This window comes from Streptomyces sp. NPDC089424 (assembly GCF_044749345.1).
Taxonomy (GTDB): Bacteria; Actinomycetota; Actinomycetes; order Streptomycetales; family Streptomycetaceae; genus Streptomyces.
Genome location: NZ_JBIVHU010000006.1, coordinates 369,456 through 426,852 on the forward strand (window position 1 = coordinate 369,456; position 57,397 = coordinate 426,852).

48 protein-coding genes and 2 tRNA genes (1 of these 50 running past the window's edge) are annotated in these 57,397 nt (G+C 72.8%); 8 read left to right on the forward strand and 42 right to left on the reverse strand.

The features are described from left to right. Positions 1-114: 114 nt before the first annotated feature. The 3 genes from ACIP2X_RS26555 to ACIP2X_RS26565 all read right to left on the reverse strand — a co-directional run bounded on the left by ACIP2X_RS26555 (position 115) and on the right by ACIP2X_RS26565 (position 3,764). Positions 115-1,221: a carbohydrate kinase family protein gene (locus tag ACIP2X_RS26555; RefSeq protein ID WP_401677253.1), complete on the reverse strand. Its 1,107-nt coding sequence runs from the start codon at positions 1,219-1,221 to the stop codon at positions 115-117. 243 nt (positions 1,222-1,464) lie between these two features. Continuing rightward, entirely contained in the window at positions 1,465-2,754 is a 1,290-nt protein-coding gene (locus tag ACIP2X_RS26560; RefSeq protein WP_401677069.1) for a glucarate dehydratase family protein, read from the reverse strand. Next, complete coding sequence (locus ACIP2X_RS26565; protein WP_401677071.1) at positions 2,751-3,764, reverse strand: 5-dehydro-4-deoxyglucarate dehydratase; 1,014 nt, start codon at positions 3,762-3,764, stop codon at positions 2,751-2,753. Before ACIP2X_RS26565 ends, ACIP2X_RS26560 begins: the two co-directional genes overlap by 4 nt. Before the next feature lie 322 nt (positions 3,765-4,086). Here ACIP2X_RS26565 and ACIP2X_RS26570 point away from each other — a divergent pair, with 322 nt between their 5' ends. Beyond that, complete coding sequence (locus ACIP2X_RS26570) at positions 4,087-5,340, forward strand: MFS transporter (RefSeq protein WP_401677073.1); 1,254 nt, start codon at positions 4,087-4,089, stop codon at positions 5,338-5,340. 3 nt (positions 5,341-5,343) lie between these two features. On the opposite strand, the gene ACIP2X_RS26575 is transcribed toward ACIP2X_RS26570, so the two are convergent. From ACIP2X_RS26575 to hrcA, 10 genes are all read right to left on the reverse strand, one after another. Beyond that, entirely contained in the window at positions 5,344-6,336 is a 993-nt protein-coding gene (locus ACIP2X_RS26575) for an adenosine deaminase (protein WP_401677075.1), read from the reverse strand. A 20-nt stretch (positions 6,337-6,356) separates the two neighbouring features. Then, a complete protein-coding gene (locus tag ACIP2X_RS26580) occupies positions 6,357-7,262 on the reverse strand; it encodes a ribonuclease Z (protein ID WP_401677077.1) in 906 nt (301 codons plus the stop codon). A 6-nt stretch (positions 7,263-7,268) separates the two neighbouring features. Then, on the reverse strand, positions 7,269-7,622 hold the full coding sequence (locus ACIP2X_RS26585) for a histidine triad nucleotide-binding protein (protein ID WP_401677079.1): 354 nt from the start codon (positions 7,620-7,622) through the stop codon (positions 7,269-7,271). Positions 7,623-7,923: 301 nt separating this feature from the next. Further along, a complete protein-coding gene (locus ACIP2X_RS26590) occupies positions 7,924-11,124 on the reverse strand; it encodes a S41 family peptidase (RefSeq protein ID WP_401677081.1) in 3,201 nt (1,066 codons plus the stop codon). Positions 11,125-11,186: 62 nt separating this feature from the next. Further along, a complete protein-coding gene (locus tag ACIP2X_RS26595; RefSeq protein WP_401677083.1) occupies positions 11,187-11,723 on the reverse strand; it encodes a hypothetical protein in 537 nt (178 codons plus the stop codon). A 58-nt stretch (positions 11,724-11,781) separates the two neighbouring features. Next, positions 11,782-12,174, reverse strand: a complete 393-nt coding sequence (locus tag ACIP2X_RS26600; RefSeq protein ID WP_401677085.1) for a VOC family protein — start codon at positions 12,172-12,174, stop codon at positions 11,782-11,784. Between the two features lie 20 nt (positions 12,175-12,194). Continuing rightward, positions 12,195-12,935, reverse strand: coding sequence for a 16S rRNA (uracil(1498)-N(3))-methyltransferase (locus ACIP2X_RS26605; protein ID WP_401677087.1), 741 nt, complete (start codon positions 12,933-12,935; stop codon positions 12,195-12,197). Further along, the gene (locus ACIP2X_RS26610; protein ID WP_401677089.1) at positions 12,932-14,008 is read right to left on the reverse strand and encodes a nitronate monooxygenase; all 1,077 of its coding nucleotides are present in this window, start codon (positions 14,006-14,008) and stop codon (positions 12,932-12,934) included. Before ACIP2X_RS26610 ends, ACIP2X_RS26605 begins: the two co-directional genes overlap by 4 nt. Positions 14,009-14,367: 359 nt before the next feature. Then, entirely contained in the window at positions 14,368-15,507 is a 1,140-nt protein-coding gene (gene dnaJ / locus ACIP2X_RS26615) for a molecular chaperone DnaJ (RefSeq protein ID WP_401677091.1), read from the reverse strand. Beyond that, positions 15,508-16,524 carry a heat-inducible transcriptional repressor HrcA gene (hrcA, locus tag ACIP2X_RS26620; protein WP_401677093.1) on the reverse strand — a complete coding sequence of 339 codons (1,017 nt, stop codon included), beginning with the start codon at positions 16,522-16,524 and terminating at the stop codon, positions 15,508-15,510. 248 nt (positions 16,525-16,772) lie between these two features. Here hrcA and ACIP2X_RS26625 point away from each other — a divergent pair, with 248 nt between their 5' ends. Together ACIP2X_RS26625 and ACIP2X_RS26630 are read left to right on the forward strand one after the other, a co-directional pair. After that, positions 16,773-17,519 (forward strand): MBL fold metallo-hydrolase, encoded by a 747-nt coding sequence (locus ACIP2X_RS26625; RefSeq protein WP_401677095.1) that lies wholly within the window; start codon positions 16,773-16,775, stop codon positions 17,517-17,519. Between the two features lie 29 nt (positions 17,520-17,548). Continuing rightward, positions 17,549-18,355 carry a DUF3097 domain-containing protein gene (locus ACIP2X_RS26630; RefSeq protein ID WP_401677097.1) on the forward strand — a complete coding sequence of 269 codons (807 nt, stop codon included), beginning with the start codon at positions 17,549-17,551 and terminating at the stop codon, positions 18,353-18,355. A 238-nt stretch (positions 18,356-18,593) separates the two neighbouring features. Here ACIP2X_RS26630 and hemW read toward each other — a convergent pair whose 3' ends face one another. The 4 genes from hemW to lepA form a co-directional block, all read right to left on the reverse strand. Continuing rightward, positions 18,594-19,826 (reverse strand): radical SAM family heme chaperone HemW, encoded by a 1,233-nt coding sequence (hemW, locus tag ACIP2X_RS26635; RefSeq protein ID WP_401677099.1) that lies wholly within the window; start codon positions 19,824-19,826, stop codon positions 18,594-18,596. A 27-nt stretch (positions 19,827-19,853) separates the two neighbouring features. After that, positions 19,854-21,968 carry a SpoIIE family protein phosphatase gene (locus ACIP2X_RS26640; RefSeq protein ID WP_401677101.1) on the reverse strand — a complete coding sequence of 705 codons (2,115 nt, stop codon included), beginning with the start codon at positions 21,966-21,968 and terminating at the stop codon, positions 19,854-19,856. 243 nt (positions 21,969-22,211) lie between these two features. Beyond that, the gene (locus ACIP2X_RS26645) at positions 22,212-24,086 is read right to left on the reverse strand and encodes an AMP-dependent synthetase/ligase (protein ID WP_401677103.1); all 1,875 of its coding nucleotides are present in this window, start codon (positions 24,084-24,086) and stop codon (positions 22,212-22,214) included. A gap of 275 nt (positions 24,087-24,361) precedes the next feature. Continuing rightward, the gene (gene lepA / locus ACIP2X_RS26650) at positions 24,362-26,230 is read right to left on the reverse strand and encodes a translation elongation factor 4 (protein WP_401677105.1); all 1,869 of its coding nucleotides are present in this window, start codon (positions 26,228-26,230) and stop codon (positions 24,362-24,364) included. Between the two features lie 228 nt (positions 26,231-26,458). On the opposite strand from lepA, the gene rpsT reads away from it, so the two are divergent. Then, positions 26,459-26,725 carry a 30S ribosomal protein S20 gene (gene rpsT / locus ACIP2X_RS26655; protein WP_019074070.1) on the forward strand — a complete coding sequence of 89 codons (267 nt, stop codon included), beginning with the start codon at positions 26,459-26,461 and terminating at the stop codon, positions 26,723-26,725. 263 nt (positions 26,726-26,988) lie between these two features. Here rpsT and holA read toward each other — a convergent pair whose 3' ends face one another. The 8 genes from holA to leuS form a co-directional block, all read right to left on the reverse strand. Beyond that, complete coding sequence (holA, locus tag ACIP2X_RS26660) at positions 26,989-27,978, reverse strand: DNA polymerase III subunit delta (protein WP_401677107.1); 990 nt, start codon at positions 27,976-27,978, stop codon at positions 26,989-26,991. Between the two features lie 140 nt (positions 27,979-28,118). Next, entirely contained in the window at positions 28,119-28,364 is a 246-nt protein-coding gene (locus tag ACIP2X_RS26665; protein ID WP_385382486.1) for a hypothetical protein, read from the reverse strand. 43 nt (positions 28,365-28,407) lie between these two features. After that, positions 28,408-29,244, reverse strand: a complete 837-nt coding sequence (locus ACIP2X_RS26670) for an arylamine N-acetyltransferase (RefSeq protein ID WP_401677109.1) — start codon at positions 29,242-29,244, stop codon at positions 28,408-28,410. Between the two features lie 4 nt (positions 29,245-29,248). After that, on the reverse strand, positions 29,249-31,738 hold the full coding sequence (locus ACIP2X_RS26675) for a ComEC/Rec2 family competence protein (protein ID WP_401677111.1): 2,490 nt from the start codon (positions 31,736-31,738) through the stop codon (positions 29,249-29,251). Continuing rightward, positions 31,735-32,922: a helix-hairpin-helix domain-containing protein gene (locus tag ACIP2X_RS26680; RefSeq protein WP_401677113.1), complete on the reverse strand. Its 1,188-nt coding sequence runs from the start codon at positions 32,920-32,922 to the stop codon at positions 31,735-31,737. The genes ACIP2X_RS26675 and ACIP2X_RS26680 overlap by 4 nt, the downstream gene beginning before the upstream one ends. A 122-nt stretch (positions 32,923-33,044) precedes the next feature. Further along, positions 33,045-33,890: a DegV family protein gene (locus ACIP2X_RS26685; RefSeq protein ID WP_401677115.1), complete on the reverse strand. Its 846-nt coding sequence runs from the start codon at positions 33,888-33,890 to the stop codon at positions 33,045-33,047. A 126-nt stretch (positions 33,891-34,016) separates the two neighbouring features. Then, the gene (locus ACIP2X_RS26690) at positions 34,017-34,796 is read right to left on the reverse strand and encodes a hypothetical protein (protein WP_401677117.1); all 780 of its coding nucleotides are present in this window, start codon (positions 34,794-34,796) and stop codon (positions 34,017-34,019) included. Positions 34,797-35,105: 309 nt separating this feature from the next. Next, a complete protein-coding gene (gene leuS, locus ACIP2X_RS26695; protein WP_401677119.1) occupies positions 35,106-37,985 on the reverse strand; it encodes a leucine--tRNA ligase in 2,880 nt (959 codons plus the stop codon). A 376-nt stretch (positions 37,986-38,361) separates the two neighbouring features. On the opposite strand from leuS, the gene ACIP2X_RS26700 reads away from it, so the two are divergent. Both ACIP2X_RS26700 and ACIP2X_RS26705 read left to right on the forward strand, forming a co-directional pair. Then, positions 38,362-39,657, forward strand: coding sequence for a cytochrome b/b6 domain-containing protein (locus tag ACIP2X_RS26700; RefSeq protein ID WP_401677121.1), 1,296 nt, complete (start codon positions 38,362-38,364; stop codon positions 39,655-39,657). After that, positions 39,654-41,261, forward strand: a complete 1,608-nt coding sequence (locus ACIP2X_RS26705) for an NADH-ubiquinone oxidoreductase-F iron-sulfur binding region domain-containing protein (protein WP_401677123.1) — start codon at positions 39,654-39,656, stop codon at positions 41,259-41,261. The genes ACIP2X_RS26700 and ACIP2X_RS26705 overlap by 4 nt, the downstream gene beginning before the upstream one ends. A 120-nt stretch (positions 41,262-41,381) precedes the next feature. On the opposite strand, the gene ACIP2X_RS26710 is transcribed toward ACIP2X_RS26705, so the two are convergent. Then, positions 41,382-41,454, reverse strand: a tRNA-Ala gene (locus ACIP2X_RS26710). A 122-nt stretch (positions 41,455-41,576) separates the two neighbouring features. Here ACIP2X_RS26710 and ACIP2X_RS26715 point away from each other — a divergent pair. Next, positions 41,577-42,767: a glycosyltransferase 87 family protein gene (locus ACIP2X_RS26715; protein ID WP_401677125.1), complete on the forward strand. Its 1,191-nt coding sequence runs from the start codon at positions 41,577-41,579 to the stop codon at positions 42,765-42,767. On the opposite strand, the gene ACIP2X_RS26720 is transcribed toward ACIP2X_RS26715, so the two are convergent. From ACIP2X_RS26720 to ACIP2X_RS26760, 9 genes are all read right to left on the reverse strand, one after another. Then, positions 42,746-42,979, reverse strand: coding sequence for a hypothetical protein (locus ACIP2X_RS26720; protein WP_356572862.1), 234 nt, complete (start codon positions 42,977-42,979; stop codon positions 42,746-42,748). The two genes, ACIP2X_RS26715 and ACIP2X_RS26720, sit on opposite strands and share 22 nt — an antisense overlap. A 3-nt stretch (positions 42,980-42,982) precedes the next feature. After that, positions 42,983-43,159: a hypothetical protein gene (locus ACIP2X_RS26725; protein WP_189698385.1), complete on the reverse strand. Its 177-nt coding sequence runs from the start codon at positions 43,157-43,159 to the stop codon at positions 42,983-42,985. Between the two features lie 205 nt (positions 43,160-43,364). Beyond that, a tRNA-Ala gene (locus ACIP2X_RS26730) sits at positions 43,365-43,437 on the reverse strand. Between the two features lie 120 nt (positions 43,438-43,557). Further along, positions 43,558-44,235 (reverse strand): histidine phosphatase family protein, encoded by a 678-nt coding sequence (locus ACIP2X_RS26735; protein WP_401677255.1) that lies wholly within the window; start codon positions 44,233-44,235, stop codon positions 43,558-43,560. Next, positions 44,226-44,672, reverse strand: a complete 447-nt coding sequence (rsfS, locus tag ACIP2X_RS26740) for a ribosome silencing factor (protein WP_401677128.1) — start codon at positions 44,670-44,672, stop codon at positions 44,226-44,228. Before rsfS ends, ACIP2X_RS26735 begins: the two co-directional genes overlap by 10 nt. A gap of 68 nt (positions 44,673-44,740) precedes the next feature. After that, positions 44,741-46,441, reverse strand: a complete 1,701-nt coding sequence (locus tag ACIP2X_RS26745) for a LytR C-terminal domain-containing protein (protein ID WP_401677130.1) — start codon at positions 46,439-46,441, stop codon at positions 44,741-44,743. A gap of 16 nt (positions 46,442-46,457) precedes the next feature. After that, a complete protein-coding gene (gene nadD, locus ACIP2X_RS26750; RefSeq protein WP_401677132.1) occupies positions 46,458-47,084 on the reverse strand; it encodes a nicotinate-nucleotide adenylyltransferase in 627 nt (208 codons plus the stop codon). Between the two features lie 32 nt (positions 47,085-47,116). Continuing rightward, entirely contained in the window at positions 47,117-47,281 is a 165-nt protein-coding gene (locus tag ACIP2X_RS26755; protein WP_401677134.1) for a hypothetical protein, read from the reverse strand. A 111-nt stretch (positions 47,282-47,392) separates the two neighbouring features. Further along, positions 47,393-47,542 (reverse strand): hypothetical protein, encoded by a 150-nt coding sequence (locus ACIP2X_RS26760; protein WP_401677136.1) that lies wholly within the window; start codon positions 47,540-47,542, stop codon positions 47,393-47,395. Between the two features lie 122 nt (positions 47,543-47,664). Between ACIP2X_RS26760 and ACIP2X_RS26765 the strand changes: the two genes are divergently transcribed. Continuing rightward, complete coding sequence (locus ACIP2X_RS26765) at positions 47,665-48,813, forward strand: M48 family metallopeptidase (RefSeq protein ID WP_401677257.1); 1,149 nt, start codon at positions 47,665-47,667, stop codon at positions 48,811-48,813. 15 nt (positions 48,814-48,828) lie between these two features. Here ACIP2X_RS26765 and ACIP2X_RS26770 read toward each other — a convergent pair whose 3' ends face one another. The 7 genes from ACIP2X_RS26770 to ACIP2X_RS26800 all read right to left on the reverse strand — a co-directional run. Then, on the reverse strand, positions 48,829-49,911 hold the full coding sequence (locus tag ACIP2X_RS26770) for a hypothetical protein (RefSeq protein WP_401677138.1): 1,083 nt from the start codon (positions 49,909-49,911) through the stop codon (positions 48,829-48,831). Positions 49,912-50,047: 136 nt separating this feature from the next. Beyond that, positions 50,048-50,659, reverse strand: a complete 612-nt coding sequence (locus ACIP2X_RS26775) for a hypothetical protein (protein WP_401677140.1) — start codon at positions 50,657-50,659, stop codon at positions 50,048-50,050. A gap of 73 nt (positions 50,660-50,732) precedes the next feature. After that, the gene (locus tag ACIP2X_RS26780; protein ID WP_401677141.1) at positions 50,733-52,019 is read right to left on the reverse strand and encodes a glutamate-5-semialdehyde dehydrogenase; all 1,287 of its coding nucleotides are present in this window, start codon (positions 52,017-52,019) and stop codon (positions 50,733-50,735) included. A 72-nt stretch (positions 52,020-52,091) separates the two neighbouring features. Next, positions 52,092-52,607, reverse strand: a complete 516-nt coding sequence (locus ACIP2X_RS26785; RefSeq protein WP_401677143.1) for a hypothetical protein — start codon at positions 52,605-52,607, stop codon at positions 52,092-52,094. Positions 52,608-52,743: 136 nt separating this feature from the next. Then, complete coding sequence (gene proB, locus ACIP2X_RS26790) at positions 52,744-53,871, reverse strand: glutamate 5-kinase (RefSeq protein ID WP_401677145.1); 1,128 nt, start codon at positions 53,869-53,871, stop codon at positions 52,744-52,746. 106 nt (positions 53,872-53,977) lie between these two features. Continuing rightward, the gene (locus ACIP2X_RS26795; RefSeq protein ID WP_401677147.1) at positions 53,978-56,059 is read right to left on the reverse strand and encodes a hypothetical protein; all 2,082 of its coding nucleotides are present in this window, start codon (positions 56,057-56,059) and stop codon (positions 53,978-53,980) included. A gap of 82 nt (positions 56,060-56,141) precedes the next feature. Beyond that, positions 56,142-57,397, reverse strand: partial view of an SDR family NAD(P)-dependent oxidoreductase gene (locus ACIP2X_RS26800; protein WP_401677149.1) — the 3' portion only. The gene runs 244 nt beyond the window's last position; only the last 1,256 of its 1,500 coding nucleotides appear in the window; its start codon lies beyond the right edge, outside the window — the gene reads right to left on this strand; the stop codon is at positions 56,142-56,144.

Consider the following 57,397-nt stretch of genomic DNA (forward strand, 5'->3'; position numbering starts at 1 on the left):
CGACTCGCCTGCCACAAGGGCGGCCTGGCGAGTTCCAGGGTACGCCGCGGGACTGACATCGCCGTAGGGCTTTTCGCTACACCGTGCGAACACACGGGGCCGCGGGAGGCCGGGTCAGGCGGAGCGGCCGAAGCCGATCGTGGGGACCGCGCGGCGCAGGGGCCAGGGCCGGGCGGTGGCGGGGATCAGGTCCTCCAGGAAGGAGTACCGGCGCAGGGCCGCCGGGTCCTGGTCCTCGTAGGACTGCACCCTGCGCCACCACGCCGCGATCTCGGACCAGCCGGGGGCCGAGAGGGAGCCGCCGAACTCCTGGACTGACAGCGCGGCCGTGAGGCCGGCGAAGGCGACCCGGTCGGCGAGGGGCCAGCCGGCCAGGGTGCCGGTGACGAAGCCGGCGACGAAGACGTCCCCCGCGCCGGTGGGATCCAGGGCCTCCACGGCGATCGCCGGGACGGCGGCGCTCTCGCCGGTGCGGCGGTCCACGGCGTACGCGCCGTCGGCGCCGAGGGTGACCACGGCGAGCGGCACGTGTTCGGTGAGGGCGTGCGCGGCGGCGCGGGGGCAGGTGGTGCCGGTGTAGCGCATCGCCTCCTCGGCGTTGGGCAGGAACGCCTCGCAGTGTTCGAGGTCGGCGAGGCCGGCCAGGTCCCAGACGCCGGTGTCGTCCCAGCCGACGTCGGCGAAGACGCGGGTGCCGTTGCGCGCGGCCTGCGCGATCCAGGGGGCGCGCTCGCCCGGGGTGAGCGAGGCGACGGCGGCACGCGCGCGGGGCGGGCAGTCGGGGGCCGGCTCCTCGGGGGGCGGCTCGTGGCCGTGGGAGACCATGGTGCGCTCGCCCTCGTAGGCCATGGAGACGGTGACCGACGAGTGCCAGCCGGGCACCGTGCGCGACGGGGCGAGGTCGATGCCCTCGCCCTGCTCCAGGGCGTCCCAGCAGTAGTCGCCGTAGTGGTCGTCGCCGAAGGCCGCCGCGAGGGACGTCCTCAGGCCGAGGCGGGAGAGCGCGGTGGCCATGTTGGCGACGCCGCCGGGGCTCGATCCCATCCCGCGTGCCCAGGACTCCGTCCCGCGCACCGGGGCGGAGTCGAGCCCGGTGAAGATGATGTCGAGGAAGACGGTGCCGGTGAGGTACACGTCCCAGGGTGGCTCGCCCGGGCCGCGCAGGGCGGCCAGGGGATCGACATGGGCGTGGCAGTACCGACCCTCCCGCATGGTCGGCATCGCCCTGGCGGCGGGCAGCGGCCCCTCTCCGTCGGACCCGATCACAATGCGCTCCCTGACGTGGTGCGGACCCGGCCAGTCTGCACCACGCCACCGACAACGCCCCGTCGCCCAGCCGCGGAGCAACCCGGCGCCCACCGCACGAGGGAGGCGCACGAGCGCCCCCACGCACCCACCCGCGAACCCAGGGGGTCCCCCGGGCCTGCACCCGCAAGCACCACGGCGGGCGGGGTGGGGCCGAGGTCACCAGCGGGGCATCGTGGGGGTGGTCCAGTGCGGGTCGGTGGTGCGCATCGCCGCCGCGTCGTCGCGGTCGCGCAGCGCGCCGTCGTCGTCCAGCCAGCGCCGGTGCAGCCGGGCGAGCCGGTCCCGGTCGAGCTCGACGCCCAGACCGGGGGCGTCCGGGACCCGTACGGAGCCGTTCTCGAAGACCAGCCGTTCGGTGAGCACGTCCTCCGACTGCCAGGGGTAGTGGGAGTCGCAGGCGTGGTGGAGACCGGGGACGGTGGCCGCCACATGGGTCATCGCGGCCAGGCTGATCCCGAGGTGGGTGTTGGAGTGCATGGACACCCCGACGCCGAAGGTCCGGCAGACCGCGGCGAGCTGCTGGGTGTTGCGCAGCCCGCCCCAGTAGTGGTGGTCGGAGAGGACGACCTGGACGGCCCCCCGGGTGAACGCCTCCCCGATCTCGGCGAACGTCGTCACGCACATGTTGGTGGCGAGCGGTACACCGGTCCGCGCGGCGACCTCGGCCATGGCGGGCGTGCCGAGCGCCGGGTCCTCCAGGTACTCCAGGAGGTCACCGACTTCCTCGGCCACCTTGACCGACGTCTGAACGGACCAGGCGCCGTTGGGGTCGAGTCGCAGCGGATGCCCGGGGAAGGCCTCGGCCAGCGCGCGCACGGCCGCGATCTCCTCCTCGGGCGGGAAGACGCCCCCCTTGAGCTTGAACGAGGAGAACCCGTACCGCTCCTTGAACTTCCGCGCCTGCTCCACGACCCCGGCCGGATCGAGCGCGGCACCCCAGTCGTCCCGCTCGCTCGGCACGCCGGCCGGGTGCTCGGCCCACTTGTAGAACAGGTACGCGCTGTACTCGACCGCGTCCCGCACCTTGCCGCCGAGCAGCGCGTGCACCGGCAGCCCGAGCGACTTGCCGAGCGCGTCCAGGCAGGCCACCTCGAAGCCGGAGACGACGGACAGCCGCAGCTTGTCCGCGGTCTGCACGCCACGCAGTCCGCCGACGTCGACCGCCTCGGAGACCCGTGAGGCGTCCACGGACACCTCGTCGGCCACGGCGAACAGCCCGTTCAGGTCGCTGACCCGCCGTCCCTTCAACTTCCGCGCGAACGGCCGCGCCAGCTCCAGGTACTTGGTGTCCCCGTACGTCTCCCCGACGCCGATCACCCCGTCCGCCGTCACCACCTCCACGATCAGCCGGGGCGTGTACGGCTGGTGGACGCCCTGCGTGTTCAGCAGCGGCGGGTCGGCGACCAGGATCGGGGTCAGGGTGACGTCCGTGACGGTGAGGTTCACAGGGTGGCTCCTACGAGGTCCAGTCCGGAGGCGAGCAGGGTCCTCAGCTCGGCGAGGTCGGACGCCGAGGGGTCGGTCAGCGGGGCGCGCACCGGTCCGGCCGGCCGCCCGCGCAGCCGGGCCGCGGCCTTGACCAGCGACACGGCGTAGCCGGGCGTCCGGTCGCGCAGTTCCACGAGCGGCACGTAGAAGTCCCGCAGCAGCTTCTCCACCAGGGCGTCGTCCTCACGCAGGGCGGTGAAGAAGGCGACGGCGATCTCGGGCGCGAAGGCGTGCACGGCGGAGGAGTAGGCGGGGACGCCGACGGCGGCGTAGGCGCGGGCCTGGATCTCGGCGGTGGCGGCGCCGTTGAAGAACAGGAAGTCCTCCGGGGCGGCGAGGGTGAGGCGCCGGAGCCTGTCGAGGTCGCTGTGGCCGTCCTTGAGACCGATGACGCCGGGGATGCGGGTGATCCGGCGGAACGCCTCGGTGCCGAAGGCGACCTGGCCGCGCTGGTAGGCGACGAGCGGCAGCCGGGTGCGGGCGGCGAGCTGCTCCAGCTGCCCGACCAGCCCCTCCTGGGGCGCGCTGACGAGGTAGTGCGGCAGCACGAGCAGGGCGTCCGCGCCCGCCTCCTCGGCGATGCGCGCGAACCGTACGGCCTGCGCCCAGCCGTAGCCGACCCCGGCCACGACCGGCACACGCCCCGCCGTCTCCTGGACGGCGACGGTGACGACCTGCCGGTACTCGTCCTCGTCCAGCGAGAAGAACTCGCCGGTGCCGCAGGCCGGAAAGAGCGCGCCGGGCCCGGCGGCGAGCTGCCCGGCGAGGTGGGCCCGGAACCCGTCGAGGTCGAGGGAGCCGTCGTCGTGGAAGGCGGTGAGCGGGAAGGAGAGCACGCCGCGCGCCATCCCCGCCCGCAGGCTCGCCGTCACGTCGGTGTCGAGACCCACGTCGCCTTCTCCCCAGCGGACTTCGTCCGCCTGCTCATCCACGCGCTCGTTCACGCGCTCGTTCATGCGCTCATCCATGCGCGCATCCATACGCGCATCCATGCGTTCATCCACGTATGAGAACGGAGATTAGATAGGTGAACAGCCGCCGTCAATGGGGCCGTGTCACGCCGACCGGAAGCGGCCACCGAACCCGCCGGTGGGCCGCCGGAAGCCCGCGAGAAGGCCCACGTTTACCCGGCCGACCCGAGCCCAAACCGAAGGTGATCCAGATCACCCACCCCGGCCTCCCGTCGCGCTCCCCCCAGTTGATACAAATTGCCCGCGCGTTCCTGTCCGTCGACGGTCGTCGCCCAATCCCCCTTCCTGTGCCGTCCTTTCGCATGCCCTGGGAACGCCCGTGTTCGCCCCCCGCTCCACCACGCCCTGGCCCCTCGTCGCCCTTTTCACGGCCGGGTACCTCGCCCCCTACCTGCTCCCGACCGTCGTCGGCAGGCTGGACTCCGGTCTCCCCGTCTCCGCCACCCAGGCGGGCGCCATCGGCAGTGCCCTGCTGCTGAGTTCGGCGGCCGCCGGGTTCCTGCTCGCCTCCCACGTCGACCGGATCGGCCCGCGCGCTCTGGCCCGCGCAGGACTGGCGCTCGCCGTCCTCGGCTACGGCGGCGCCACCCTCACGACCACCGTCCCCGCCGTCGTCGTCGGCGCGATGGCCGGCGGCTTCGGCTCCGGTACGGCGACCGCGGTCGCCGCCACCGGGATCGCCGCCCAGCGCGATCCGCACCGGGTCACCACGCTCGGCCTGCTCAGCGTCTCCGCGCTGGCCGGTGCCGTCTACCTGACCGTCCCGCACCTCGGTCCCGGCCACGGACTCCCGCTGGCCGCGATCGCCCTCACCGCGCTCGCCGTCTGGCCGCTCACCGGCAGGCTCCACGCCCGGGCGGCCGCGCCCGCCGTGCGCCGCCCGCGCGAGCCGCTCCCCCACCTGCGCGCCGGGCTGCTCCTGGCGGCCATGATGCCCTGCTGGTCGATGGCGCAGAACGCCCTCTGGGGCGTCAGCGGCAGGATCGGCCTCACCCAGGCGCACCTGAGCGAGGCGACCGTCGGTCTGGTCTTCGCCGTCGCCCTCGGCGCGGGACTGCTGGGCGTCGTCGGCGCCGGGGCCCTCGGCCCCCGGCTCGGGCACGCCGCACCCATCGGCGTCGGCACCGGCCTGATCGCGGGCTGCATCGTGGTCAGCGCGTCCGCGACGGGACTGACGACCTTCGCGGCGGGCGAGGTCGCCTGGAACACGCTCTACCCGATCGTCCTGTCGTACGTCATCGGCCTCGCCGCCTCCCTCGACCCGCGGGGCCGCTGGGCGGTGCTGGTCGGCTCGGCGTCCTCGCTCGGCACGGCGGCGGGTCCGCTGACCGGCAGTCTCCTGTCGGCGCAGGCCGGGTTCCCGGCGATGGGCGCGGTCCTGGCCGCCGGACTCCTGGTGATCGCCGTGCCGATGACCCTGGTGGCGGTGCGCGCGTCCCGGCGGCCCACGCACGTCGTCGACGTGCTGGAGATCCCCGTGGACGCCCTGTCGGCCATGCCCGCCCAGCAGCACGCCTACGGCACCGCGGGACCCCGGCAGGCAGCGGCCGCGCCCGGGGCGGCGACCGCCTGAGCCCTACGGGAACTCGTACGCCTCGACCTCCGCGAGGTACCGCGCCCGCCGCTCCTCGTCGTGCTCCAGGAAGGACGCGACGAAGGAGTTGCGGGCCAGCTCGCGCAGCCGCTCCTCGCCCAGCCCGAGGGCCGCGCGCACGGCGTCGAAGTTGTCCCCCGCGTACCCGCCGAAGTAGGCCGGGTCGTCGGAGTTGACGGTGCACAGCAGCCCGGCGTCGAGCATGGCGGGCAGCGGGTGGTCGGCGAGGGTGTCGACGGCGCGCAGCCGCACGTTGGACAGCGGGCACAGCGTCAGCGGGATCCGGTCCCGCACCAGCCGCTCCACCAGCGCCGGATCCTCCATGCACCGCAGCCCGTGGTCGACGCGCTCCACGCCGAGCACGTCGAGGGCCTCGGTGATGTACTCCGGCGGCCCCTCCTCACCGGCGTGCGCGACCCGCCGCAGCCCCAGGGCGGCGGCGGCCTCGTACACCTCGCGGAACTTGGCCGGCGGATGCCCGACCTCGGCGGAGTCCAGTCCGATCCCGGTGATCCGGTCCAGATACGGCTTCGCCGCCTCCAGCGTCGCCAGCGCCGACCCGGCGGACTCGTCGCGCAGCAAACACATGATCAGCCGGGTGGAGACGCCGTGCTCGGACTCGCTGTGCTCCAGCGCCCGCCACAGGCCCTCCACGACCGTGCCCATGCCGACCCCCCGCGCGAGGTGCGCCTGCGGGTCGAAGAAGATCTCCGCGTGCCGCACCCCCTGCGCGGCGGCCCGGGCGAGGTAGGCGTTCGCGAGGTCCGCGAAGTCCTGCTCGGTGCGCAGCACGGCCATGAGCTCGTAGTACAGGTTCAGGAAGGACTGGAGATCGTCGAAGCGGTAGGCCTCGCGCAGTGCGTCGGTGTTCGCGTAAGGCAGTGTCACACCGCCCCGCGCGGCGAGTGCGAAGGCGAGCTCCGGCTCCAGGGTGCCTTCTATATGAAGGTGCAGTTCGGCTTTCGGGAGGGGCATCAGTTCATCGTACGGGCGTTTCACCTGCGCTTCGGAACCGGCACTCTCAGTAGATCGTGCGCCACGCTCAGCTCGCCGTCGAAGCCGGCCGCCCGCGCCTGCCGCTCGAACTCCTCCGGCTCGGAGTAGCGCTGGCTGAAGTGCGTGAGCACGAGATGGCGCACCCCGCTCTCCACGGCCACCCGTGCCGCCTGACCTGCCGTCAGATGACCGTGTTCGACGGCGAGTTCCTCGTCCTCGTCGAGGAACGTCGATTCGATCACCAGCATGTCGCAGCCCTCGGCGAGCGCGTAGACGCCGTCGCACAGCCGGGTGTCCATGACGAACGCGAACCGCTGGCCGCGCCGCACCTCGCTGACGTCGTGGAGCGAGACCCCGCCGAGCGCCCCCGCACGCTGGATGCGGCCCACGTCGGGCCCCTTGATGCCGTGCGCGGCCAGCCGCTCGGGCAGCATGCGGCGCCCGTCGGGCTCGACCAGGCGATAGCCGTACGCCTCGACCGGGTGGGAGAGCCTGCGCGCCTCGAGGCTGTAGGACGCCGAGGAGGCGAGGACCCCGTCCCGGTCGACCGGCGCCTCGGTGATCCCGACGGTCTCGCGGTAGGCGGTGGCGTACCGCAGCCGGTCGAAGAAGCGCTGCCCTGAGCGGGGGTAGTGCGCGGTGACCGGGTGGGGCACCTGATCGAGGTTGATGCGCTGGAGGACACCCGCGAGGCCCAGCGAGTGGTCCCCGTGGAAGTGCGTGACGCAGATCCGGTTCAGGTCGTGGGCGGCGACGCCGGCACGCAGCATCTGGCGCTGCGTGCCCTCGCCGGGGTCGAAGAGGAGGCCCTCACCGTCCCAGCGCAGCAGGTAGCCGTTGTGGTTGCGGTGCCGGGTCGGGACCTGGCTGGCGGTGCCGAGGACCACCAGTTCACGTACGGACACGACGACTTACCCGGGGGGCCATTCCAGTCCGCGACCGCCCAGGACGTGGGCGTGCGCGTGCCAGACGGTCTGGCCCGCTCCGCTTCCCGTGTTGAAGACGACGCGGTAGCTCTCCAGCTTCTCGTCGTCGGCGACCGCCTGCGTCTCGCGCAGGACGTCGGCGGCGATCGCCGGTTCGGCGGCGGCGAGGGCCGCGGCGTCCCGGTGGTGCACCTTGGGGATCACCAGGACGTGGGTGGGCGCCTGGGGGTTGATGTCCCGGAACGCGACGGTGGTCCCGGTCTCGCGCACGATCGTCGCCGGGATCCGGCCCGCGACGATCTTGCAGAACAAGCAGTCGTCCTGCGGCTCCCCTGCCATGGTCCCTCCGGGGGTCGAACGGGTCGATCGTGTGGGGGCATCGTACGTCGTCGGAGCGCCGGAGTTACGGCCGCTCCCACCCACGCGACCGCAACACGGGACCAGGGCCTGTCGTTCGGATCCCGCCGCGGACGCGGGGTCCGGCCCGCGCTCCCCCGAGGGGACCCACCCGCGTTGTCGTCGGCTGCCGATGCTCCGCCTCGACGCCCTCCTGCGCCTCGCTGCTGTACGCACCAGACCCCGCTCACCGGCGCCGACGAGACACCGTCGATCCTCCGCGGCCTGATCCCAACGGCAGGCCCTAGGCGGGCAGGGCCGGTGGTGTCTTCGCGGGGGTGGTCTCCAGCGCCTCCAGCGCGAGCCTTATCGCCTCGTCGAGCTGGGGGTCGCGCCCCGCCGCGTGGTCCTGCGGGCGCTGCACGACCTCCACGTCCGGGTCCACGCCGTGGTTCTCGACGCCCCACTCGTAACCCTCAAGCCAGAAGGCGTACTTCGGCTGGGTGATCAGCGTGCCGTCCACCAGCCGGTAGCGGCTGTCGATACCGATCACGCCGCCCCAGGTGCGCACCCCGACGACCGGCCCGAGCCCGAGCGCCTTGATCGCCGCGTTGACGATGTCGCCGTCCGACCCGGAGAACTCGTTGGCGACGGCGACGACGGGCCCGCGCGGCGCGTCCTGCGGATAGCTGTAGGGATGCATGCCGCGCGGCACCGCCCAGCCGACGATCCGCCGGGCCAGCTTCTCCACCACCAGCTGGGAGGTGTGCCCGCCCCGGTTCTCCCGGACGTCCACGACGAGCCCCTCGCGGCCCACCTCCACCCGCAGGTCCCGGTGGATCTGCGCCCAGCCGGGCGCCTGCATGTCCGGCACGTGCAGATAGCCGAGCCTGCCGCCGGACCGCTCGTGCACGTACGCCCGCCGGTCCGCGACCCACGCGTGGTAGCGCAGCGGCTCCTCGTCGGCGATCGGCACGACGACGGCGTGCCGCGCCTCGCCCCCGCCGGACGGCGACACGGTCAGCTCGACCGCCTTGTCCGCCGTACCGACCAGCAGCGGCCCCGGGCCGGTCACCGGATCCACCGCGCGGCCGGCCACCGCCACGATCGCGTCCCCGGCGCGCACCGCGACGCCGGGCGCGGCCAGCGGGGAGCGGGCCTCGGGGTCGGAGGTCTCCGAGGGCAGGATGCGGTCGATGCGCCAGCTGCCGTCCGGATGGCGGGAGATGTCCGCGCCGAGCAGCCCCTGGCGGGCGCCGTCGCCGTGCCCGCCGCGCGGGACGACGTAGGCGTGCGAGGTGCCCAGCTCGCCCTGCACCTCCCACAGCAGGTCCACCAGGTCGTCGTGGGTGGCGACCCGTTCCAGCACGGGCCGGTAGCGGTCGAGGACGCCGTCCCAGTCGACACCGCTCATGTCCGGCCGCCAGAAGTGGTCGCGCATGATGCGGCCGGTCTCTTCGTACATCTGCCGCCACTCGGCCGCCGGTTCGACGGTCTGGCGGACGCGGGTGAGGTCGACGGTGACGTTGGTGTCGCTGTCGTCGTCGCCCGAGGCGCGCCGGTCGCTCGGTACGACCTTCAGCCGGCCGTCGGTCCACAGCAGCACCCGCTTGCCGTCCCCGCTGACCGCGAAGTGGTCGGCGTCGGCCGCGAGGTGCTCCAGACGCTGCTGGGCGAGGTCGTAGCGCTCCAGCTCGGTCTTGGGGTCGGGGTCGTCCGGGGTGGCCCGCGCTGAGCCGAGGACGCCCTGCACGGGGTGGCGCAGCCACAGCACACCGTCCTTCGCCGCGCGCAGGTTGGAGTAACGCCCGGCCTCGACCGGGAACGGCACGATCCGGTCGGCGAGGCCTTCGAGGTCGATCCGCGTCGTCGGCGTGCCCTCGCTGTCCGGCGTCTCGTCCTTGTCCGGCGTCTCGAAGGGCCGGCCGTGCCGCTGCGGTCCGAACGGCGAGGGCGTGGTCGCCGACAGCGTGATCAGGTGCGGCCGGTCGCCGACCACGAACGCCAGGTCGAAGACGTGCTCGTCGTAGACCGGGTCGAAGGCGCGGTTGGACAGGAACGCGAGGTGCTTGCCGTCGGGGGTGAAGGCCGGCGCGTAGTCCTGGAAGCGCAGCGGGGTCGCCTCGGTGACCGACAGGTCGGTGGTGTTGGCGAGCTTCAGCTGGCTGAGCGGGCGCGGTCCGGGGTGGGACCAGGCGAGCCAATTCGAGTCGGGCGAGAAGACCACACCGCGCACGTCGCCGTTCTCGCTGCGGTCGACCTCGCGGACCTCGCCGGTCTCCCGCTCGACGAGCAGCAGCCGTCCGTCGTGCGAGGCGACGGCGGCCCGGCTGCCGTCGGGGGCCATGGCGAGCCCGAGGACCCGGCCGAGCCGGCCCCCGGCGAGCCGGCGCGGGGTCGAGCCCGGCGCCAGCCCGGAGGCGGGCGCGAACTCCAGGGCGTCCTCGCCCTCGGCGTCCGTCACCCACACCACCCACTCCTCGCCCTCGGCGCGGAAGGTGCGGGGCAGCCGGGCCCGGACACCGGGTTCGACCGCGAGCGCGCGGGCGGGCCCGGAGCGGTGGGTCACCCAGTGCACGCCGCCGCGCACGGCGACCGCGCTGCCGCGCGCGGTGTGGTCGGGGGCGGCCGAGCCGAACCAGCGGGAGGCGTTCACCGGGTAGGGCTGGCGGTCGGTGCGCTGGCCGCCGATCCGGATGTCCAACCGGCGGGGCTCGGCCCCGTCGAGGTCGTCCAGCAGCCACAGCTCACCGGCGGAGGTGTACACGACGCGGGTGCCGTCCCCCGCCGCGTGCCGGGCGTAGAAGCCCCCGAGGGGGGTGTGCCGGCGCAGGTCGGAGCCGTCGGCGAGGGAGGAGTACAGCGCGCCGGTGCCCTCGTGGTCGCAGAGGAAGGCGATCCGGTCGCCGGCCCAGACCGGGAACTCGATGTTCCCGTCGAGGTCCGCGTGCAGCCGTACGAACTCCCCCTCGCCCTCGGGGTCGATCCACAGCTTGCCCGCCGTGCCGCCCCGGTAGCGCTTCCAGGCGGCGGCCTCGCGGCCCATCGGCGCGGACAGCAGCACGGTGTGCGGGCCGTGGGCGACCTCGCCGACCGGGCCGTACGGCAGCCGCTCGGCCGGTCCGCCGTCGAGCGGGACGGCGTGCGCCCAGGTGCGGCGGAGGGTGGCCTGGCCGTGGGTCGTGAGGGCGAGGACCCGCCCGTCGGGGGTCCATCCGCGCACCCGGGTCGTCCAACTGCCCCAGTACGTCAGGCGCTTGGCGGGGCCACCGTCGACGGGCGCGACATGCACCTCGGGGGCGCCGTCGCGGGTGGAGGTCCAGGCGACGGTGGTGCCGTCGGGGGAGATACGCGGCAGGGTCACCGGCACGTTGTCGGCGCTGACCCGCCAGGCGCGCCCCCCGTCGAGCGGCGCGAGCCAGACGTCGTCCTCGGCGGTGAAGGCCACCAACTCGCCCTGGACATGCGGAAACCGGAGATACGCGGGCACTGCGGACTGGGTCACCAGGTCACCCTACGCAGGCACCGGGGTCCGCGCACAGGGGTTTGGATCACTTGCGTCACCTGCTATTTGCCCTCGGGCCAGCACGTGGGTGCGCTGCGGCAGTAGACGGTCTTGGTGACGGTGACCGTCGTGGTCGGGCCACCGGCCGGCGGTGCGCCGCCCACCGGCGGGGCGGAGGTGGCGTCGCAGTCCCCCAGCCCGGTGAACCGGAACCGCTGCTTGCCGTCGACCTCCACGGTGAGGTCTCCGCGCACGCAGGCGCCGCCGACCGCGCGGGTCACCTCCCCGGTGACGGTGATGTCCCGGCCGTCGGTGGTCCGGCCCTCGCAGTCGACGTCGGCGACGTTGCGCACGCTCGCCGAGGGCGTCGCCGACGCGCTCGTGTCCCCGAGTTGCGCCGTGCAGGTGAGCCACTGCACCGCGACCTCGCGCCGCTCCAGCTCCCGCGTCACCAGCTCGTCCGTCGTCCAGGCCACGGTCGCCGAACTCATCGTCCCCGGCTCGCAGGCGACCAGCGCGCCCGCGCCTGCCACGAACGCCACCACCACACCGGCAGCCCGCGTCCGGCGCCGGCTTCGAGTCACTCGCAAGGCCCCCATGCACGGCAGCGTCCCACCCTCCCGTCCGTCGCGACAGAGCGCGTACGGCCATCCCGCGTCAGACGTTCAGGAGCTGCCACTCCTGGAGTTCCACCAGGTTGCCCTCGGGGTCCTTGAGGTGGGCGGTGCGCATGCGGTCCGCCGTGGCGGCCGGGCCGTGCAGCAGGGTCGCGCCGCGGGAGATGACGCGGTCGCAGGTGGCGTCGAGGTCGTCCACCCGCAGGACGACGAGGGAACGGTGGCCCGAGACGGTGTCGTTCACCTCGCCGAGCAGGCCCGCCATCGTCGCGCGGTCCTGGAGGACGATGCCGGCGGCACCGGTCGTGGGACTGAACTTCTCGTAGGGGCCCTCGGCGGCGCCGGACTGCGGCTTGAGGCCGAGGACCTCGGCGTAGAAGCGGTAGCAGGCGGCGAAGTCGCTGACCAGGAGCCTGACGTGGGCGAGTTCCATGACGTCCTCCCGGGTGGGGATCAGGACCAGCGTCCGGTACGGCCGAGCAGCAGGGCCGCCGCCGCGGTACCGGCCGTCGAGGTGCGCAACACGGACGGCCCGAGGCGCAAGGCGGGTGCCCCGGCCTCGGCGAATAGGGACAACTCCTCGGGGGCCACGCCCCCTTCGGGGCCGACGACCAGCACGATCTCGCCCTCGGTGGGCAGTTCGGCCGCGGCCAGCGGCTCCTCACCGCTCTCGTGCAGTACGGCGGCGAAGCCGGCCTTCGCCAGCAGTGCGGCGACCTGCTTGCTCGTCGCCGCGTCCGTAACCTCGGGGAAGCGCACCCGCCGGGACTGCTTGCCCGCCTCGCGCGCGGTGGCCCGCCACTTGGCCAGGGCCTTGGCGCCACGGTCGCCCTTCCACTGCGTGATGCAGCGCGACGCGGCCCAGGGCACGATCGCGTCGACCCCGACCTCGGTCATGGTCTCCACGGCCAGTTCGCCCCGGTCGCCCTTGGGCAGGGCCTGCACGATCGTGACGCGCGGCTGCGCGACCGGTTCCTCGGCCACCGAGTCCATGTGGACGATCAGCCGGTCCTTGCCCTCGGTGTCCACGACCACGCACTCCGCCCAGCGCCCGGCCCCGTCGGTGAGGACCACGTCCTCACCGGCCCGCAGCCGCTTCACGGAGACCGCGTGCCGGCCCTCGGGCCCGTCCAGGACGTACCGCCCGCCGCCGCCCGCGTCGAAGTGGGCGACGACGAACACCGGCGCCGTCATCCGGCACCGCCCCGGCCGGACAACGCTGTCCCGGCCGCCGCCAGCTCGGCCGCCAGCACCTCCACCAGCTGCCCGGCCGGCAGCTCACGCGCCATCCGGTGCCCCTGCCCCGCCCACAGCGCCATGCCCTGCGCGTCGCCCGCCTTCGCGGCGGCCTTGCGGATCGGGGAGGTCAGGTGGTGGATCTCGGGGTAGGCGGCGGGAGCGTAGGGGCCGTGCTCGCGCAGGAAGCGGTTGACCAGGCCGCGGGCGGGGCGGCCGGAGAAGGCGCGGGTGAGCGCCGTCCGCACGAACAGCGGGTTGGTGAGCGCCTGCTTGTGCACGGCGTTGGCGCCGGACTCGGCGGTGGCGAGGAAGGCCGTGCCGAGCTGCGCCGCGCTCGCGCCGGCCGCCAGCACGGCGGCGATCTGGCTGCCGCGCATGATGCCGCCGGCGGCGATCAGCGGCAGGCCCACCGCCTCGCGGACCTGGCCCAGCAGGGAGAGCAGACCGACGGCCGAGCCGTCGTTCTCGGGGGTGTCCCGGTGGGTGCCCTGGTGGCCGCCGGCCTCGGCGCCCTGCACGATCACGGCGTCCGCGCCCGCCTGCTCGACGGCCCGGGCCTCGTCGGCGGTGGTGGCGGTGACCAGGGTGAACGTTCCGGCCCGGCGCAGCGCGTCGAGGACCTCGCGGGAGGGGACGCCGAAGTGGAAGGAGACCACCGGCACCGGGTTGTCCAGCAGCACCGCGAGCTTGGCCTCGTAGCCGTCGTCACGGCCGCTGTCGGGGTCCCCGAGCTCGGTCTCGTACCAGGCGGCCTCGCCGGCCAGCTGGTGCGCGTAGACGTCGACGGCGGCGGGCTCGGCGTACTCGGACTGCGGCATGAAGAGGTTCACGCCGAAGGGGAGGCCCGTGAGCCCCCGCACCTGTTTGATCTCCTGGTACATGCCGTCGGCCGTCTTGTAGCCGGCCGCGAGGAAACCCAGCCCGCCGGCCTCGGACACGGCCGCGACGAGCTGCGGTACGGAGACGCCGCCCGCCATGGGGGCCTGCACGATCGGAAGCGGGACGAGATCGGTCAGTGCGGAGGACATGACGGCATGTTGTCACGTCCTCCGAACAAGTCCGAATCGACCCTGCCGCCCGGCAGGGCCCGACAGCGGCCCGCGCGCCCCATGCCCCGGGCACCCGCGCCGCTCGACCCCTCAGCGCCCGTTGAACGCGTCCTTCAACCGCGAGAACAGACCCTGCCGGCCCGGCTGACTGTGCCTGCCCGGGGGACGACCCCCGGACCCCCGGCCGGCCTCGGCGCCCGCGCCGCGCGCGTTCTCAGCGCCCGTTGAACGCGTCCTTCAACCGCGAGAACAGACCCTGCTGGCCCGGCTGACTGTGCCTGCCCGGGGGACGACCCCCGGACCCCCGGCCGGCCTCGGCGCCCGCGCCGCGCGCATTCTCAGCGCCCGTTGAACGCGTCCTTCAACCGCGAGAACAGACCCTGCTGACCCGGCTGGAACTGGCCCGTGGGCCGTTCCTCGCCGCGCAGCTTGGCCAGCTCGCGCAGGAGGCGCTCCTGCTCCACGTCCAGCTTGGTCGGGGTCTGGACCTCGACGTGCACGATGAGGTCGCCGCGACCGCCGCCGCGCAGGTGCGTGACGCCCCGGCCGTGCAGCGGGATCGACTGGCCGGACTGGGTGCCCGGGCGGATGTCGACCTCCTCCATGCCGTCCAGGGTCTCCAGCGGCACCTTGGTGCCTAGGGACGCCGCCGTCATCGGGATCGTGACCGTGCAGTGCAGGTCGTCACCGCGACGCTGGAAGGTCGCGTGCGGCAGCTCGTGGATCTCGACGTAGAGGTCGCCGGCGGGACCGCCGCCGGGCCCGACCTCGCCCTCGCCGGCGAGCTGGATACGCGTGCCGTTGTCGACGCCGGCCGGGATCTTGACCGTCAGGGTGCGGCGGGAGCGCACCCGGCCGTCGCCCGCGCACTCCGGGCACGGGTTCGGGACCACGGTGCCGAAGCCCTGGCACTGCGGGCAGGGGCGCGAGGTCATGACCTGGCCCAGGAAGGACCGGGTGACCTGCGACACCTCGCCACGGCCGCGGCACATGTCGCAGGTCTGCGCCGCCGTACCCGGCGCCGCTCCCTCACCGCTGCACGTGGAGCAGACGATGGCCGTGTCGACCTGGATGTCCTTCGTCGTGCCGAAGGCCGCCTCGTCCAGCTCGATCTCGATACGGATCATCGCGTCCTGGCCCCGGCGGGTGCGCGAGCGCGGCCCGCGCTGCGACGCCGTACCGAAGAACGCGTCCATGATGTCCGAGAAGTTCCCGAAGCCACCCGCGCCGAAGCCGCCCGCGCCACCCGCGGCGCCGGCCTGCGAGAGGGGGTCGCCGCCGAGGTCGTAGACCTGCTTCTTCTGCGGGTCCGAGAGCACCTCGTAGGCGGCGTTGATCTCCTTGAACCGCTCCTGGGTCTTCGGATCCGGGTTGACGTCCGGATGCAGCTCGCGTGCGAGCCGCCGGAAGGCCTTCTTGATCTCTTCCTGCGACGCGTCGCGGCGCACGCCGAGGACGGCGTAGTAGTCCGTGGCCACTTACGACTCCGCCAGGATCTGTCCGACGTACCGTGCCACTGCGCGTACCGCTCCCATCGTTCCCGGGTAATCCATGCGGGTCGGTCCGACCACGCCGAGCTTGGCAACCGCCTCGCCGCCCGAACCGTAGCCCACCGACACCACCGAGGTGGAGTTGAGTCCCTCATGGGCGTTCTCGTGCCCGATGCGCACGGTCATGCCCGAATCCTTCGCCTCGCCAAGCAACTTGAGGAGCACGACCTGCTCCTCCAGTGCCTCCAGCACCGGCCGGATGGTGAGGGGGAAGTCATGTCCGAAGCGGGTGAGATTGGCCGTCCCGCCGATCACCAGCCGCTCCTCCGTCTCCTCGACCAGTGTCTCCAGCAGCGTGGCGAGCACCGTCTGGACCGTGCCGCGGTCCTCCGCCTCGAAGGCCTCGGGCAGATCCTGCACCAGTTGCGGCACATCCGTGAAACGGCGGCCCGCGACCCGGCTGTTCAGCCGCGCCCGCAGATCGGCCAGCGACGCCTCGCCGAAGGGGGCCGGGCAGTCGACCATCCGCTGCTCGACCCGCCCGGTGTCGGTGATCAGCACCAGCATCACGCGTGCGGGCGCCATCGACAGCAGCTCCACGTGCCGCACGGTGGAGCGGGTCAGCGACGGGTACTGCACGACGGCGACCTGCCGGGTGAGCTGCGCGAGCAGCCGCACGGTCCGGGTGACCACGTCGTCCAGGTCGACGGCGCCGTCGAGGAAGTTCTGGATCGCGCGCCGCTCCGGCGCCGTCAGCGGCTTGACCTCGGCGAGCTTGTCCACGAAGAGCCGGTAGCCCTTGTCGGTCGGGATCCGCCCGGCGCTGGTGTGCGGCTGGGCGATGAACCCCTCGTCCTCCAGCGCCGCCATGTCGTTGCGGACCGTCGCCGGGGAGACGCCGAGACTGTGCCGTTCGGTGAGCGCCTTGGAACCGACCGGCTCCTCCGTACCCACGTAGTCCTGGACGATCGCGCGCAGTACCTGCAGCCGTCGTTCACTGAGCATCCGCGCGCACCTCCAGTACGTCGTCCCCTGGGCGCTCCCCCTGGCACTCGACAGACGCGAGTGCCAGCCTTACCGGCCCAGTGTACGGCCGTCGGGTACGCCCCGGGCAAGGCCCGTCCTGCCAGGTCGTGCCGGACGGGGGCGGACGGCGGGCCCGTCGGGCCTGTCGCCCCTGCCACCGTGCTCCCGATTCCGGACCTTCGCCGCCGGGCGGGCGCGAACACCGCGACAGGGCCTAGCGTCGCCGTATGAGCGTGACTTGGGAAGAGGTGGGCTGGGAGCGGCTCGCCGGCGGTGTCGGGCGGTGCCGGCTGCCGGGGTGGGACTGCACGGTGGGGCTGGTGACCGGCCGGGGCGCGGCGCTGCTGATCGACGCGGGGTCGAGCCTCGCGGAGGGTGCGGCGCTGCGGGCGCGGGCGGAGGCCCTCGCCGGGCGGCGTGTGACCCATCTCGCGCTCACGCACCCCCACTTCGACCACGTCCTCGGCGCCGCGGCGTTCGCCGGCGCGGAGGTCTTCGGCGCGGTCGGCGCCGAGACCGTGCTCGGGGGGCGGCGCGGCCGGGAGGAGCTGCGCGCGGACGCCGTCCGCCACGGCCTGGACGCCGCGGCCGCCCAGGAGGCGACGGACACGCTGGTCGCGCCCCGCCATCTCGTCAGCGGCGAGTGGACCCTCGACCTGGATCCCGGCCGCCAGGTCCTGCTCGCCAACGTGGGCCCCGCGCACACGGCCCACGACCTCGTGGTGCTGGTCCCCGGGCACGGCGCGGGCGACCCCGAGGTGGTCTTCTGCGGCGACCTCGTCGAGGAGTCCGGCGAGCCGCAGGCGGGCCCCGACGCCGTACCGTCCCACTGGCCCGCCGCCCTCGACCGGCTGCTGCGCCTCGGCGGCGAGGACGCGCTGTACGTGCCCGGTCACGGTGCGGTCGTGGACGCCGCGTTCGTGCGGCGCCAGCGCGACGCGCTGGCCGCGCGGTTCGGCGTGTCGCTCGAATGACCCGGCGAGCTGTCCATATCGTCATGCGAATGCGCCAGTACTCTCCGGACCTGACACCGCCGTGGAAGAAGCCCCGACCCGTGCCGGAGGTCGCCGCGGAGCCAGGTCTGGTGGTCGAGGAGCCCGGCACCGGCTTCTGCGGCGCGGTGATCCGCTGCGAGGCGGGCACGGTGACCCTGGAGGACCGCTTCGGCAAGCACCGGGTGTTCCCCCTGGAGCCCCGGGGCTTTCTGCTGGAGGGCCGCGTGGTGACCCTGGTGCGGCCCGCCACCGGTCCGGAACGGCCCACCCGCACCGCCTCCGGTTCGGTCGCCGTTCCCGGCGCACGCGCGCGCGTGGCCCAGGCCGGCCGCATCTACGTCGAGGGCCGGCACGACGCCGAGCTCGTCGAGAAGGTCTGGGGCGACGACCTGCGCGTCGAGGGCGTGGTCGTGGAGTACCTGGAGGGCGTGGACGACCTGCCGGCGATCGTGCGGTCCTTCGCGCCGGGCCCGGACGCCCGGCTGGGCGTGCTGGTGGACCACCTGGTGCCCGGCACGAAGGAATGGCGTATCGCCGAGTCGGTGACGAGCGAGCACGCCCTGGTGGTGGGCCACCCGTACATCGACCTGTGGGAGGCGGTGAAGCCGTCGGCACTGGGCATCCCCGCGTGGCCGTCCGTGCCGCGGGGGCAGGACTGGAAGACGGGCGTGTGCCGGGCCCTGGGCTGGCCGTCGGAGAACACGGGGGCCGTGTGGCAGGCGATCCTGAAGCGGGTGGGGTCCTACAAGGACCTGGAGCCGGAGCTGCTGGGCCGCGTGGAGGAACTGATCGACTTCGTCACGGCGCAGCCCTGAGCGAGGTCCCGCGCGGCGGCCGTACCAGGACCGCGTGTCCGCCGCGCTACCCCGAGGACGGGACGCCCACGAGCCGTTCGGAGAGCTGCCGGACCCGCTCGGCCTCTTCGGTGCCGCGCAGCCGGCTGTACAGCTTCTGCTCCCCCGGAGGGCCTCCCATGCGCCCGGGCCAGCTGCTCTCCGTCATCGGAACGCAGCCGCTGCGCTGATCCGCCCTGGTCCGCGCCGACCGGCGCGATCAGTCGACGAGGTCCCGCACCACGGCGTCCGCCAGGAGGCGGCCCCGCAGGGTGAGCACGGCACGCCCCTCGGCGTACGGCGCCTCCTGGAGGAGGCCGTCCGCCAGGGCGCGCCCGGCGGCCGCACGGCCCTGTTCCCGCAGCAGCGACAGCGGCACGCCCTCGCGCAGGCGCAGCTCCAGCAGGACGCGCTCCACGCGGCGGTCCTCCTCGGTGAGCACCTCGCGGCCCGCGCCCGGGGAGCGGCCCTCCGCGAGCGCGGCGGCGTAGGCGCCGGGGTGCTTCACGTTCCACCAGCGCACGCCACCCGCGTGGCTGTGGGCGCCCGGTCCCGCGCCCCACCAGTCGGCGCCCCGCCAGTACAGCTCGTTGTGCAGACAGCGCGCGGCCTCGGAGGTGGCCCAGTTGGACACCTCGTACCACGCGAACCCGGCCGCGGACAGCCGGTCCTCCGCGATCAGGTACCGGTCGGCGTGCACGTCGTCGTCCGTCATCGGCACCTCGCCCCGCCGGATCCGGCGGGCGAGCTGGGTGCCCTCCTCGACGATCAGCGCGTACGCGCTGATGTGGTCAGGCCCGGCGGCGAGCGCCGCGTCGAGCGACGCCCGCCAGTCGTCGTCGGACTCCCCCGGGGTGCCGTAGATCAGGTCCAGGTTCACATGCTCGAACCCGGCCGCCCGGGCCTCCGCGACGCACGCCTCGGGCCGGCCGGGGGTGTGCGTGCGGTCCAGGACCTTCAGCACGTGCTGCTTCGCGCTCTGCATCCCGAACGACACCCGGTTGTAGCCCCCCTCGCGCAGGGCCGCGAGATATGCCGGGTCGACCGACTCCGGATTCGCCTCGGTCGTGATCTCGGCGTCCGGTGCCAGCCCGAACTCCTCCCGGACCGCTCCCAGCATCCGGACGAGGTCGTCCGCGGCCAGCAGGGTCGGCGTACCGCCGCCGACGAAGACCGTACGGACCTCGCGGGGGTCGTCGCCGAGCACCTTGCGGGCGAGCCGGATCTCGTCGATCAGGGTGTCGGCGTAGTTGTCGCGCGAGGCGAGCACGCCGCCCGTGCCGCGCAGCTCGGTGGCCGTGTAGGTGTTGAAGTCGCAGTAGCCGCAGCGGGTGGCGCAGTACGGGACGTGCAGATAGAACCCGAGGGGTCGGTCCGCCGCCCCGGCGAGCGCGGCCGGGGGCAGCGCGCCGTCGTGCGGGACGGGCTCGCCGTCGGGAAGTGCGGAAGGCATGTCCTCCATTGTCCCGTACGCCGGGCGTCACTCCGCCTGGAGCACCAGCAGCGCCAGATCGTCCTCCGGCGGGCGTCCGCCGAACTCGTGGACCAGGTGCCGGATCCGCTCGGCGATCAGCTCCGCGCTCATCCCCGCGCACCCCGCCAGCGCCGCCGCCAGGCCGTCCCCGTCGTCGAACTGGCGCGAGCCGCTGCGGCGCTCGGTCACCCCGTCCGTGACGCACAGCAGCGTGTCGCCGGGCCGCAGCTCGAAGGTCTCGCTGACGTACGTCTCGTCCTCCACGACGCCGAGCAGGGTCTGGGGCCGCGCCGCCGTGCGGACGTCGCCGCCGGGCCCGAGGAGCAGCGGCAGCGGGTGCCCGGCGGAGGCGACGGTGCAGCGGACGCCGCCGTCGAAGGGGGCGAGCTCGCCGTACAGGAGCGAGAGGAAGCGGGTCTGCGGCCCCTCGCCGGGGCCGGCGGGCCCGACCAGGGCGCGGGCGGCCGCGTCGGCGGCCTCCGTGGCGTCGTCGAGCAGGAGCTGGTTGAGGCGGTCGAGGACGTCGGCGACGCGGTAGCCCTCGCGGGCCAGCAGCCGCAGCCAGGGGCGGGCCAGCCCGATCACGACGGCCGCCTCGGGCCCCTTGCCCTGCACGTCCCCGATGGCGAAGCACCAGCGCCCGTCGCCGGCCGGGAAGAGGTCGTAGAAGTCGCCGCTGGGGCCGCCCTTGTCGCAGGGCTCGTGGACCAGGGCGCTGCGCACGCCGGGGATCTGCGCCACCGCTCCGGGCAGCAGGCCACGCTGGAGCACGGCGCTGATGGTGGCCTGCCGGGCGTACTGCCGGGCCGCGCCGATGGCCAGCGCCACCCGTCGGCTCAGGTCCTCGACGAGCCCGGTGATCTCGTCCGGGAAGCCGAGGAGGCCGGCCCGCCCGATGACCAAGGTCCCGAGCGGCCGCCCCCCGGCGACGAGCCGGTAGGCCAAGGCACTGCCGCCGTGGTCCGTCCCGCCCGGACGGGAGACCCCGGCACCGGAGGAAACACCGGGTGCACGGATCGCCGCACCGGCCCCGGTCGGACCGCCCGTGCCGTCGGCCCCGTCACCGGGCACCGCGGGGACACCGGGGCCGCGCGGCGTACCGGCGGCGGCCGGGGACGCTCCGGGGCCGGGAGCCGTGCGGGCCGCGCGAGAAGGCCCGGTGGCGGGGGCCGTGCCCGTCGGCGTGCCCCCGGGCAGGATGCCGTCGCCCCGTGGCTCGCTGGGCCAGGGATCCGCGGGCCATGGGTCGGACGGCCACGGGTAGGGAGTCGGGCCCGACGGTGTGAGGCCCTCGGCGGGGCGCGGTGGCTCCTTCTCCAGACAGCGGCGGAGTTCCTCGATCCGCTCCTCGCTGGTGTGCCACACGCGCGCCAGGCGCGGTGCGCCCGCCCCGCCGCCCAGGGCCTCGTCCTCCAGCCAGACCGCGCACCAGTCGGCGAGCCGGGGCACGATCAGCTGTCCGGTGAGCGCGGCGACCAGATCCTCGTCGAGCTGCCCGGCGAGCAGGTCGGAGGCCTCGGCGAGGAAGGACAGCGCGCCCCGCCCGAGCCAGTCCCGGTCCCGCTCGGCCCGCTGCGGCGCGGGCGCGAGCAGCTCGGCACCGAAGAACCCCGTCTCCTCGGGGTCGTACCCCTCGGCGTCCGGGCACACGTCGGCGGACATCCGCGCCCACACCGACTTGGCGCCCCGCCGGTACGTCACGCCCCAGGACTCGGAGAGCGCGGCGACCAGCCGCAGCCCGCGGCCGTACTCGGGCGGGTCGCACGCCGCCGTGCCGTCCCCGTCCCGGGGCGGCCGGGAGGGATGGTGGTCGCAGACCTCGACGACGACGGCACCGGTGTCCGGTTCCAGCCGGCAGACCAGCTCGACATCGGTGCCTGCGTGCACGACGGCGTTCGTCACCAGCTCGCTGAGGACGACCATGGCGTCATGGGCGAGCCGGTCGGTGAGCCGTTCGACGCCGGGCAGCCCGAGGGCGGTCCACTCCTGGAACGCCGCGCGCAGCAGCCCCCGCGCGGTGCCCGGCGCGAGCGGGCTTCCGCCCAGCGCGGCGCGCACCTGTGCGCCGGGGCGCACGGCGGCGAGGGACCCGGACTCCCTCTGCGCCGGAACGGCCCCCATCTACGGCTCCCTGAGCGGCTCGGACCCATACGCCTCGATCACGTCCGACAGGGTGACAGACAGGCCCCGCACATCAGCACGGAGTTACCGAAGTGGCCAATCTCGACCAGAAAACGCCAGTCGTGCTTCCGTGTGGGGCGCAAACCAGCCCCCGGGGCACGGGGCTCGGTCCATATGACGCATCACCGCGGACGCGCGACCGGCCCAGCATCGGCCGACCGCGCGTGCGCCCCTCAGCGCCCCCTACGCCTCGCGCGCCCCCTCGTACATCTCCTCCAGCAGATGCTGGTACTCGCGCTCCACCACGGGCCGCTTCAGCTTCAGGCTCGGCGTGATCTCCCCGTGCTCCACGTCGAGGTCCCGGGGCAGCAGCCGGAACTTCTTGATCGTCTGCCAGCGCTGCAGCCCGGCGTTGAGCTGCTGGACATACCCCTCGACCATCGCCACGGTCGCCGGCGCGGCCACCACCTCGGCGTACGGCTTGCCTCCCAGCCCGTTCTCCTGGGCCCACTGCGTGATCGACGCCTCGTCGAGCGCGATCAGCGCGGTGCAGAAGTTCCGGTCGGCGCCGTGCACCAGGATGTTGGACACGTACGGGCACACCGACTTGAACGCGCCCTCGATCTCGGTCGGCGCGACGTACTTCCCGCCCGAGGTCTTGAACAGGTCCTTCTTGCGGTCGGTGATCCGCAGGTACCCGTCGGGCGACAGCTCCCCGATGTCCCCGGTGTGGAACCAGCCGTCCGGCTCCAGCACCTCCGCGGTCTTCTCCGGCAGCCCGTGGTAGCCCTCCATGATCCCGGGCCCGCGCAGCAGGATCTCGCCGTCCTCGGCGATCCGCACCTCGGTACCGGGCAGCGGCTTGCCGACCGTGCCGGTCCGGTACGCCTCACCCGGGTTCACGAAGGACGCCGCCGAGGACTCGGTCAGGCCGTACCCCTCCAGGATGTGGATGCCGGCACCGGCGAAGAAGTAGCCGATCTCGGGCGCCAGCGCCACCGACCCGGACACGCACGCCCGCAGCCGCCCGCCGAAGGCCTCGCGCAGCTTGGAGTAGACGAGCGCGTCGGCGACCTTGTGCTTCGACGCCAGCGCGAACGGCGCCGACGCGGTCCCGGTGCGCCGGAAGTTGTCCTGGGTGACCTTGGCGTACTCGCGCGCGACGCCCGCCGCCCACTGGAAGATCTTGTACTTGGCGGCACCACCGGCACGGGCCTTCGCCGCGACGCCGTTGTAGACCTTCTCGAAGATCCGCGGCACGGCCGCCATGTACGTCGGCTGCACCACCGGCAGATTCTCGATGATCTTGTCGACCCGGCCGTCGACGGCGGTGATGTGCCCGACCTCGATGTGCCCGGAGGTCAGCACCTTGCCGAAGACGTGCGCGAGCGGCAGCCACAGGTACTGCACGTCGTCCGGCCCGAGCAGCCCGGTCGAGGCGATCGCCTTCGCCATGTACGACCAGTTGTCGTGCGGGAGCCGTACACCCTTGGGCCTGCCGGTCGTACCGGAGGTGTAGATCAGGGTGGCCAGCTGGTCCTTGGTGATCGCGCCGACCCGCTCCTTGACCAGGCTGGGCTCCTTCTGGAGCCGGGCCGCGCCCCGCGCCTCCAGGTCGGCCAGGCTGAGCACCCGGTCGTCGCTCTCCACGCCCTTCGCGTCGACCACCACGATGTGCGTGAGCTCGGGCAGCTCGGCGCGCTTCTGCTGCACCTTGGCCAGCTGCTCGGCGTTCTCCGCGATCAGTACCCGGCTGCCGGAGTCCGCGAGGATGTACGCCGACTCCTCGGCGTTGGTCTGCGGGTAGATCGTGGTGGTGGCCGCGCCGGCGCACATGATGCCGAAGTCGGCGAGGATCCACTCGATGCGGGTGGCGGAGGCCAGCGCGACCCGCTGCTCCGGCTCGACGCCCAGCTCGATCAGTCCCGCCGCGATCGCGTACACCCGCTCGGCGGCCTGCCCCCAGCTCAGCGACTTCCAGTCGTCCGGCCCCTGCCCCGAGGCCGACGGCACCGGATAGCGGTACGCCTCGGCGTCCGGGGTGGCCGAAACGCGCTCCAGGAAGAGGCCCGCGACGGACGGCGGACGGTTCTCGATCAAGGTCTGTGTGTCGCTCACGACATCCTCCGGGGCCCGCGACGGTGCGGCTGGCTCAGGGCGTCTTGCGCCTTCAATGCGGCAGTTTTCACTCGCGAGCCGTTGTTTAACTCGCGAGTAACTATCGAGCAGGCATCAGGTTAGATGCCTACCGGCCACTGCGTAAGAGTCCGCGCTTTGTCACTTCCTCCAGAAGGACGGTCGTACACACGCCGAAGGGGCCCGCCGTGGCGTACGGCAGGCCCCTGTTCGCGTGAATTGTGAGGTAAACCCTCGTTGACGGAGGGCGGCGGCGGTTACTTCTTGCTCTTGCCCGACGCCGCGCTGTCATCGCTGGACAGCACCGCGATGAAGGCCTCCTGCGGAACCTCCACAGAACCGACCATCTTCATCCGCTTCTTGCCCTCCTTCTGCTTCTCCAGCAGCTTCCGCTTACGGGAGATGTCACCGCCGTAGCACTTGGCGAGGACGTCCTTGCGGATGGCACGGATGGTCTCGCGGGCGATCACCCGGGAGCCGACGGCCGCCTGGATGGGCACCTCGAAGGCCTGGCGCGGGATCAGCTCGCGCAGCTTGGCGACGAGCCGCACCCCGTAGGCGTACGCGGCGTCCTTGTGCGTGATCGCCGAGAAGGCGTCGACCTTGTCGCCGTGCAGCAGGATGTCGACCTTGACCAGGCTGGAGGTCTGCTCGCCGGTGGGCTCGTAGTCCAGGGAGGCGTAGCCGCGGGTCTTGGACTTCAGCTGGTCGAAGAAGTCGAAGACGATCTCCGCGAGGGGGAGCGTGTAACGGATCTCGACGCGGTCCTCGGAGAGGTAGTCCATGCCGAGCAGGGTGCCGCGCCGGGTCTGGCACAGCTCCATGATCGACCCGATGAACTCGGTCGGCGCCAGGATGGTGGCCCGGACCACCGGCTCGTAGACCTCGCTGATCTTGCCTTCGGGGAACTCGCTCGGGTTGGTGACGACGTGCTCGGTGCGGTCCTCCATCACCACGCGGTAGACCACGTTCGGCGCGGTGGCGATGAGGTCGAGGCCGAACTCGCGCTCCAGCCGCTCCCGGATCACGTCGAGGTGCAGCAGCCCGAGGAAGCCGACGCGGAAACCGAAGCCGAGCGCGGCGGAGGTCTCCGGCTCGTACACCAGCGCGGCGTCGTTGAGCTGGAGCTTGTCGAGGGCCTCGCGCAGCTCGGGGTAGTCCGAGCCGTCCAGCGGATACAGACCGGAGAAGACCATCGGCTTGGGGTCCTTGTACCCGCCGAGGGCCTCGGTCGCGCCCTTCGCCTGGCTGGTGACGGTGTCGCCGACCTTGGACTGGCGGACGTCCTTCACCCCGGTGATGAGGTAGCCCACCTCGCCGACGCCGAGGCCGTCTGCCCCCAGCATCTCGGGCGAGTTGGTGCCGATCTCCAGCAGCTCGTGGGTGGCGCCCGTGGACATCATCCGGATGCGCTCGCGCTTGTTGAGCTGGCCGTCGATGACCCGGACATAGGTGACGACGCCCCGGTAGGAGTCGTAGACCGAGTCGAAGATCATGGCGCGCGCGGGGGCGTCCTTGACACCGACCGGCGCCGGGACCTCCCGCACCACCCGGTCCAGCAGCGCGTCCACGCCCAGACCGGTCTTGGCGGAGACCCGCAGCACGTCGTCGGGCTCGCAGCCGACCAGGTTCGCCAGTTCCTCGGCGAACTTCTCCGGCTGCGCGGCCGGCAGGTCGATCTTGTTCAGCACCGGGATGATGGTGAGGTCGTTCTCCATCGCCAGGTACAGGTTGGCGAGGGTCTGGGCCTCGATGCCCTGGGCGGCGTCGACCAGGAGGACGGTCCCCTCGCAGGCGGCGAGCGACCGCGAGACCTCGTAGGTGAAGTCGACGTGCCCCGGGGTGTCGATCATGTTGAGGATGTGCGTGCTGCCCGGGTCCTGGGAGGGGGCCCAGGGCAGGCGCACGGCCTGGGACTTGATCGTGATGCCGCGCTCGCGCTCGATGTCCATCCGGTCGAGGTACTGAGCACGCATCTGCCGCTGCTCGACCACACCGGTGAGCTGAAGCATCCGGTCGGCGAGAGTGGACTTGCCGTGGTCGATGTGCGCGATGATGCAGAAATTGCGGATCAGAGCCGGGTCGGTACGGCTCGGCTCGGGCACATGGTTAGGGGTCGCGGGCACGCAGGGTCCTGTCTCTTGAGGCGCCTTATGCCTCGGGTCGGATCGTTACGTAGCCTCCATGGTCCCATGGGCGGCGACCGGGGACCGGTTTGGGCCACCGAGGGCGCCACTGATACCGTGGGTCGCTGTGCCTCATGCCCTCTCAGCGCGAGGCGCGACCCAAGAAATCACCTGGCACGGGTCCCGGCGTCAGTCCGGTCCCGCGCCTGAACCTGAAAAGGCTCATTCGTGGCGAACATCAAGTCCCAGATCAAGCGGATCAAGACCAACGAGAAGGCCCGGCTGCGCAACAAGGCCGTCAAGTCCTCCCTGAAGACCGCGATCCGCAAGGCCCGTGAGGCTGCTGCCGCGGGTGACGTCGAGAAGGCCACCGAGTACCAGCGCGCTGCCGCGCGTCAGCTCGACAAGGCCGTCTCCAAGGGCGTCATCCACAAGAACCAGGCCGCCAACAAGAAGTCGGCGCTTGCTTCGAAGGTCACCGCGCTCAAGGGCTGAACCCCTGCACTGATCTGATCGTGCACTGATCTGAATCGCCGGCAGGACCCAGGGCGGGCCCTCTCTCATCCGCCCCCTCCCGGCACCCCGGATTCGCGCGCGGCCTGCGTTCGCCACGCGGGCGCGAATCCAGCAGCTCGAGTCGAAGGCCCCGGCGTCCGCTCTTCCCCGGAGCGGCCACCGGGGCCTTCGCCTGTCCGGCATGGCGACGCGCTCGGTCGTGCCGGCCCCCTTGCCGTACGACAGGCCGGCCCGGGGGGTGGCTAGCCGCGCCCCCGCGACCGCGCCGCCCGTGCGATCGTCACGACCGCCTTCTCCAAGGCGTACTCCGGGTCGTCGCCGCCCCCCTTCACACCCGCGTCGGCCTCGGCGACCGCGCGCAGGGCCGTCGCCACCCCGTCCGGCGTCCATCCCCGCATCTGCTGCCGCACCCGGTCGATCTTCCACGGCGGCATCCCCAGCTCGCGAGCCAGATCGGCGGGACGCCCGCCCCGCGCGGACGACAGCTTCCCGATCGCCCGCACGCCCTGCGCCAGCGCACTGGTGATCAGCACCGGCGCCACCCCGGTCGCCAGCGACCACCGCAGCGCCTCCAGCGCCTCCGCCGCCCGTCCCTCGACGGCCCGGTCGGCCACCGTGAAGCTCGACGCCTCGGCCCGCCCCGTGTAGTATCGCCCGACGACCGCCTCGTCGATCGTGCCCTCCACGTCCGCGCACAACTGGGACACGGCGGCCGCCAGCTCGCGCAGATCGCTGCCGATGGAGTCGCAGAGCGCCTGGCAGGCCTCCGGCGTCGCCGACCGCCCCAGACCGCGGAACTCTCCCCGGACGAACGCCAGCCGGTCCGCCGGCTTCGTCATCTTCGGGCAGGCCACCTCCCGCGCCCCCGCCTTGCGCGCGGCGTCCAGCAGCCCCTTGCCCTTGGCCCCGCCGGCGTGCAGCAGCACCAGCGTGATCTCCTCGGCCGGCGCCCCCAGATACGCCTTCACGTCCTTGATCGTGTCGGCCGACAGATCCTGCGCGTTGCGCACGACGACGACCTTGCGCTCCGCGAACAGCGACGGACTGGTCAGCTCCGCGAGCGTGCCCGGCTGGAGCTGGTCAGGCGTCAGGTCCCGCACGTCCGTGTCGGCGTCGGCGGCCCGCGCGGCGGCCACCACCTCCTGCACGGCACGGTCGAGCAGGAGGTCCTCCTGGCCCACGGCGAGCGTCACGGGGGCGAGAGGGTCGTCTTGAGCAGTCTTCCTGGCCATCCCGCACAGCATCCCACGCGCCACCGACAACGACGCCGCCCGCAGCCACAGCCACGGTCACGCCACAGCCACAGCCACAGCCACAGCCACAGCCACGTCACGGTCACAGCCACGACCGATCGTCGCGACCGGCCTGCCGCCTACGGCTCCTCCCGCCACCCTTCCCACTCCGCCGCGAACTCGTCCAGCTCCCCGGCGTCCAGCCGCCCGTCCTCGTCCCGCAGGACGACCAGCCACTGCGCGTCCTCGGCGTCGTCCTCCCCCGCCAGCGCGTCCCGCACCAGCAGCGGCTCCTCACGCAGCCCGAACCGCTCCCCGAGCGCCTCCGCCACCTCCTGCGCGGCATCGCGGTCGGGCAGCACCAGCACATGTCTCACATCACTCACGCAAGCCATCTTCCGGTACCGCCCCGCCCCGCGAGCACGCAGGTCAGCTCGCCCCGCCCCCACCCCCGCTCCCCCGCACCACCGGCACCCGGTCCAGCACGATCCCGAACCGCTCCCGGTACACCGCCAGCACCTCCTCGTCCGTCTCCAGCTCCCGTGCGTCCCGCGTCCCGTCCGGCGCCGTCACCTTCAACTGCCGCCCGCTGAGCGTGATCCGCCCGCCGTCCTCCGTCAGCCGGGAGCACACCAGCGACTGCACGAAGTGCGACTGGGGCGAGGTGGTGTGCCACCAGGCCCCGGCCACGAAGTCCCCGAGCGCCCGCGGCCGCGTCTCCAGCCGGTACACGGGACGGCCGTCCCTCACCAGGTCCACGTCGGGAGTCCCGGGACCCCGCGTGCCGGGCGGTTCCGGCCGCACCTGGATGATCCTGAACGCGCCCCCCGGGTCCTCCTGTTCATGCCCCTCCTCGAAGACCAGCGGGTAGTGGCTGAGCGCGCCGAACCCGACGTCGGCCAGCCACTCGCCCGCGTCCACCGTGCGCACCCGCAGCGCCAGGTGGTCGTAGGGGATCCCGAGTCGCCCCTCCTCCGTGTGGCCCCGGCCCGCCAGCAGGGAGACGTCGTACCCGAGCGCGGCGAGCAGCGCCCCGAAGGCCCCGTTCAGTTCGTAGCAGAACCCGCCCCGGCGCGCGCCCACCACCTTGTCCAGCAGTCGCTTCTCCTCCAGCACGATCTCCTCCCCGAGATGGATCGCCAGGTTCTCGAAGGGGACCGTCTGCAGATGCCGCAGTTGCAGTTCACGCAGGACGTCGATGGTGGGCCATGCCGGGGGCCGGACCCCGAGGCGGCTGAGGTAGGCGTCGACCTGTGCGGAATTCATGCCCTCAGTCTCGCGCCACGCGCAACCCCGGTCCCGCACCCACGACCGCCATCGCGCCGTCGACATCCGTCCGCAGCACCGTCGCGCCCCGGTCGCGCAGCGCCGCGACCGTGCTGGGAGCCGGGTGGCCGTATGGGTTGTCCGCGCCGCAGGAGATGAGCGCGAGCCGCGGCGCGGCGCGGCGTATCAGCTCCGGGTCCTGGTAGGCGGAGCCGTGATGAGCGACCTTCAGCACATCGACGCCTTCCATCAGCGCCGCCCCCGGTGTCCGCAAGAGCGCCTGCTGGGCCGGGGGTTCGAGATCCCCGAGCAGCAGCATCCGCAGGCCCGCCGACCGGACGAGCATCGCGACGCTGGCGTCGTTCGCACCCTCCGGCGCCCGTGACGGTCCCGGCGGCCACAGCACCTGCCAGGACAGGTCCCCGGTGCGGCGCTGTTCTCCGGCCAGGGCGCGGGTGACCGGGATCCCCCGCGTCGCCGCCTGCCTGTGGACGAACTCCGCCTGGTCCACCGGTTCCTCGAAGCCGGTCGTCTCGATCGCCCCCACGGCCCGCCCCCGCAGCACGCCCGGGAGCCCGGCCACGTGGTCGGCGTGGAAGTGGGTGAGGACCACCAGCGGGACGCGAGTGATGCCGAGGTCGCGCAGGCACCGGTCGACCAGTCCCGGGTCGGGACCGGCATCGACGACGACCCCCGCGCCCTGCCCGGCCGCGAGCACGGTCGCGTCGCCCTGGCCCACGTCGCACATCGCCAGCCGCCAACCCCGGGGCGGCCAGCCCGTGACCACGGAGGCCAGTGGTGGCGGCTGCACCACCGCCAGCACCAGCAGCACCCCGCAGCCCGCGCACAACCAGGGGTGCCGCAGCAGCCGCCGGCCGACGACCATGACGGCCACCGTGACGAGGGCGAGCAGCGCCGCCCCGCCCCAGCCACCCGGCCAGTCCACCCCGGCGCCGGGCAGTGCCGCCCCGGTCCGGGCGACGTCCGCGATCCACCCGGCCGGCCAACTCGCGCACCAGGCCAGCGCCTTGGCCACCGGCATCGCCAGCGGCGCCACCGCCAGGGCCGCGAAGCCCAGCACGGTGGCCGGCGCGACCGCGAACTCCACGAGCAAATTGCACGGCACCGCCACCAGGCTCACCCGCGCCGACAGCACCACCACCACCGGCGCGCACAGCGCCTGCGCCGCCCCCGCCGCCGCCAGCGCCTCCGCCGCCCGCGGCGGCACCCCGCGCCCGCGCAGCGCGGCGCTCCACCGAGGCGCCACCGTGAGCAGCGCGCCCGTGGCCAGCACGGAGAGCAGGAAACCGTAGCTGCGGGCCAGCCATGGGTCGAGGAGCACCAGCAGCAGCACCGCCGTCGCCAGTGCCGGGATCAGCGACTTGCGGCGGCCGGTCGCGAGGGCCAGCAACGCCACGGCCCCACAGGCCGCGGCCCGCAGCACGCTCGGGTCCGGTCTGCACACGACGACGAACGCCAAGGTGAGGGCTCCGCCGCACACCGCGGTCGTCCGCAGTGAGATGCCGAGCCGGGGAGCGAGGCCACGCCGTTCACTGCGCTGCGCGAGACCGGGCGGTCCGAGCAGCAGCGCGAGGATGATCGTGAGGTTGCTCCCGGAGACGGCGAGCGTATGGGCGAGATCGGTCTCCTTGAAGGCCTCGTCCAGCTCCGGGGTGATCCGCGCGGTGTCCCCGACGACCAGGCCGGGCAGCAGCGCCCGCGCGTCCGCCGGCAGTCCGTCCGTGGCCTCGCGCAGGCCCGCCCGCAACCGTCCCGCGAACCGCTGTGTCCGCGACGGCTCCCCCACCACCTCCGGCCCGAACCGGTCCTGTACCCGGAGCACGGCCGCGATCCGGTCCCCGCCCACCAGGGCGGGTGCCAGCCGCCCGGTGACCCGGACCCGTGTGGAGGGCAGCAGCCCGAGCCACTCACGCCGCCCGGCCGCCCCCGCCTCGACGATCACCAGCACGGGCGTCCGCGTCACCGCCCTCGCCCCGCCGGTCTCCTCAACGCCCCGGACCTCCGCCTTCGCCAGCACGGACACCGGAGCCAGGTGGTTCCCGGTGACCCTGGGCCGCGTGAGCCGGGGGTCGGAGGTGACCGTGACCTCCGCGGTCACCGTGGCGTGCCGAGCCGCGAGCCCCGGCACCGGTCCCCGGCGCAGATCGGCTCCGTGCGTACCGGCCGAGACGGCGGCCGCGGCGACGCAGAGCAGCACGGCGGCGACGGGGGCACGCGGCCGGGCGGCCACCGCCCCGGGCACGGCGCCGAGCAGCAGTCCGCACGCCACGACCAGGCAGGTGGCGGCCACGGCGAGGAGCAGCGCCGGTGAGGCGTCCAGCGCCGTCGCCGCCGTCGCCCAGGCGGCCAGAGCCGGTGGCACGAGCCGCAGGTCCGCCGGGCCTTCCTGCCGGGGGTGGGCCACGCCGAGGCGGCCCGGGGCGGGCGGGTGCGCCGAGGGGCGCACGCCCTGGAGACCCTGGGAGCGCCTCATGGCCGTACCAGGTCCCGTAGGTCGGCGAACCGCCGTTCACCGATACCGTCGACCTCACGCAGCTCGTCCACCGAGCGGAAACCGCCGTGCCGGGTGCGGTGGTCGATGATGTGCTGCGCCAGCACGGGGCCCACGCCGGGGAGGGTGTCGAGCTGCTCCGCGGTGGCGGTGTTGAGGGAGACGGGAGCCGCCGGCGCGCCCGCCCCGCCGGCCGGCACTCCCCCGCCCGGGACCGCCGGGGCCGCCGGGACGGCTGCGGTCGCCGGGGCACCGACGACCACCTGCTCGCCGTCGACCAGGAACCGTGCCCGGTTCAGACCCTCGACGTCCGTGCCGGGCCGCACCCCGCCGGCCGCCTTCAGCGCGTCGGCGACCCGTGAACCGGCCGGCAGCCGATGGATCCCGGGTTCGCGCACCTTCCCGCTGACGTCCACGACGATCTCGGCGACCGGTGAGCCAGTGGTGGCGGAGGGATCCGCCACGGCGTCCGCGGCGGACGGCGGCGCGCCCTCCGGCCGCGCGAACGGCGCCGCCGCCCTGACCACCTCCGGCGCCCGCACGGACTGCGTCCGCCCGGCCCAGAAGTGCTGCACGGCGAACCCCGCGACGAGGACGAGCAGCACGCCGAGCGCCACCACGCTCCTGCGCTCAAGACCGCACCGCGCCTGCAACCAGACCGGCATCCGCTCCCGCACGGCGAGCGCGACCCGGTCCCGCCGGCCCTCCGCCACGAAAGACACGTCCGTGACAGCAGGCGCCCGCGCGCCGCTCTCGGCCCCCGCGCCGCCGTCCGCCCGCACAGCTTCCGAAAACCCCGTGTCCTTCGGAAGACCCGCGTCATGCGGCAGCCTTGTGTCCTTCGGAGTACCCGCGTCCTGCGAAAGCCCCGTGCGCTTCGGAATACCCGCGTCCTGCGGCAGCCCCGCCTCCGTCTGAGTCCCCGCCTCCCCCGGAAGCCGCACGTCCTCCGGAGGCCCCGCTCCCGACTCCCGCCACTCCTCCGTGCGTTCGCCGAAGAGCGCCTCGGCGCGGCGCCGGAGGTCCTGCGCCGCGGCGTGCCGGTGCCGGGCTCGGGTCAGGGACGGAGTGCGGCGCCGACGATGTGCCGTACGGCCGTCGGAGGCGGGTCCGCGGCCGGGTCCGCTCGTCACGGATGCCGCGCGTGTGCGTGATCGAAGTGCCATGCGACGAGGATGCGGCGACCTCGCGCCCTCCCGATGATCATGCTCAATTCCCGGGGAATACCGCCCGGTTGTGGAAAACTCCGCCACCCGCACGGGTGAGGCGACTCAAGAAGCGAGTCGCCTCACCGCACCGACACCACAACACCCAGCAACCCCGGCCCCGTATGCGCCCCGATCACGGCCCCCACCTCACTCACATGCAGGTCCGCCAGCCCCGGCACCCGCCCCCGCACCCGGTCCGCCAGCGCCGACGCACGATCTGCCGCGGCCAGATGGTGCACCGCGATGTCCACCGCCGCACCCCCGGCCCGGTCGGCCACGATCTCCTCCAGCCGGGCGATCGCCTTCGACGCCGTGCGGACCTTCTCCAGGAGTTCGATCCGGCCGCCGTCCAGCTGCAGCAGCGGCTTCACGGCGAGCGCGGACCCGAAGAACGCCTGGGCGGTGCCGATCCGGCCGCCGCGCCGCAGATAGTCGAGGGTGTCCACGTAGAAGAAGGCCGAGGTGCCGGAGGCCCGCTTCTCCGCCGCGGTGACCGCCTCGTCGACCGTGCCGCCCGACCGCGCCACCTCCGCCGCGGCCAGCGCGCAGAAGCCCAGGGCCATCGCGATCATGCCGGTGTCCACCACCCGTACCGGCACCGGCGCCTCGCGGGCCGCGAGGAGAGCCGCGTCGTACGTCCCCGACAACTCGGCCGACAGGTGCAGGGAGACGATGTCCGTGGCGCCCGCCTCGGCGGCCTTGCGGTAGGTCTCGGCGAACAGCTGAGGGCTGGGCCGCGAGGTCGTGACAGGGCGTCGTTTCTGCAGCGCCTGGGCCAGCGAGCGCGTCGAGATCTCGGTGCCCTCCTCCAGCGCGCGGTCGCCGAGGACCACCGTCAGGGGAACCGCTGTGATGCCGTGGCGCTCCATCGTCCGGGGCGGCAGGTAGGCCGTTGAATCGGTGACGATCGCGACATGGCGGGACATGAGCTGGAGGTTACCTGCCGTAGCGTCCGGGCGGCAGCCCGGGCCTCTCCCCTGCCCGGTACATCCGCGAGCATGTCACGCCAGGCCCGCGCGCACCGCACGGGCCGCCGGTCCGGCGCCGCCTGCTCAGGTCGTGCTCTCGGGGCGGGGCTTCTTCTGCCACGGGTAGGTCGGGCGCGGTCCCGGCGGCGTGATGGCGGGCCGCGTCGGCTCCTCGGCCGTGCGCGACTGCGGTGTGTCCGTCCAGGTCTGCTGCGTGCCGGGGGCGTCGGCGGGCGGGGCCTCGGGCCACGGCGGCGGAGGGGTCGCGGAGTCCTTGCGCGCGGAGTCCGTCGCGGGGGAGGGCGTGGCCGTCGGGTCCGTCGTCGTCCAGTGCCGCAGCGCCCCGCTCTCCACGTCGATCTGCGCGCTCAGCGCGTCCAGGTCGTCGTCGGCGAAGCGGCCGGCGCGGTCCCGGGCGGCCCAGCGCAGCGACTCCGCCGAGTGTGTGATGCGCTCGGTGCGGTCGCGCAGCTCGGGCAGCCGCCCGGTCAGCGTCGCGCGGTCCGGCTCGGACTCCAGGCGCCTGAACTCGGCGTCCAGTTCGTGTCCGTGGGCGCTGAGGCGCTGGAACAGGCCGAGCGCCTCCTTGAGGGACTCGTCCTCGGCGGCGCCCGCCTGGAGCGTGTCCTGCGTGGCCCGCATCGACGTACGCAGCTTCAGCCGGAGCTGGGCGATCTCACCGACGGGGCCGGGCTGGGTGAAGGACTTGGCCCGGAGTGTGTGGTCCTCGACGGTGCGCCGGGCCTGCGTGAGGGTGCGGTCCACACCGCGTCTGGCCGCGCCGACCACCTTGACCGTGGCGTACGCGCCCAGGCCCAGGAAGAGCACGAAGAGCAGGGCGAACACCATGATCACTGCTTCCACGACGCTCCTCCTCCGAACCGGCCGCGGCACACGCCGCGCTCCTCTTCAACGGTAAACGCAACGGGCAGGCCCGGAGTTCCGGAGGAACCCCGAACCTGCCCGCACAGCACCCCGAACCGTCCCGTAGGGGACGCCCGGCAGCAGGAGCCGCATCGCCCCCCGGACATCAGCCCGCAAGGAACGCAGCCCCCACCCGGAAGGCACCCCGCACCCGCGAGGGACCGCACACCCGGAAGGCACCGCAGGTCCCCGCAAGCAAGCCGCCGCAGGTCCCCGCAAGCCACCGCAGGTCCCCGCAAGGCACCGCCCTTACGCCGGAACGATGTTCACCAGCTTCGGCGCCCGCACGATCACCTTGCGGATCCCGGCCCCGCCCAGCGCCGCGACCACCTTGTCGTCGGCCAGCGCGACCTTCTCCAGCTCCTCGTCGGAGATCGACGGCGGCACCTCCAGCCGCGCCTTGACCTTGCCCTTGACCTGCACCACACAGGTCACGGTCTCGTCCACGACGTAGGCGGGGTCGGCCACGGGGAAGTCCACATGGACCACCGAGCCGGTGTGCCCCAGCCGACGCCACAGCTCCTCGGCGATGTGCGGTGCCAGCGGCGCGACCATCAGGACCAGCGCCTCGGCGACCTGCCGGGACACCGCGCCGCCCGCCTTGGTCAGCGTGTTGTTCAGCTCGGTGACCTTGGCGATCGCGGTGTTGAACCGCATGCCCTCCAGGTCGCCGCGGACACCGTCGACGGCCTTGTGCAGGGCGCGCAGCGTGTCCTCGTCGGGCTCCGTGTCCACCACGGTCACGTCGCCGCTGTCCTCGTCGACGATGTTGCGCCACAGCCGCTGCAGCAGCCGGTACTGGCCCACCACCGCACGCGTGTCCCACGGCCGCGACACGTCCAGCGGGCCCATGGCCATCTCGTACAGCCGCAGTGTGTCGGCGCCGTACTCGGCGCAGATCTCGTCCGGAGTGACGGCGTTCTTCAGGGACTTGCCCATCTTGCCCAGCAGCCGGGTGACCTGCTCGCCCTCGTACCAGTACGCGCCGTCGCGCTCCTCCACCTCGGCGGCCGGCACCGCGATGCCGCGGCCGTCCCGGTAGACGTAGGCCTGGATCATGCCCTGGTTGAACAGCCGGTGGAACGGCTCGGCGGACGAGACGTGGCCCAGGTCGTACAGCACCTTGGACCAGAAGCGGGCGTACAGCAGGTGCAGCACGGCGTGCTCTGCGCCGCCCACGTACAGGTCGACGCCACCGTGCGGCTGGCCCTCGCGCGGGCCCATCCAGTACTGCTCGATCTCGGGGTCGACCAGCCGCTCGCTGTTGTGCGGGTCCAGGTAGCGCAGCTCGTACCAGCAGGAACCGGCCCAGTTGGGCATGGTGTTGGTCTCGCGGCGGTACTTCTTCGGACCGTCGCCCAGGTCCAGGGTGACGTTGACCCAGTCCTCGTTGCGCGACAGCGGCGTCTCGGGCTGGGTGTCGGCGTCGTCCGGGTCGAAGGTGCGCGGCGAGTAGTCCTCGACCTCCGGCAGCTCCAGCGGCAGCATCGACTCGGGCAGGGCGTGCGCGATGCCCTCCTCGTCGTAGACGATGGGGAAGGGCTCGCCCCAGTAGCGCTGGCGGCTGAACAGCCAGTCGCGCAGCCGGAAGTTGACGGTGCCCTCGCCGATGCCCTCGCGCTCCAGCCACTCGGTGATGCGCGCCTTGGCGTCGACGACTCCCAGCCCGTCCAGGGAGACGTGCGCGCCGGACGAGTTGACGATCTTCGCGTCGTACGAGGCGAAGGCGTCCTCCCACGTCGAGGCGTCGGTCCCGCGGTCGTCGGAGGGCTCGACGACGCATCGCATCGGCAGCTCGAAGGCGCGGGCGAAGGCGAAGTCGCGGCTGTCGTGCGCCGGGACGGCCATGATCGCGCCGGTGCCGTAGCCCATCAGCACGTAGTCGGCGATGAAGACCGGGACGCGCTCGCCGTTGACCGGGTTGGTCGCGAAGGCGCCCGTGAAGACGCCGGTCTTGTCCTTGGCCTCGGCCTGCCGCTCGACGTCGGACTTGGAGGCGGCCTGCGCCCGGTAGGCGGCGACCGCCTCGGCCGGGGTCCGGTGGCCGCCGGTCCACATCTGGTGGGTGCCCTCGGGCCACTGGTCCGGGGTGAACTTCTCGACCAGCGGGTGCTCGGGCGCCAGCACCATGTAGGTCGCGCCGAACAGGGTGTCCTGACGCGTGGTGAAGACCGTGATGTGCTCGCCGTCGATCGGGAAGTCGACGCGGGCGCCCTCGGAGCGGCCGATCCAGTTGCGCTGCTGCAGCTTGATGGCCTCGGGCCAGTCCAGCGCCTCCAGGTCGTCCAGCAGCCGGTCGGCGTAGGCGGTGATCCGCATGTTCCACTGGCGCAGCTTGGCCTTGAAGACCGGGAAGTTGCCGCGCTCGGAGCGGCCGTCGGCGGTCACTTCCTCGTTGGCCAGCACGGTGCCCAGGCCGGGGCACCAGTTGACCGGCGCGTCCGAGGCGTACGCCAGGCGGTACTCGCCCAGCACGTCGGCGCGCTCGCCGGCGCTCAGCTCGTTCCAGGAGCGCCCGCCGGGCAGCGCGCGCTCACCGCTCTCGAACTGCGCGACCAGCTCCGCGATCGGGCGGGCCTTGTCCGCCTCGTCGTCGTACCACGAGTTGAAGATCTGCAGGAAGATCCACTGGGTCCACTTGTAGTAGTCCGGGTCGATCGTGGCGAACGACCGGCGCTTGTCGTGGCCCAGGCCCAGCCGGCGCAGCTGGACCTTCATGTTCTCCATGTTGGCCTCGGTGGACACCCGCGGGTGCGTGCCGGTCTGCACGGCGTACTGCTCGGCCGGCAGGCCGAAGGCGTCGAAGCCCAGGGTGTGCAGCACGTTGTGGCCGGTCATGCGCTGGAAGCGCGCGAAGACGTCGGTGGCGATGTAGCCCAGGGGGTGGCCGACGTGCAGGCCCGCACCCGAGGGGTACGGGAACATGTCCATGATGAACTTCTTGGGTCGCGCGACGACCTCGGGGTCGCCCGCCAGGTCACCCTTGGGGTTCGGCGCGGCGTAGGTGCCCTCGGCGTCCCAGAAGTCCTGCCAGCGTGCCTCGATCTCGGCTGCCATGGCGGCCGTGTAGCGGTGCGGCGCGGCATCCGCCGGCATGCCAGTGGCGGCTGCGGGGTTCGTCTCGCTCATGATCCTCAAAGCTCCATCGATCGTCTCTGCCAGCGGCTGTGATTCCTCGGAAACGAAAAATCCCCTCACACAGGAGGGGACGCCGCGCCGACTCCGGCCACTCGACTCACCCGGTGGCCGGGACTGATCAGCGCGGCCCGCTAAGCAGAAGGCGTACGGCACGCATGGCGTCAGGGTACCGCAGCCGCCGACCTGGCCGCGACGGAGTTGAACGCCGGTCAAAAATTACTCCGCGTAACGGCCACTAAGGGGCAGAACTGCAAGTGCATTGTCGTTTGATAACAACGCAATAACTCAAACCTCGTACCGATCGGTTTGGGCGCGACTTAGAGTGCGGCGCGGGACCGCTTTCCCGAATCCGCTCGGAGTTGCCCCCATGAACCCTCGACGTAGTACCAGCTCGCTCCCCCAGCCGGGCCGATCGGCCTATGGGGTGGCGACCGCTGTCGCCCTTGTGCTCATACCCGTGGCCGTGCTGGTCGGAGGTGATCAGTTCCGCCAGTTCCTGGACTTCGGCGCGGGCGTCCTGACCCTCGTGACCCTCACCGGCTCGGTGCTGTGGGGCCTCTTCGCCCAGGACCGGATCCTGCTCAACGCGCGTCAGCGCATCCTCGGACAGGCGGTGCACCGGACGTTGGCGGTCGCCTCGATCGCGTTCCTGCTGCTGCACATCACGACCAAGCTCGCCCTCGATCACGTCGGCTTCCTCGCCGTGATCATCCCGTTCTCACTCGGTGTCACCGGCAGTGCCGGGCTGCTCGGCCTCGGCTCCGCGGCCGGCCTGTTGATGATCTTCGTCGGCATCACCGGAGCCCTGCGCGGCGCCTTCGCCTCCCCGGCGCCGGTCGCCTCGCGCTGGCGGGCGATGCACAACCTGGCCTACCCGGCCTGGTGCGCGGCCCTGGTCCACGGGCTGTTCGCGGGCCGCGAGGCGAAGCCGGTCTTCGTGATCCTCTACGGCCTGTCCCTGGTCGCCGTGATGGCCGCCCTCGCCCTGCGCTCGGCACCCCGCTCGGTCAAGCGCCAGATCGCCGACCGGCTGGGCGACCTCCTCGGCGAGCGGCGACTGCCGGGCCGCGAGGAACTGGACGCGAGCCGCGCGCGGGCGGCCGGCGAGTCCGCCCTGCCGGGCTACGAGAACGCCCTGCCCGGTTACGAGAGGCAGCGCGCGACCGGCGGCGCGACCCCGTCGTACGCCCCGTTCGAGGCCTCCGCCCGCCCGTCCGCCGCGGAGACCACCGGTGGTTTCGCGGCCGCCTACCGGGCCGTCGGCAACACCCCGCGACCCCAGCAGTCGTTCGCCGACCGGACCGCCCGCATGGAGGTCCCGGACCAGCTGCCCACGGAGGCCTTCCCGCGCCTGGAGAGCCCCTCCGGCTCGTGGCCGATCCCGTCCCCGCCGCCGGTCGGAGAGGCGCCCCCGTCGGCCTACGACCCGCTACAGGACACGGGATACAACATCCCGACCTACGACAATTCGGGCGCGGCAGGCTACGGATCGAGTGACGTGTACGACACCGGTGAGATGAACGCGGCCTTCGGCACGTATTACCCGGACGACACGTACAACAACAGCGGTCCCGCCACTGAAACACTGCCCGGTGCGTCCTACGACTTCGACGCACCGGGTTCGGGCGAACCTTGGAACACGCCTTCCGGAGGCTTTAAGTGAACGAGGCCCTGCCCGACGTCCCAGAAGTCCGCGTGGTCGGACTTCCTCAGCTCACGTCGGGCTTCGACCTTGTGGAACGACTCGATCTGCCCATGCACCTCAAGGTGCACGGGCCGCTCGAACCGCTGGGCGGCGAGCAGCTCGCGCAGCTCGCCGAGCGCATCAACCTCAGGGGCCGCGGCGGCGCGGGCTTCCCCTTCCACAAGAAGCTGCGCTCGGTCGCCGAAACGGCGATCAAGCGCGGCGTCCGGCCGGTCGTCGTCGTCAACGGCAGCGAGGACGAACCGGCCTGCCGCAAGGACACCGTGCTGATCAACCGCGCTCCGCACCTGATCCTGGACGGTGCCCTGCTGTGCGCCGAGGCGATGGGTGCCCGCACGCTCGTGGTGGGGGTCACCCGTGAGTCCACGCAGCGCTCCATGGAGGCCGCGCTCGCCGAACGCGGCCTCAGCAACGGCCGCCGGTCGGCGCTGCGCGTCCGCGTGCAGCGCAACCCGGTCCGCATGGTCACCGGTGCCGCCGCCTCCCTGATCCGCTCGATCGACGGCGGCCCGGCGATCCCGCCCGGCCGCAAGATCAGCGCCTCGCAGAGCGGCGTCGGCGGCGCGCCCACCCTGCTCTCCAACGCCGAGACGTTCGCCCAGCTGGCGATCGCCGCCCGCATCGGCCCGGAGCGCTACGGCAACACCGGCCTGTATGACGAGCCGGGCACCGTCATGCTGACGGTCTCCGGCGCCGTCGCCCGCCCCATGGTCATCGAGGTGCCCACAGGAGTGCCCCTCCGTTACGTCCTCCAGCTCGCCGGCGCCCCGCCGGTCCCGCAGGGCGTGCTGACCGGCGGCTACCACGGCAAGTGGATCGACGCGGCGACGGTCAACGAGGCGATCGTCTCCCGCAACTCGCTGGACGCGGTGGGCGGTTCGCTGGGCGCCGGCGCGATCCTGCCGATCACGCAGGAGACCTGCCCGCTGGGCGAGTCCCTGCGGGTCGCCCAGTGGCTGGCGGAGGAGAGCGCGGGCCAGTGCGGCCCCTGCTACCTCGGTCTGCCCGCCGCCGCGCGCGGCCTGGAGGACATCCTCAACGGCGGCGGCCCCGCGGCTCTGGAGGCGGTCAAGCAGGTCGCCAAGAACGTCAAGCGACGCGGCGCCTGCTCCCATCCCGACGGCTCCGCGATGTTCCTCGAATCCACCGTCAAGGCCTTCACGGACGACCTGGCGGCCCATGTCCTCGGCAACGGCTGCGGACGGCCCGTGCAGGGCGTGCTGCCCCTCTTCGAGGGCGGCCAGACCCCGACGGGCATCCCGGGGGGCGGGGGCGGCGAGAACGGCCCCAGCCGCCAGAAGATCTTCGTCGACTGGACGCTGTGCCGGGGGCACGGCCTGTGCGCCGACATCCTCCCGGAGGTCTTCGAACTCGGCGCCGACGGCTTCCCGACCGTCGCCCAGGCCCAGGTGCCGCGCCGCGCCGAGGAGAAGGCGCTGCGCGCGGTCCGCCGCTGTCCGGCCCTCGCCCTGCGCATCGAGGAGCAGGCGGAGCGGGCACCGGCCCGCAACAACCTCCCGGTCCTCTCCCAGGGCCGGGGCCGCCGCGCCCTCGGCCGCTGACGTACGGACGACGGGCCGCCTGACATCAGGCGGCCCAACTCCCTTTGCCGCCTTCTCTCCTGCGTCCTCGGGGAAAGAAGAAATCCCACCCGGTCGTCTCGACCAGGTGGGATCCATGTGTGGAGCTAAGGAGAATTGAACTCCTGACCTCCTGCATGCCATGCAGGCGCTCTACCAACTGAGCTATAGCCCCTTGCGTTGTTCCGGCGGGTCTCCCCGGCGGCGACGCCAACATTACACGGTCGACCGGGCACTCCACCAAATCGTTTCCCGTCTGCGCCGATACAACCGATACGACCGATATCGTCGGCCCTCGTGTCCGTGATCACGTCCACCGCAGTCCACCGCCGGACGCCCGTCGCCCTGGGTGCCTGCCTGCTGTCCTTCGTGGCCTTCTGGGCGGCCCAGCGGGCCGCGCACGTCTCGATGATCGACCTGATGGTGTACCGGGCCGAGGGCGCGGCCGTGCTCGCAGGCGGCGACCTGTACGGCCTGCGCGCGACCGCCGCCCAACTGCCCGCCACCTACCCGCCCTTCGCCGCCCTGCTGTTCACCCCGCTGACGCTTCTCGACACGGGCTCCCTGCGCACGCCGGCCACCGCCGGGAACCTCGCCCTGCTCGTGGCGTTCGTGCACCTCTCCCTGCGGCTCGTGGGGCACGCGCGCGTGGAGACCGTCTGGTGGGCCTCGGCGGTGGCGGTGTGGTGCGAGCCGGTCTGGACGACCCTGCGCTACGGCCAGGTCAACCTGCTGCTCGCGGTGCTCGTCCTGTGGGACCTCACCCGGCGGCCGGGCGACCGCTGGGCGGGCGTCGGCATCGGTGTCGCGGCCGCAGTGAAACTGACGCCGGCGCTCTTCGCGGTCCTCCTGCTCGCCACCGCCGTCGTGGCGCACCGGGGCCACCGCGCAGGCCCCTGGCTGCGGCACGGCGGGCGCGCCGTCGGCAGCTTCCTGTCGGCGACCCTCCTCGCGGCGGCGCTCCTGCCACGCGACTCCTGGCGGTTCTGGACCGACGTGGTGTTCCGGGCGGACCGTGCCGGGCACGCCGAGGAGACCGCCAACCAGGCCCTGCGCGGCGTTGCGGCCCGGCTGCTGCACACTCCCGACCCGGGGGCCCCGTGGGCCGTCGTGGCGGCTCTCGTGGCCGTGGCCGGGCTGGCGGTGGCGGTGCGGGCGGAGTTGCGCGGCGAGCGGGCCTGGGCGGTGGTCTGCTGCGGCGTGACGGCGCTGCTCGTCAGCCCGGTGTCGTGGTCGCACCACTGGGTCTGGTGCGTGCCGCTGGTCCTGCTCCTCGCGGCCCGTGACCGCCGCGCGGCCGCCGCGGCCACGCTCCTGGTCTTCTGCTCGTACGCCCTGTGGTGGGTGCCGCACACCCCCGGCCGGCCCGAACTGCAGCAGAACCCGGGCGAGTTCGCCCTGTCGGGCCTCTACGCCGCCACCGGCTGCCTGGTTCTGGTGATCGCCGCCGCCACCACCCGAAAGGGTCAGGCCGTCACGAAGGAGTAGAACCGCTTGAGCGTGCAGTGCTCCTCGAGGAGCCGTCCGTAGATCGGCTCACCCTCCAGTTCGCGGTAGGTCTCGATCGGGTCGCCTTTTATGATCAGCGCCCGTGCGCATTCCTCGCACCAGTACTGGTAGTCGGAATTCACCGGTTCCATGTCGCGGACGATCGGTGTACCGCTGCCACACCAGTCGCACTTCCGCCTGTGTGCACCCATCGATCAGCTCCAGCTGTGGCCGCAGGCCGTGCACACGTAGGAGATCCCGCCGTTGTCGCCGAGGACCTGGGCGACATGCGCGGAGCCGCAGGAAGGGCAGCTGAGCCGGGTGGTCGTGTCCCGTATCAACGCCGCTTCGCCAAGGAGGTGGCCGACCTCCCCGAGGATGCTCGCAGGCATCGCTACTCCCTCCCGTCGGGCCGCGCCCCCTTCCGGCCGTTTGATTCTGCCACGGCCGGACCAATACGGTCAGCGACGCCTGGGTACCAGTCCGGCCACGGGCGGCCCGGGTCGCCTCCACAGAGGTATACGCCTGCCGGGCCGGTCCTGCTCAAACGCCTGAAGACGAAAAATCCCGCCCCCCGAAGGGGACGGGATTCGTCCGTGGAGCTAAGGAGAATTGAACTCCTGACCTCCTGCATGCCATGCAGGCGCTCTACCAACTGAGCTATAGCCCCTGGCCCCCACGCGGCTCGGCCGCATGGTGTTTCGCCCCGCTCGGCGGGGCGAACAAGAAGAACTTTAGCCTGCGACCTGCCGGAAAGTGAAATCCGGATGCCCGCCGCGTCCGCACCCGCTCAGTCGTCGTCGCCGAGGACGGGCTCCGGGAGCGTGCCGGCGTTGTGCTCCAGCAGCCGCCAGCCGCGGGCACCCTCGCCGAGGACGGACCAGCAGCAGTTGGAGAGGCCGCCGAGGCTCTCCCAGTGGTGGGGCTCCAGGCCGAGCAGCCGGCCGATGGTCGTGCGGATCGTGCCGCCGTGGCTGACGACCACCAGGGTGCCGTCGTCGGGCAGCTTCTCGGCGTGCCCGACCACGACGGGGGCGGCGCGGTCGGCCACCTCGGACTCCAGCTCGCCGCCGCCGCGGCGCACCGCCTCACCGCGCTTCCACGCGGCGTACTCCTCGCCGTGGCGGGAGATGATCTCGTCGTGCGTCAGGCCCTGCCAGACGCCCGCGTAGGTCTCGCGCAGCGCCTCGTCGCGGTGGACCTCCAGGCCGGTGAGCGTGGCCAGCTCGGCGGCCGTGTGCGTGGCGCGCACGAGGTCGGAGGCGATGATCGCGTCCGGCTTGAGGGAGGCGAGCAGGCGGGCGGCGCGGCGGGCCTGGGCGACGCCGGCCTCGGTGAGCTCGACGTCCGTGGAGCCCTGGAAGCGGCGCTCCACGTTCCAGGAGGTCTGGCCGTGCCGCCACAGGATGATCCGGCGGCCTCTGCCGGGCCGCCCGGCGCCGACCTCACCGGTGGTGCTCACCGCCAGTCACCGTCCGTCTCGGCGGCCTCCTCGGCGGCCTTCAGCCGGGCGTGCTCGGCGGCCTTGCCCCGGGTGGCCTCGGCGTCGGAGGGCAGCTCCAGCTCGGGGCAGTCCTTCCACAGCCGCTCCAGGGCGTAGAAGACGCGCTCCTCGCTGTGCTGCACGTGCACGACGATGTCGACGTAGTCGAGCAGGATCCAGCGGGAGTCCCGGTCACCCTCGCGGCGCACCGGCTTGGCGCCCAGCTCCTTCTGGAGCCGCTCCTCGATCTCGTCCACGATCGACTTGACCTGGCGGTCGTTGGGCGCGGACGCGAGCAGGAAGGCGTCCGTGATCGACAGCACGTCGCTCACGTCGTAGGCGATGACGTCGTGCGCGAGCTTGTCGGCGGCCGCCTGGGCGGCGGTGTTGATGAGATCGAGGGAACGGTCTGTCGCGGTCACTGCATGGCTTTCCGTCGGCGGTCACTTGACCTCAAGGGTCTCACGGACCACCGACGGCGCCTCACGCATTACCCGGCGGGGGCCGGCTCGTAGTCCTGGCCGAGGACCACGGAGACGTTCGCGTTGGACGAGACCTCACCCTTGGTGACCGCGCTGTCGGGCAGGCCGAGGGTCTTGGCGACCTCGACGGCGTCCTGCTTGTCGGCGGCGTCCGCGTAGGTGACCTCGGACGTGGACCGGGCGGTGCTCGCCGCGCCGGCCTCCAGGAAGGTGAAGCCGCCGTTCAGGAGCACCACGCGGGCCTTCTCCGCGTTGTCCTTCACTCCGGTGGCGTTCTGCACCGAGACCCGGACGGCCGCGCCCTGGTCGGGGCTCTTCGCGGTGCCGCCGAGGACGTCCTTGACGACGTTGTCGCTCGCCTCGGCGCTGAGCGTGCCGTCGCTCTGCACGGGCAGCACGGCGGTCTTGAAGTCGCCGCTCTTGGCGAGGTCGGAGAGCTTGGCGAGGAAGGTGCCGAGGTCCTTGTCGGTGAGCGACGGGTCGAGGATCTGCGCCAGCGTCTGCACGGTGGTCGTGGCGGCCTGGGTGTCGGACGACACCTTGCGCAGCACCCCGTGCATGACCTGCCCGAACCGCTCCAGCTGCGCGTTCGCCGGCTCCCCCGGGGCGCGGTAGGTGGCGTAGGCGACGGCCATCTTGCCGCTGAGGGTCTGGCCCTCGCCCTTGTTGACCAGCGGCGCCTCGCCCTTCTTCTCGGCGGCCGGGTCGGGCACGTCGGCGTCGGTGTCCACCTCGACGTTGCCGACGAGGTCGACGAGGTTCTGCAGGTAGGGGGTGTCCAGGCGCCAGGTGCCCTGGATGGAGGTGCCGAGGACGGTGTCGAGGGCCTCGCGGGTGCCGGAGGACCCGTCGTCCTCGACCGACTTCGCCAGCGTCGTGGTGCCGTCGTCGCCGGACAGGGCGAGCGAGTTGGGCAGCAGGACGGTGGTGCCCTGCTTGGTGGTGGCGTTGTCGACGAGCAGCGCCGTTGCGGTGCCGCCCTTCTTGGTGTCGTGCAGGTGCACGACGATCACGTCGCGCTTCTGCGCCGCGACGGAGGTCGTACCGCCCTTCTTGTCCGCGGGCGCGGACAGGCCGGGCAGCTTCCCGGCGTACCAGAGGTAGCCCACTCCGCCGGCCGCGACCAGGGCCAGCACGACGACCAGGGCGGTCAGGCGGCTGCGGGCGCGGCGCTTGGCCTCCTCGCGGCGCTCGGTGCGGTTCTCGGTGAACGCCAGCCAGTCGATGACGTCCTCGGAGTCCTGGTCGGGCTCCTCGACGAAGGCGAACTGCTCCGTCCGGTAGTCCCGGTCATCGCCGTCGTCGTGACCGGGATACCCGCCCCCGGGGCCGGGGGCGCCCGGCCCCGGGTCCTGGCGCTGTCCGTGGTCGGCCGGCCGGGCCTGCTGCGGGATGTACGCCGTCTGCTCGGCGACGCGCGGCTGCTGCCCGCTGGTGGCGGTCTGCCCGTAGGGGTCGTACCCGTCGTAGGTGTCGTACGGGGTCACGGGCGGCTGCTGGCCGGTGCCGAAGTCGTACGGCGGCACCGGCTGCTGCTGTCCGGTGGCGTACGGGTCGTAGCCGTAGCCCTGCTGCTGCGCGTAGGGGTCGTACTGCTGCGGTGCCTGCCGCTGGGCCGGCACCTGCCGGTAGACGGGCCGGCCGTACTCGTCGTAGCCGACGAGTTCGTACTGCTCGTCCCCGTACCCCGCGTCGTATCGGTCGTTCACCGGTGCCCCTCTCGGCTCACTCGCCGCGGTACAGCTGTCGCTTTGCGATGTAGCGCACGACTCCGTCGGGCACCAGATACCAGACAGGATCGCCCTTGGCGACTCTCGCACGGCAGTCCGTGGAGGAGATGGCGAGGGCGGGAACCTCGACCAACGAGACGCCGCCCTCCGGGAGCCCGGCGTCGGTCAGGACGTGCCCCGGCCGCGTGACCCCGATGAAGTGCGCGAGGGAGAACAGCTCCTCGCTGTCGCGCCAGGTCAGGATCTGGGCGAGGGCGTCCGCGCCGGTGATGAAGAACAGGTCCGTGTCGGGATTGAGGGAGCGCAGGTCACGCAGGGTGTCCACGGTGTACGTGGGGCCCCCGCGGTCGAGGTCGATACGGCTCACCGAGAACTGCGGGTTCTCGGCGGTCGCGATGACCGTCATCAGATAGCGGTCCTCGGCCGGGGAGACACTGCGGTCGGTCTTCTGCCACGGCTGCCCGGTCGGTACGAACACCACCTCGTCGAGGTGGAACTGCGCGGCCACCTCACTGGCCGCGACCAGGTGCCCGTGGTGGATCGGGTCGAACGTCCCGCCCATGACGCCGAGGCGGCGCTTGGCCGGGGTCGACGGGCCGGTAGGCATGTCCTGCTCTCCCATGCGTGCAGACCCTACCGGCCCGGTCCGTGGAGTCAGCGGTCGCGGTTGAAGCGCGTGGTGATCCACAGCAGCAGCAACAGGGCGATGAACGCGCCACCGCCGGTGAGCAAAGGGCTGAGGCTCTCGTGGTTGCCGCCGTGCTCCTCGCCCTCGGCGGCGAGAGTGACCAACTGGGCAGCGGCGCTGTGGAAGCTCATCTTCGGCAGAACCTATCGCGTGTGGGCGGGATAAAGACGGTCGGCTCATCGTAAGCGGGCGCCTCGGCCACGCTCACGCCGACTCCGCCGTCGGGCAACCTTCCCGGGCGCTCAGTCGTCCTTCCGCCTGTAGCCCCGAAGCAGGAACCACCCCGTCAGCACACAGCCGACGACCATCACGATCAGTACGACCCGGAGGAGATTCCCCGCCCCTTGTTCCTGAGCGGCGCTGAACCAGTCGGTCGCGGCGATGTACTGCATGGTGCGGACTCCTTCGTCGTACTGCCCGACCACGGTATCTCCGCCTAGGCTGGAGCTTGCTTCGGGGGCGTACGGCAACACGGCGCACACACCAGGGCACACCGACGCACATGGGGGACCACATGTCCGACGACGGCAGTCAGCAGGGCGGCTTCGAGAAGGTGCCGAGCAGGCAGCGCAGGCGCTTCCCGGACATCTCCTCGCGCGCGTACGAGCACCCGGCGGACCGCTCCGCCCTGGTCGCGCTGCGCAAGCTGAGCGGCTTCGACACGGTCTTCAAGGCGCTCAGCGGCCTGCTGCCCGAGCGGAGTCTGAGGCTGCTGTTCCTGTCGGACTCGGTGCGGGTCTCGGACCGCCAGTTCGCCCATCTCCACGACATGCTGCGGGACGCCTGCTACATCCTGGACCTGAAGAAGGTCCCGCCGATGTACGTCAACCAGGACCCGCTGCCCAACGCGATGTGCATCGGTCTCGACGAGCCGATCATCGTCGTGACCACGGGGCTCGTCGAGCTGCTCGACGAGGAGGAGATGCGGGCGGTCGTCGGCCACGAGGTGGGCCACGCCCTGTCCGGCCACTCCGTGTACCGCACGGTGCTGCTGTTCCTGACCAACCTCGCCCTGCGGGTCGCCTGGATACCGCTCGGCAACGTCGCGGTCATGGCCATCGTGACCGCGCTGCGCGAGTGGTTCCGCAAGTCGGAGCTGTCCGCCGACCGGGCCGGGCTGCTGGTCGGGCAGGACCTCCAGGCGTCGATGCGCGGCCTGATGAAGCTCGCCGGCGGCAACCATCTGCACGAGATGAACGTGGACGCCTTCCTGGAGCAGGCCGATGAGTACGAGGCGGGCGGCGACCTGCGCGACTCCGTGCTGAAGATCCTCAACGTACTGCCCCGCTCCCACCCGTTCGCCACGATCCGCGCGGCCGAGCTGAAGAAGTGGGCGGCCTCCCGCGACTTCCAGCGGATCATGGACGGTCACTACCCCCGGCGCGGCGAGGACAAGGACACCTCGGTCACCGACTCCTTCCGCGAGTCGGCGGCCAGCTACGCCGGGCAGGTGCGCGACAGCAAGGACCCGCTGATGAAGCTGGTCACGGACATCGCGGGCGGCGCCGGCGACCTCGGCAGCAGGGTGCGACGGGGCTTCGGCGGGTTCGCGGGCTCCTCCGGCGCGTCGGGCTCCCCGGGCGCGGGCGGCTCCAACGGCTCCTCGGGGTCCGGCGGGCCGGCCGGCCCCTCGTCGAAGGAACCGCCCCGCGACGAGGACTGACCCCCTCGCGGCCCGCTACGTCCGGGGCTGCGCGCTGTCCGCCAGCGTCCCGCACAGTGCCACGGCCCCCCGGGGCGCGTACGGATCGGTGCCCGCCGGGCCGCCCGCCTCGGCGGTGCGGCCCGCGAGCAGCGGACGCAGGTGGTTGGTGGCGTCGTCGGCGCAGGACAGCGGACCGGCCTGGAGGATCGAGGCGACCACCTCGGCCTGGTGCAGCCGCAGGTCCTCGCGGTCGAAGCGGAAGCGCAGCTCGCGCCGGACGGTGAACAGCGACGCCTCGGCCCCGTCCCCGGCCCCGGCCGGTCGCAGCGCGTACACGAACGTGTGGTCCGTGCTGACTTCGAGGGTGGACGGGTCGGCCTCGGTGGCCTCCAGCGAGCCCCGCACCCGGATCTTGCGGTCGGCGAGCTCGGCCCGGGCCGGGTCGAAGCGCACCAGCCAGCCGAGCGGGGCGTGCCGGCCGTCGGCGGTCGGCAGCGCGAAGCTCTGGTCGAACTGCTCCAGCTGATCCGGGTCGAGCAGCACCCGCACCGGTCTGGTCTGCCCGCCGGTGAGCACGTCGGGATAGAGCGAGGAGCGGACGAGGTAGTCCTTCGCCGTCGTCAGGGCGGTGACGACCTGGGAGTCGGAGAAGTTCGCGGTGCGCCGTGCGGCCGGGAGCGCGATGCCGTCGGCGCCGACGCGGAGCTGGGCGGCGGGACTGTTGGCGTACAACTGTTCGGGATCGGTGGCGCCCGGGACCCTGCCGCGCGGGGAGAGCGGGATGACGGTCATCCGCAGCGGTTCGGCGGGCCGACCGCTCCCCGAGCTCTGGTACGGATGCCGTACGCCCAGGTAGATGGCGGTACCGAAGGCCACCGCGATCAGCAGCACCAGGATCAGGGCCTGTCGGGGCAGGCCCCGGCTCCTCGTCCGGCGCAGGGGCGGGCGGCGGCGCACGGCGGGCGCGTGGTCGCCCACGCGTTCTTGGGCCGAGGACTCCTGGAGGCGGGCAGCGCGGACGAACGACTCGTCGAACACCACGGATCGGTATTCGTCGTCCGCTCCGTTGGAGGCGCCGTCGGGTGTCCCCTCAGGTGGTTCTCCGGGCCCGCCCATATCTTCAGAGTAGGTCTCCGCAAGCCCCGGTAAACGCCGCGCCCCGCGACAACTTCTGACAGGTACTCACCAGGTCTGCGGACCGCTGTCCGGGCCTGCGCCGAAGCCCCGCGGCCGGGCCTCGCGAACCGGCCGCTCAGGGGGTGCGCGGCACCGCGGAGACGGCCGGCCGGGAGTGGCCGGCGGACGCGGAGGGCGCCGCCGACGTGCCGTGCTCCAGGCCGGTCGAGGCAGGCGGCGGGACCGGGTCCTGACGCTGCGACGAGGCGCCCCGGTAGACCGCGGCGAAGGCCAGCACGACCATGCCGACACCCATCACGAACGCGAGCAGCCAGGCGACGGGGCGATGCCAGCGGACCTGTTTCCCGTAGGGCCCCGCGGGGCCGTCGGGGCCGTCGGGGTCGTCGAGGACCTCGTCGAAGTCGTCCAGGTCGTCGAAGTCCGGGTCGTGGCCGAGACCGCGGGGGTCGGGGTCGTACCCGTCGTCGTAGCGCTCGCCCCGGCCGTGTGCCCTGCGGGCCTCCGCCTCGGACGCCTCGGCCCTTGCCTGCGCCGCGGCCAGCAGGCGTTCGACGGCGGTCGGCTCGTGCACCGCGGCCGCCCGTACGAAGGCCTCGTCGAAGACCACGGAGGCGAACTCTTCGTCCGACACCCCGCGGTCGTGGTCGTCGTCGGGCTCCCAGCCGTCAGGGAACGGCGTGCCCCCCACGTCCTCCGGCACGTATCCAGAGTAGACCTGGGGGGTCAATTTGGGCAGACGGTATGGAAATTCATCCGGCCGCCGGGACCTCTCCCGGCCGCGTGCGCCGGGGTCGCGCGCCTCAGCGCCGTACGTGGCCGTCCCCGGTCACGATGTACTTGGTGCTGGTCAGCTCCGGCAGCCCCATCGGCCCTCGGGCGTGCAGCTTCTGCGTGGAGATGCCGATCTCGGCGCCGAAGCCGAACTGGCCCCCGTCGGTGAAACGGGTGGAGGCGTTGACCGCGACGGTGGTGGAGTCCACCAGCTGGGTGAAGCGGCGGGCGGCCTGCTGGGAGGTGGTCACGATGGCCTCGGTGTGGCCGGAGGTCCACAGCCGGATGTGCTCGACGGCCTTGTCCAGGGAGTCCACGACCGCCGCGGCGATGTCGTACGACAGGTACTCGGTCTCCCAGTCCTCGGCGGTCGCCTCGACGACGGTCGCCTTGCTGTCCTTCGCGTACGCCATCACCCGCTCGTCGGCGTGCACGGTCACCCCGGCCTCGGCGAGGGCTTCCAGGGCCAGCGGCACGAACCGGTCGGCGATGTCCCGGTGCACCAGCAGCGTCTCGGCGGCGTTGCAGACGCTCACCCGCTGCGCCTTGGAGTTGATCAGGATCTCCACGGCCGTGTCGAGGTCGGCGTCGGCGTCGACGTAGACGTGGCAGTTGCCGGTGCCGGTCTCGATCACGGGGACGGTGGAATCCTGGACGACCGTGCGGATCAGTGAGGCCCCGCCGCGCGGGATCAGCACGTCGACCAGGCCGCGCGCCCGCATCAGCTCGCGCACGCTCTCGCGGCTCTCTCCGGGCACCAGCTGCACCGCGTCGGCGGGCAGCCCGGCGCCGCCCACGGCGTCGCGCAGCACCCGTACGAGGGCGGTGTTCGACTCGTAGGCGGAGGCCGAGCCGCGCAGCAGGACGGCGTTGCCGGACTTCAGGCAGAGCGCGGCGGCGTCCACGGTGACGTTCGGGCGGGCCTCGTAGATGATCCCGACGACGCCCAGCGGCACCCGCACCTGGCGCAGGTCGATGCCGTTGGGCAGGGTCGAGCCCCGAACCACCTCGCCGACCGGGTCGGGCAGCGCGACCACGTCCCGGACGTCGGAGGCGATGGCCCGCACGCGCTCCGGGGTGAGGGTCAGCCGGTCCACGACGGCCTCACTGGTGCCGGCCTCGCGCGCCTTGGCCACGTCCTTGGCGTTGGCCTCGACGATCTCGTTCGTACGGACCTCCAGGGCGTCCGCCACCGCGAGCAGCGCGTCGTCCTTCACGGCCCGCGGCAGCGGCGCGAGGTCGGCGGCGGCGGCCTTGGCGCGGTAGGCGGCCCGGGTGACCGGGGACATGGAGTCGTACGGCGAAAGCGTGGTCATGAGGGAAGCGTAGTGCGCCGCACCGGCCGGTCCGGGGGTCATCCCAAACCCCGAGACACGCCCGCAAGGTCGTCAAAAGGGATGTACGCCCACGGGTGACGCGGGCAGCGGTCCGTAGCCCTCGGAGATGCGCTGGTGGTAGGTGACCCGGTCGATGACCTCCAGGCCGACGATCTCCCACGCCGGCAGCCCGGCGGTCTGGCGGTGCTCGCCCCACAGGCGCAGGGCGACGGCGGCCGCGTCGTGCAGGTCGCGGGCCTCCTCCCAGTACCGGATCTCCGCGTGGTCGTCGGCGTATCTGCTGGTCAGCAGGAAGGGGTGGTCGTGGGCGAGCTGTTCCAGGGCGCGCCGGAGCTCCGGCAGCGGGGCCGCCTCGCCGGAGACGCTGAGGGTGACGTGCCACAGCCGGGGCACGTCCTCCGGCTCCTCGCCCGGGTAGCGGTCACCGGCGGCGACGCTCGTGAGGGCCCGCTCCTCGCCCACGGGGCGGGAGGAGGCTCCACCGGCACCGCCGCGGGACGCTGTCCCAGGGCGCACTCGTCTCACGACGGCCTCCTTTACACGATGGTCGAGCAGGGGTCGAGCCATGCCCGTGCGGAATCTGCCTCTGAGACAAAGTTGAGCAGGCCCCACGGGATCGCGGGGCGGTTTTGCGGAACGTCCACCTCAGAGCGGCGGCTTTTGCGGGGCGTTCCCCCCGTTTTCGGCTGCGCGCCGGGCCGCGTCAGTGGTGCAGGATCACCAGGTCGTCGCGGTGGACGACCTCCCGCTCGTACGCGGGGCCCAGGTCGCGCGCCAGCTCCCGGGTGGAGCGGCCGATCAGCAGGGGGATCTCCTTGGCGTCGAAGTTGACCAGCCCCCGCGCCACCGCGCGCCCGCCGGTGTCCCGCAGTTCGACCGGGTCGCCCGCGCTGAACTCGCCCTCGACGGCGGCGATCCCGGCCGGCAGCAGCGAGGTGCGGCGCTCGACGACCGCGCGCACGGCGCCGTCGTCCAGCGTCAGCGCTCCCTGCGGTGCGGAGGCGTGCTGGAGCCACAGCAGCCGGTCGGCGGAGCGCTTGCCGGTGGGGTGGAAGAACGTGCCGGTGTCCTGGCCGTTCAGCGCGTCGGCGGCGTGGATCGCGCTGGTGAGGACCACGGGGATGCCCGCCGCGGCGGCGATCCGGGCGGCCTCGACCTTGGTGACCATGCCGCCGGTGCCGACGCCGGCCTTGCCGGTGCTGCCGATCTCCACACCGGCGAGGTCCGCCGGGCCGCGCACCTCCGCCAGCCGCGAGGTGCCGGGCCTGGCGGGGTCGCCGTCGTAGACCCCGTCCACGTCGGAGAGCAGGACCAGCAGATCGGCGTGGACCAGATGGGCGACGAGCGCCGCGAGCCGGTCGTTGTCGCCGAAGCGGATCTCGTCGGTGGCGACGGTGTCGTTCTCGTTGACGACGGGCAGGGCGCCCATCGCGAGGAGCTTGTCCAACGTGCGCGAGGCGTTGCGGTGGTGGGCGCGGCGGCTCATGTCGTCGGAGGTGAGCAGCACCTGGCCGACGCGGACGGCGTAGCGGGCGCAGGAGGCGGTGTAGCGGGCGACGAGCAGTCCCTGGCCGACGCTGGCGGCGGCCTGCTGGCGGGCCAGGTCCCGGGGACGGCGGCGCAGGCCCAGCGGGGCGAGCCCGGCGGCGATGGCACCCGAGGAGACCAGCACGATCTCCCGCTCACCACCGCTGCGGACCTTGGCGAGGACATCGACGAGGGCGTCGACCCGGTCCGCGTCCAGCCCGCCGGAGGCGGTGGTCAGTGACGAGGAACCCACCTTGACGACGATCCTGCGGGCCTCGTGCACGGCCTGCCTTGCCCCTGCCACCTTGCTCCGGGCCCCCTCGGTCGGTACGTGTGCCCCGGCCTCGCAATCTACGCGAAGCGGATCGCCCTGCGCGCATCGGTCCAGCGTCCGGACAGCGGGAGCGGCCCTAGACGGCCGGCTGTCCGGCGTCCTCCGGCTCGACCTCCTCCACGGCCCCGGCCGCGGCGCGCGACTCCTGGCCGAGATTGCGGGTCAGCGCCTTCAGCGCCAGGTCTCCCACCGCCGTGTTGAACTGGTCGATCGACTTCGGCTCGTCGGGCCCCAGCAGATACCGCTTCAGCTCCTTGCGGTCCTCGGCCAGTACGTCGGCCGCCGGGTCGCGGGCCGCCGCCAGCAGCGCGTCCAGCCCGGCGGCGTCGTTCGTGAGGATCACCGCGGCGCGCACGGCGGTGTTCTGCCGCCTGAACTCCTCGGCGCCCAGCCCGGCCGAGTCCGTCACCGCGTACGGCTTGCCGCTCGCGAGGAAGTCGGAGACCACGCTGGAGATGTCGGAGACCATCGCGTCGCAGACGTTGAAGCAGTCGTACAGACGCGGCTCGGCGCCCGTCACGACACGGTGCTCGTACGACGGGAAGGAGCGCCAGTAGGCCTCGTTCCGCTCGGCGCGCAGCCGGGCGACCTCCTGGTGCCGCGCGAGGTCGGTCATCCCCTCACGCGTGGCCTCGGCCTCGTCGCCCCGTGTCCTGCCGGTCCCGGCGGACAGTGCGGCGAGCCGGGCGTCGATGCGGGCGAGTTCGGCCCGGGCGGCGTTGCGCTCCGCGATGCCGGCGGTGTCGGTGAAGGCCGGGTCGGCGGCGCGCAGCGCGGATGCCTCCGCGACCAGCGCGGTGATCCGCCGGTGGGCCGCCTTGGCCTCGGCGCTGCGGGTGCCCGTGAAGGGGTGCGGCTTGTACAGCACGCGCACCGGGGGGTCGGCGGTGACCAGCCGCCGCACGATGTTCTCGCCCGCGCGCAGGAGCGAGGTGTTGCCCGGGTTGTCGTCCCAGCCCTCCCAGGTCGGGGCGTACAGCACGGTGGGCACGCGGTCCTCGTGCACGCCCTCCCAGGTCCGGATCGGCGCCAGCTGCGGGCGGCCCACCTCCACGACGTCCTCGTCGCGGACACCGACGTCGGCGAGCGCGTAACGGTCGCGGCCCGCGCGGCCGGCGGTCCACACCTCGTCGTACACCTTGCTGAACGGGTTGACGCTGGCCAGCTTGTCGCTGTCGCCGTGGCCGATGAAGACGTGCTTCATGGTCGGGACACGCAGCATGTGGATGTTCTTGCCGACGTTCGCCGCGTAGAGCGTGACCCGCACGGTGGACAGGTCCATGTTCATCAGATGCACGCCGCCGGGCACGCAGATCACGGGGACCGTGGTGGGCGCGAGGTTCTGCAGGATGACCCGCTCCCGCAGGATGACCAGCGGCCTGGTCTCCAGCCGCTCCATCGTCTCCAGCCACATGTTGACCTGGTACGCCGAGTCCTTGGAGCCGGAGAAGTACAGCACCGTCTCCGGCCGGTGGGCGCGCAGCCAGTCGTCGACGGCGGCCAGCACGGCGTCCGGGCGGTCCGGCACCCGCCGCCCGCGCACGTAGGGCATCAGCGCGAGGACGTAGCCGCAGCCCAGGATTAGCGTGACGCCGATGCCCACGAAGCCGGCCACGGCCGAGTCGGCGGCCGCGGAGATCAGCACGCCGACGAACGCGGCGAGGTCGAGGTGCAGCATCTTCTCCGCCGAGCGGTGCAGCAGGCGGCGCGGCGGGGCGTCGGGGACGCGGACCCGTGAGCCGAGATCGACGTTGCGGGTGGCGACCGGCAGCCGGCGGCGGTTGCGGATCAGGGTGACCAGGGCGCCGTGCGGGGCCTGGAGACCGTAGAAGCCGATGAAGCAGCCGACCGCGCCGTAGAAGAGCAGGTTGTCGGAGAGGGAGAGCCGGGCCAGCAGCAGGACCAGCAGCAGCTGCCGGATCAGGAAGCGGATCGACAGTCCGGCCCGGACCTTGCTGAGCCGGTTGACCAGGTAGCTGCCCCGGCGGTGCAGATAGTGGTCGGCCAGGTAGGTCACGGCGGCCGCGACGGCGAAGGCGGGGACGCTCGGCGCGAGCGCGGCCAGCATGAGGCAGGGGTAGCCGAGGAGCACGAGGGCCGCCGCGGCCAGCTCGGCCGTGCTGCCCACCCGGGCGACGCGTATAGCGGTGGAGATCACGAAGAACCTGCTCTGTCGAAAGGGGCCGGTCTTGGTCGACGTTCCGTACGGCTGCGCGTTCCGTACGGCTACCGGTGGGCGATCACGCCACGTCGTCCTGGCGGTCCAGGACCGTGGCCAGCGCCTGCTCGAACCCGGAGGCCGTGACGGCGCCGGCCGTCGGGTCCTGCTGGCGGACGTCGATGACGTGGCCGGTCAGCTCGGACAGCAGCACGTCGAGCGAGGTGCGCGCCACCGTCTCGGAGGTGAGCAGGGAGTGCGCGGGCTCGTCGCCGAAGGCCTTGGTGCGCATCGGGGTGGCGGTGCGCTCCGGGTTGACGCAGTTGACGCGGATGCCGTCGGCGGCCCACTCGTCGGACAGCGCCTGGGTGAGATTCACCATGGCCGCCTTGGTCGAGGAGTAGAGGGAGTACTCGGCGCGGCCGCGGGTGTAGCTGCTGGAGGTGTAGAGGAGCAACTGCCCCTCGGTCTCGGCCAGGTACTTGTACGCCGCCCGCGCGATCTGCACCGGCGCCAGGTAGTTGACCTTCAGCGCCTCCTCGATGGCGGCGTTCTCGGTCTCGGCCAGCTTGCCGATGCGCAGCACACCGGCGGTGTTCACGACGTAGTCGATGCGCCCGGTCTCGGCGTAGGCCCGGGACAGCGCGTCGTCGACCTCCTGCGGGTTCTCGACGTGCGTGCCGGTGGTGGAGCGGCCGAGGGCGTACACGTGCGCGCCGTAGGACTCGGCGAGTTCGGCGATGTCCTTGCCGATGCCGTACGAGCCGCCGAAGACGACGACGGTCCTGCCGGTGAGCAGTTCGCGGTAGTCGTCCGCGCCGATCTGCTCGGGCGCTGCGGTGGTGCCCAGCTGGAACAGCTTGTCGGCGATGAAGACGTCCACGGGCTGGGTGACCTTCATGTTGTACTCGTCACCCGCGACGACATGGATCGGCACGTCCGGCAGATAGCGCAGCACGACCGAGCAGTCGTCCGTGGCCTGGAAGTTGGGGTCGCCCGCCGCGACCTCGTAGGCGCGCCTGATCGTGGACAGTCTGAAGGCCTGCGGGGTCTGGCCGCGGCGCAGCCGGGCGCGGTCCGGGATCTCGGTGATGAACTCGCCGTCCTCGCCGTGCGTCCGCGTCACGATGATGGTGTCGGCGGACGGGATGGCGACGTCCACGGCCTGGTAGCGGTCGAGCGCGCCCACGCAGTCGTCGATGACGCGCCGCGACAGCAGCGGGCGCACCGCGTCGTGGAACAGGACGTTGAGGTCCTCGCCCTCGGCCAGGCCCTCGCCCAGCGCCGCGATGGCGCGCTCGGTCGTCTCGTTGCGAGAGGAGCCGCCCTCGATGACAC

Excerpts from the sequence above, each read along its gene's own strand:
- ACIP2X_RS26780 (WP_401677141.1), bottom strand. The coding sequence starts at position 52,019 with ATGACCACGCTTTCGCCGTACGACTCCATGTCCCCGGTCACCCGGGCC.
- ACIP2X_RS26675 (WP_401677111.1), bottom strand. The coding sequence starts at position 31,738 with ATGAGGCGCTCCCAGGGTCTCCAGGGCGTGCGCCCCTCGGCGCACCCG.
- ACIP2X_RS26760 (WP_401677136.1), bottom strand. The coding sequence starts at position 47,542 with ATGCAGTACATCGCCGCGACCGACTGGTTCAGCGCCGCTCAGGAACAA.
- ACIP2X_RS26585 (WP_401677079.1), bottom strand. The coding sequence starts at position 7,622 with ATGGCAGGGGAGCCGCAGGACGACTGCTTGTTCTGCAAGATCGTCGCG.
- hemW (WP_401677099.1), bottom strand. The coding sequence starts at position 19,826 with ATGCCTTCCGCACTTCCCGACGGCGAGCCCGTCCCGCACGACGGCGCG.
- ACIP2X_RS26700 (WP_401677121.1), top strand. The coding sequence starts at position 38,362 with ATGAACCCTCGACGTAGTACCAGCTCGCTCCCCCAGCCGGGCCGATCG.
- ACIP2X_RS26725 (WP_189698385.1), bottom strand. The coding sequence starts at position 43,159 with ATGCCTGCGAGCATCCTCGGGGAGGTCGGCCACCTCCTTGGCGAAGCG.
- ACIP2X_RS26555 (WP_401677253.1), bottom strand. The coding sequence starts at position 1,221 with ATGCCGACCATGCGGGAGGGTCGGTACTGCCACGCCCATGTCGATCCC.
- ACIP2X_RS26765 (WP_401677257.1), top strand. The coding sequence starts at position 47,665 with ATGTCCGACGACGGCAGTCAGCAGGGCGGCTTCGAGAAGGTGCCGAGC.
- ACIP2X_RS26640 (WP_401677101.1), bottom strand. The coding sequence starts at position 21,968 with ATGGGGGCCGTTCCGGCGCAGAGGGAGTCCGGGTCCCTCGCCGCCGTG.
- ACIP2X_RS26605 (WP_401677087.1), bottom strand. The coding sequence starts at position 12,935 with ATGACGGCGCCGGTGTTCGTCGTCGCCCACTTCGACGCGGGCGGCGGC.
- ACIP2X_RS26595 (WP_401677083.1), bottom strand. The coding sequence starts at position 11,723 with ATGGGGGCCTTGCGAGTGACTCGAAGCCGGCGCCGGACGCGGGCTGCC.
- ACIP2X_RS26720 (WP_356572862.1), bottom strand. The coding sequence starts at position 42,979 with ATGGGTGCACACAGGCGGAAGTGCGACTGGTGTGGCAGCGGTACACCG.
- holA (WP_401677107.1), bottom strand. The coding sequence starts at position 27,978 with ATGGCCAGGAAGACTGCTCAAGACGACCCTCTCGCCCCCGTGACGCTC.
- ACIP2X_RS26670 (WP_401677109.1), bottom strand. The coding sequence starts at position 29,244 with ATGAATTCCGCACAGGTCGACGCCTACCTCAGCCGCCTCGGGGTCCGG.
- hrcA (WP_401677093.1), bottom strand. The coding sequence starts at position 16,524 with ATGCTCAGTGAACGACGGCTGCAGGTACTGCGCGCGATCGTCCAGGAC.
- ACIP2X_RS26610 (WP_401677089.1), bottom strand. The coding sequence starts at position 14,008 with ATGTCCTCCGCACTGACCGATCTCGTCCCGCTTCCGATCGTGCAGGCC.
- ACIP2X_RS26565 (WP_401677071.1), bottom strand. The coding sequence starts at position 3,764 with ATGGATGAGCGCATGAACGAGCGCGTGAACGAGCGCGTGGATGAGCAG.
- ACIP2X_RS26630 (WP_401677097.1), top strand. The coding sequence starts at position 17,549 with ATGCGCCAGTACTCTCCGGACCTGACACCGCCGTGGAAGAAGCCCCGA.
- ACIP2X_RS26600 (WP_401677085.1), bottom strand. The coding sequence starts at position 12,174 with ATGGAACTCGCCCACGTCAGGCTCCTGGTCAGCGACTTCGCCGCCTGC.
- ACIP2X_RS26575 (WP_401677075.1), bottom strand. The coding sequence starts at position 6,336 with ATGCCCCTCCCGAAAGCCGAACTGCACCTTCATATAGAAGGCACCCTG.
- ACIP2X_RS26680 (WP_401677113.1), bottom strand. The coding sequence starts at position 32,922 with ATGGCACTTCGATCACGCACACGCGCGGCATCCGTGACGAGCGGACCC.
- ACIP2X_RS26755 (WP_401677134.1), bottom strand. The coding sequence starts at position 47,281 with ATGAGCTTCCACAGCGCCGCTGCCCAGTTGGTCACTCTCGCCGCCGAG.
- ACIP2X_RS26685 (WP_401677115.1), bottom strand. The coding sequence starts at position 33,890 with ATGTCCCGCCATGTCGCGATCGTCACCGATTCAACGGCCTACCTGCCG.
- leuS (WP_401677119.1), bottom strand. The coding sequence starts at position 37,985 with ATGAGCGAGACGAACCCCGCAGCCGCCACTGGCATGCCGGCGGATGCC.
- ACIP2X_RS26770 (WP_401677138.1), bottom strand. The coding sequence starts at position 49,911 with ATGGGCGGGCCCGGAGAACCACCTGAGGGGACACCCGACGGCGCCTCC.
- ACIP2X_RS26625 (WP_401677095.1), top strand. The coding sequence starts at position 16,773 with ATGAGCGTGACTTGGGAAGAGGTGGGCTGGGAGCGGCTCGCCGGCGGT.
- nadD (WP_401677132.1), bottom strand. The coding sequence starts at position 47,084 with ATGGGAGAGCAGGACATGCCTACCGGCCCGTCGACCCCGGCCAAGCGC.
- ACIP2X_RS26785 (WP_401677143.1), bottom strand. The coding sequence starts at position 52,607 with ATGGCTCGACCCCTGCTCGACCATCGTGTAAAGGAGGCCGTCGTGAGA.